The sequence below is a fragment of the Streptomyces sp. NPDC021356 genome, from assembly GCF_040641015.1.
GTDB lineage: Bacteria > Actinomycetota > Actinomycetes > Streptomycetales > Streptomycetaceae > Streptomyces.
Window position 1 is genome coordinate 1 of sequence record NZ_JBFACU010000034.1, and the last position, 57,671, is coordinate 57,671.

Below are 57,671 nucleotides of genomic sequence, written 5' to 3' on the forward strand. Positions count from 1 at the left end.
CCGTGTCATACGACCGACGATCCGAACCCGAACCCGCCATCACACACCACTCCCCGTGAAACAGACAACCAACCCGACAAACAAACCGGACACGAACAACGACTCAGCGGAAACGCGCCGCATCGAAATTCGCCGCACCCATCTGCTGCCGCGCATTCTCACCCTGCTCCTGATCACCCGAGGAAAACGCACCCTCCATCCCCGACTGACCACCCAAAATCGCCGCCAACGACGAATTCAACTCACGCGTGATCCCATCCGCACGCCCCTTGAACTCATCGAACATCCGACGCCCCGCACCGTTGAACTTCCCCTCCAACGGCTCCACCGCCTGCACCAACTGCCGGATCAACGACCCCAGATCATCACTCGACCCACGCGAATCACGCATCAACGTCGACAACGTCTGCGTACCCATGTCGAACTTCACGCCGAACTCGCCTCCCCCATCGCAGGGTTGGTCCGAGACTCCGGTCCGCCAACCCCCAGTGAACGTTTCTGCACCACCATGTTCACAATCGGCGATCACACTCGCAACCGTCTTGCGTCACAGGCCCGGCACAGACAGGTCCCGACGCCGCCACACCCACAGATGACAGGGCGCCCGGCGTGACGAGTAACGATTCGATAACCACCCCTTGTCACAGCTCGTGTAATCGATTCCAATCCCTCGTGTAATCGATTCCACGAGGAGGTGGAGCGGCGATGGCGAGCATCAAGGATGTCGCTGCCGGGGCGGGCGTGTCCGTCGCCACGGTCTCGCGTGTCCTGAACGACCATCCGTCGGTCAGTGCCGAGGCACGCGCACGCGTGCTGGCCGCCGTCGAGGCGCTGGGCTACCGGCCGAACGCCGTCGCCCGTTCGCTGCGCACGGACCAGACCCGCACCCTGGGCCTGGTCATCAGCGACGTGCTCAACCCGTACTTCACCGAGCTGGCCCGATCCGTCGAGGAGGAGGCCCGCGCGCTCGGTTACAGCGTGATCATCGGGAACGCCGACGAGCGGCCCGATCTCCAGGACCACCACGTGCGGACCCTGCTGGACCGGCGGATCGACGGGCTGCTCGTGTCCCCCACCGACGGCGGCTCCCCGCTGATGCTGGAGGCCGCGCGCTCGGGGACGCCGATGGTGTTCGTGGACCGGTGGATCAAGGGTGTGGACGTGCCCGTGGTGCGGGCCGACGGGCAGCGGGCGGTGCGGGATCTCGTAGCGCACCTGTACGGGCTCGGGCACCGGCGGCTCGCGATCATCGCGGGCCCCGCGGCCACCACGACAGGCAGTGAGCGGGTGCGGGCCTTCCGGGAGGCGCTGGCCGCCTACGGGCTCGCCCTGCCCGAGGCCTACACCGGACAGGGCGACTTCCAGGCGGAGAGCGGGCGGCGGGTCACCGAGGGGTTCCTCGACCTGCCCGAGCCGCCCGAGGTGGTCTTCGCGGCCGACAACCTGATGGCGCTGGGCGCGCTGGACGCGATCCGGGCGCGCGGGCTGCGGGTGCCGGACGACATCGCGCTGGCGGCGTTCGACGACATCCCGTGGTTCGTGCACACCGATCCGCCGATCACCGCCGTCGCCCAGCCCACGGGCGAGCTGGGGCGGGCCGCCGTACGGGCGCTCGTGGACCGCATCGAGGGCCGGGGGCCGGAGTCGGTGACCCTGCCCGCCCGGCTCGTCGTCCGCCGCTCGTGCGGCGAGTCCGCCGCCCGGCCCACCGACGAGGCCACCGCCCGGCCCACCGCTGAGGCTGTCGCGAGGCCCACCGACGAGGCCGCCTCCGCGCTCGCCGCCCCGGCCGCCCCCGGGGCCGCCGACCGGACGGTCTCCTCGACCGTCACCGAGTCCTTCGCAACGAACAGGAGCATGCCGTGAGCGACCCGGAGGAGTTGCTGCGCATCGAGGGCATCCGGAAGACCTTCCCGGGCGTGGTGGCGCTGGACAGCGTCGACTTCGACCTGCGCCGGGGCGAGGTGCACGTGCTGCTCGGTGAGAACGGCGCCGGAAAGAGCACGCTCATCAAGATGCTCTCCGGTGCCTACACCCCCGACGCCGGGCGGATCCTGGCCGGCGGCGAGGAGGTGCGCATCCATGGTGCGCAGGACTCCGAGCGGCTCGGGATCGCCACGATCTACCAGGAGTTCAACCTCGTACCCGACCTGACGGTCGCGGAGAACATCTTCCTGGGCCGGCAGCCGCGCCGCTTCGGGATGATCGACCGCAAGCGGATGGAGGACGAGGCCGCCGCCCTGCTGGAGCGGGTCGGGGTGAACGTGTCGCCCCGCGCGCGCGTGCGGGACCTCGGCATCGCCCGGCTCCAGATGGTGGAGATCGCCAAGGCGCTGAGCCTGGACGCCCGCGTGCTGATCATGGACGAGCCGACGGCCGTGCTGACGTCCGAGGAGGTCGAGAAGCTGTTCTCGATCGTGCGGGCGCTGCGGGCCGACGGCGTCGGGATCGTGTTCATCACGCACCACCTGGAGGAGATCGCCGCCCTGGGCGACCGGGTCACGGTCATCCGGGACGGGCGGAGCGTGGGCCAGGTGCCCGCCTCCACGCCCGAGGACGAACTCGTCCGGCTCATGGTGGGGCGCTCCATCGAGCAGCAGTACCCGCGCGAGCGGACCGAGCGTGGCGAGCCGCTGCTCGCCGTGGACGGGCTCACCCGGGACGGTGTCTTCCACGACGTCAGCTTCCAGGTGCACGCCGGTGAGGTCGTCGGCATCGCGGGGCTGGTCGGCGCCGGGCGTACGGAGGTCGTGCGGGCCGTGTTCGGTGCCGACCCGTACGACGAGGGTGCCGTCCGGGTCGCGGGCAACCGGCTGCGGCGGCACGACGTGAACGCCGCCATGGCGGCCGGGATCGGGCTCGTGCCCGAGGACCGCAAGGGGCAGGGGCTCGTCCTGGACGCCTCCGTCGAGGAGAACCTCGGTCTGGTCACCCTGCGGTCGACCTCCCGCGCGGGGCTCGTCGACCTCAAGGGACAGCACACCGCCGCCGAGCGGATCGCCGGGCAGCTCGGCGTGCGGATGGCCGGCCTCGGGCAGCACGTGCGGACCCTGTCCGGCGGCAACCAGCAGAAGGTCGTCATCGGCAAGTGGCTGCTCGCGGACACCAAGGTGCTCATCCTCGACGAGCCGACGCGGGGCATCGACGTCGGCGCCAAGGTCGAGATCTACCAGCTCATCAACGAGCTGACGGCCGCCGGCGCCGCCGTCCTGATGATCTCCAGCGACCTGCCCGAGGTGCTCGGCATGAGCGACCGGGTGCTGGTGATGGCCCAGGGCCGGATAGCCGGGGAACTCCCGGCCGACCGGGCCACCCAGGACGCCGTGATGGCACTCGCCGTCAGCACTCCTACGAACACGACGACCGAAGTGGAGGCCTCCCGTGGCCACTGACACGCTCAAGAGCAAGGCGGGCGCGGGTGGCGCCTCCGGCGGCCTGCGCAGGCTGCTGCTCGACAACGGCGCGCTGACCGCGCTGATCGTCCTCGTCATCGCGCTGTCCGCGCTCTCCGGTGACTTCCTGACGACGGACAACCTGCTGAACATCGGCGTCCAGGCGGCGGTCACCGCCATCCTGGCCTTCGGTGTCACCTTCGTCATCGTCGCGGCCGGCATCGACCTGTCGGTCGGCTCGGTGGCGGCCCTGTCGGCGACCGTGCTCGCGTGGAGCGCCACCTCGCACGGAGTGCCGGTGGTCCTCGCGGTGATCCTCGCGATCGCCACGGGCATCGCGGCGGGCCTGGTCAACGGCTTCCTGATCTCCTACGGCAAGCTGCCGCCGTTCATCGCGACGCTGGCCATGCTGTCGGTGGGCCGCGGTCTGTCGCTGGTCATCTCGCAGGGCTCCCCGATCGCCCTGCCGAACTCGGTCTCGCACCTGGGCGACACGCTCGGCGGCTGGCTGCCGGTGCCCGTCCTCGTCATGGTCGTCATGGGTCTGATCACGGCGTTCGTGCTGGGGCGTACATACATCGGGCGTTCGATGTACGCGATCGGCGGCAACGAGGAGGCGGCCCGGCTCTCGGGTCTGCGGGTGAAGCGGCAGAAGCTCGCGATCTACGCGCTGTCGGGTCTGTTCGCCGCCGCCGCGGGCATCGTGCTCGCCGCCCGGCTGTCCTCCGCGCAGCCGCAGGCCGCCAACGGCTACGAGCTGGACGCGATCGCGGCGGTCGTCATCGGCGGCGCCTCGCTGGCGGGCGGCACCGGCAAGGCGTCGGGCACGCTGATCGGCGCGCTGATCCTCGCGGTGCTCAGGAACGGCCTCAACCTGCTGTCCGTGTCCGCGTTCTGGCAGCAGGTCGTCATCGGTGTCGTGATCGCGCTGGCCGTGCTCCTGGACACCGTGCGCCGCAAGGCCGGGGCGACCCCGCAGGCCGCGGGGACCGGCAGCGGCGGCGGCAAGGGCAAGCAGGCGGCGACCTACGGGCTCGCGGCCGTGGTGACCGTGGCCCTGGTGGCCGCGACCTCCTTCCTGCACACCGGGTCGGCCTCCACGTCCCCCAAGATGGGTCTGTCGCTGTCCACGCTCAACAACCCGTTCTTCGTGCAGATCAAGTCCGGTGCGCAGGCCGAGGCGAAGAAGCTGGGCCTGAAACTGACCGTCACCGACGCGCAGAACGACGCCTCGCAGCAGGCCAACCAGTTGCAGAACTTCACCAGTTCCAGCCTCGGCGCGATCATCGTCAACCCGGTGGACTCGGACGCGGCCAGCAACTCCGTGAAGGCCGCCGGCAAGGCGAAGATCCCGGTCATCGCCGTGGACCGCGGGGTCAACAACGCGAAGACGGACGCGCTGGTCGCCTCCGACAACGTGGCGGGCGGCGAGCTGGCCGCCAAGACCATCGCCGAGAAGCTGGGCGGTCACGGCAGGATCGTGATCCTCCAGGGGCAGGCGGGCACCTCCGCCGCCCGTGAGCGCGCCGCCGGTTTCGCCCAGGGCCTCAAGGCCTACCCGGGCATCCAGGTGCTCGCCCAGCAGCCCGCCGACTTCGACCGCACCAAGGGCCTCGACGTGATGTCGAACCTGCTCCAGGCCCACCCCGACGTGCAGGGCGTGATCGCCGCCAACGACGAGATGGCGCTCGGCGCGGTCAAGGCGCTCGGCTCGAAGGCCGGCAAGTCGGTGCAGGTCGTCGGATTCGACGGCACCCCGGACGGCCTGAGTGCCGTCAAGAACGGCACGCTGTACGCATCGGTCGCGCAGCAGCCGAGCCAGCTGGGCCGGATCGCCGTGGACAACGCGCTCAAGGCGGTCCAGGGCAAGAAGGTGGCGCCGATGGTGAAGGTGCCGGTCAAGGTGGTAACGAAGGAGAACGTGGCCGGGTTCAGCGGCTGACCCGCGACCCGTTCCCGTAAGGAGACACTGCGCATGTACGACTACGACCTGCTGGTCGTGGGGTCGGCCAACGCCGACCTGGTGATCGGCGTCGAGCGGCGGCCCGCGGCCGGGGAGACGGTGCTCGGCTCCGACCTGGCCGTCCACCCCGGCGGCAAGGGCGCCAACCAGGCGGTGGCCGCCGCCCGCCTCGGGGCCCGCACCGCCCTGCTGGCCCGGGTCGGCGACGACGCGCACGGGCGGCTGCTGCTCGACGCGCAGCGGGCGGCCGGGGTCGACCCGGCGGGCGTGCTGGTGGGCGGCGCGCCGACCGGTGTCGCGCTGATCACGGTGGACCCCTCCGGGGACAACTCCATCGTGGTGTCGCCGGGTGCCAACGGCCGGCTGACCCCCGAGGACGTCCGCGGCGCGGCCGGTCTCCTCGGGGCCTCCCGGGTGGTCTCCGCGCAGTTGGAGGTCCCGCTGGAGACGGTCGTGGAGGCCGCACGGCACCTGGTGCCCGGCAGCCGCTTCGTCCTCAACCCGTCGCCGCCGCGTCCGCTGCCGCAAGAACTCCTCGACGCCTGCGACCCGCTGATCGTCAACGAGCACGAGGCGAAGGTCATCCTGGGCGGCGCGGGCGCCGGTGACGACCCGGAGGACTGGGCGCGGGCGCTGCTCGCGCGCGGCCCGCGCTCCGTGGTGGTCACCCTGGGCGGCGAGGGCGCGCTGGTGGCGTCCGCCGAGGGGGTGGCCCGGGTGCCGTCCGTGAAGGTGGACGCCGTGGACACGACGGGCGCGGGCGACGCGTTCACCGCGGCGCTGGCCTGGCGGCTCGGCGCGGGCGCGTCGCTGCGGGAGGCGGCGGCGTACGCGGCCCGGGTGGGCGCGGCGGCCGTGACGAAGCGGGGCGCGCAGGAGTCGTACCCGACGGCGGCGGAGGTCGACGCCCTGTGAAGAAGGCGGGCATCCTGAACCGGTATCTGGCCGGTGCCCTGGCGGAGTTGGGGCACACGGACGAGGTGCTGGTGTGCGACGCGGGCATGCCGATACCGGCCGGGCCGCGCGTGGTGGACCTGGCGTTCCGCGCCGGGGTGCCGTCCTTCGCCGAGGTGCTGGAGGGGCTGCTGGCCGAGCTGGTGGTCGAGGGCGCGACGGCGGCGGCCGAGGTGCGTGCGGCCAATCCGGCGGCGGCCGCCCTGCTGGACGGCCACTTCCCCGACGTCGTCCTCGTCCCGCACGAGCGGCTGAAGGAGTTGTCGGCGGGCGCGCGTCTGGTCGTACGGACCGGGGAGGCGCGGCCGTACGCGAACGTGCTGCTGCGGTGCGGGGTGTTCTTCTAGACCCAACAGGCCGACCCACCGGACCCGACCCGCCGGGCCCGGACAGCTTCGAGGGGGCCCGGTCGTCGACCCGGCCCCCTCGGCTCTTCCCCTCCTGCGCCGGAACCCCGTGGCTCCCCCCGGAGCCTTCCCGGGTCTCCCCGGGCCCCCTCCGTGGGTTCCGACGAGAGATACGACACGCTCCGGGCCGGAAGGGTTGCACCGGCTCCGTGATTTTCTTCGGGGATTTTCTTCGCGGGTTTCCTTCGGGGGTTTCCTTCGGGGATTGTTTTCCGGCCCCAGGGTTGGCGCGCGGGCTACTTCTCCGGCTCCAGGGCGCGCGTCACCGCGTCCTGGGCCGCGTGGCGCCCCCGCAGGCTCAGGCCCGCCAGACGTGCGACCACGCGGCCCAGCCACTCCGGGTCGCCGAGCAGGTGGGCCTGTCCGGTGTCGGTGACCCGCTCGGTCAGTTCCTGGAAGAGGACGAGGTCCGCGCCGGGGTAGGGGCGGGGGTGGCGGCTGAAGCGGCCCACCCAGTCCTCGTACGGATGGCGCAGCGTCAGGTGCAGGTAGCCGCTGCCGTGCCGTCGCCAGGGGCCGGGCAGGCCGGCGAGGAGCTGAGCGACGCCGTACTGCCCCCGGGCCGGGTTCTTGCCGCCCAGCGTGAGCCGCACGCCCGGCATGATCCGGGACCAGTCGACCGTCTGCCCCGGGCCGCCGGGCTCGTGCTGGTGCAAGCCCTCCGGCCGGAACTCCAGCCAGTGGCCGGCCGGCCGGCCGGTGTCACCCACCGCCCAGCCGCCGGCCGTCGGTTCGAGCGGACCCAGGGATGCTCGCGTCGGCGTCATACGGTCATGGCATCACATGTTCCGCGAACCGCGCCGCGGTTTCGGCCAGTACCTCGCGTCCGTCGCGCGCCCACAGGGCGTCGTTGAACAGTTCGACCTCGATGGCGCCGGTGTAGCCGGCCGCCTCCGCGTACCCCTTCCACTCGCGCAGGTCGACCGCTCCGTCGCCGAGCTGGCCGCGGCCGTTGAGGACGCCCTCCGGGAGGGGGGTCGTCCAGTCGGCGAGCTGGAAGGAGTGGAGGCGGCCGGACGCGCCCGCGCGGGCGATCCCGGCGGGGGCCCGGTCGTCCCACCAGATGTGGTACGTGTCGACCGTGACGCCGACCTGGCGGGCGGGGAAGCGTTCGGCCAGGTCCAGGGCCTGCTTCAGGGTGGAGACCACGCAGCGGTCCGAGGCGAACATGGGGTGCAGCGGCTCGATGGCCAGGCGTACGCCGTGCCGCTCCGCGTACGGCCCCAGTTCCGCGAGCGCGTCCGCGATGCGTTCCCGGGCTCCGTGCAGGTCCTTCGAGCCGGCCGGGAGGCCCCCCGAGACCAGGACCAGGGTGTCGGTGCCGAGGGTGGCGGCCTCGTCGACGGCGCGGCGGTTGTCGGCCAGGGCCCGTGCGCGCTCGTCCGGGTCGGTCGCCGTGAGGAAGCCGCCCCGGCACAGGGTGGTGACGGTCAGGCCCGCGGCACGGACCAGTTCGGCCGCTGCCTCGACGCCGAACGCCTGGACGGGTTCGCGCCACAGGCCGACGTTGCCGATGCCGATGTCGCGGCAGGCCTCGGTCAGTTCGGGCAGGGACAGCTGCTTGACCGTCATCTGGTTGATGCTGAAACGCGTCAGGTCGAGGTCGTTCACCGGTTCACCCCGTTCAGCGCGAGCAGTGTCCTCATGCGTTCCTCCGCCAGCTCGGGGTCGGGGAACAGGCCGAGGCGGTCGGCGAGTTCGTAGGCGCGGGCCAGGTGGGGCAGGGAGCGGGCCGACTGCAGGCCGCCGACCATCGTGAAGTGCGACTGGTGCCCGGCCAGCCACGCGAGCAGGACCACACCGGTCTTGTAGAAGCGGGTGGGGGCCTGGAAGAGGTGGCGGGAGAGTTCGACGGTGGGGTCGAGCAGGGCGCGGAAGCCGGCCGTGTCCCCGGTGTCCAGGAGGCGTACCGCCTCGGCGGCCAGCGGGCCCAGCGGGTCGAAGATGCCGAGCAGGGCGTGGCTGAAGCCCTGCTCGTCGCCGGCGATCAGCTCGGGGTAGTTGAAGTCGTCGCCGGTGTAGCAGCGCACGCCTCGGGGGAGGCGGCGGCGCAGGTCGACCTCGCGCCGGGCGTCCAGCAGGGAGATCTTGACGCCGTCGACCTTGTCGGGGTGGGCGGCGATGACGTCCAGGAACACCTGTGTCGCCGCGTCCAGGTCGGACGAGCCCCAGTAGCCCTCCAGCGCCGGGTCGAACATGGGGCCGAGCCAGTGCAGGACGACCGGCTCGGCGGCCTGGCGCAGCAGGTGGCCGTAGACCTCCAGGTAGTCCTCCGGGCCCCGCGCGGTGGCGGCGAGGGCGCGGGAGGCCATGAGGACGGCCTGGGCGCCGGACTCCTCGACGACGGCGAGTTGTTCCTCGTAGGCCGCGCGGATGCCCGCGAGGGAGCCGCCGCTGATCTGGTCGGTGCCGACGCCGCAGGCGACCTTGCCGCCCACCGACCGCGCCTCCGCGGCGGACCTGCGGATCAGCTCGGCCGCACCCGCCCAGTCCAGGCCCATGCCGCGCTGCGCGGTGTCCATGGCCTCGGCGACGCCCAGCCCGTGGGACCACAGGTGGCGGCGGAAGGCGAGGGTGGCGTCCCAGTCGACGGCGGCGGGCGAGTCGGGCGACACGTCGGCGAACGGGTCGGCGACGACGTGGGCGGCGGAGAAGACGGTGCGGGAGGTGAAGGGGGTGCCCGCGGCGGCGGCGAAGGGTTCGGTGCGGGGCTCGTAGGCCCGCAGCGTGCCGCCCGCGTCCGGCAGGTGGAGGGTCACAGCCGGATCTCCGGTACGTCGATGCGGCGGCCCTCGGCCGAGGACTTCAGGCCCAGTTCGGCGAGCTGGACGCCGCGGGCGCCGGCGAGCAGGTCCCAGTGGTAGGGGGCGTCGGCGTACACGTGGCGCAGGAACAGCTCCCACTGGGCCTTGAAGCCGTTGTCGAAGTCGGTGTTGTCGGGCACCTCCTGCCACTGGTCGCGGAAGGCCTCGGTGGCGGGGATGTCGGGGTTCCAGACCGGCTTGGGGGTGGCGGAGCGGTGCTGGGCGCGGCAGCGGCGCAGGCCCGCGACGGCCGAGCCCTCCGTGCCGTCGACCTGGAACTCGACGAGTTCGTCGCGGTGGACGCGGACGGCCCAGGACGAGTTGATCTGGGCGATCGCACCGCCGTCGAGTTCGAAGATGCCGTAGGCGGCGTCGTCGGCGGTGGCGTCGTAGGGCTTGCCGTTCTCGTCCCAGCGCTGGGGGATGTGGGTGGCGGTGAGGGCCTGGACGGAGGTGACGCGGCCGAACAGTTCGTGCAGCACGTACTCCCAGTGCGGGAACATGTCGACGACGATGCCGCCGCCGTCCTCGGCGCGGTAGTTCCAGGAGGGGCGCTGGGCGTCCTGCCAGTCGCCCTCGAAGACCCAGTAGCCGAACTCGCCGCGCACGGACAGGATGCGGCCGAAGAAGCCGCCGTCGATCAGCCGCTTCAGCTTCCGCAGGCCCGGCAGGAAGATCTTGTCCTGGACGACGCCGTGCTTGACGCCCTTCGCCTGGGCGAGGCGGGTCAGTTCGAGGGCGCCGTCGAGGCCGGTCGCGGTGGGCTTCTCGGTGTAGACGTGCTTGCCGGCGGCGATCGCCTTCCTGATCGCCTCCTCGCGGGCGGAGGTGACCTGGGCGTCGAAGTAGATGTCCACGGCCGGGTCGGCGAGGACGGCGTCCAGGTCGGTGGAGACGTGCTCCAGGCCGTGCCGTTCGGCAAGCGCCTTCAGTGCGTGCTCGCGCCGGCCGACGAGGACGGGTTCCGGCCACAGCACGGTGCCGTCGCCGAGGTCGAGTCCGCCCTGCTCGCGCAGGGCGAGGATCGAGCGGACCAGGTGCTGGCGGTAGCCCATGCGTCCGGTCACGCCGTTCATGGCGATGCGCACCGTCTTGCGTGTCACGTCGGTCCCAGTCCCTTCGTACGGCCGTCGGCGAACACCGGACACCGACAGCAAGCGCTTTCTATTCCAGGAGAAGCTAGCCTCTGAACAGCGGTCCGGACAAGAGCGGGCGCGGATCGTGTTGTTCGAGCGGGCGGACATCGTGGTGTTCGAGCGGGCGGACATCGTGGTGTTCGAGCGGGCGAACGAAGAGGCGAGTGGCCGTAAGGTCTGCACGGCACCACGGCCCCGCGGCAGGCGCGCGGACGGTGCCTGATCACGTACGACGAGAGACGCGCGACCGGAGGACGACGAGATGACGGTGACCCTGGCGGACGTGGCGGCCCGCGCCCAGGTCTCGCCCGCGACGGTGTCGCGCGTGCTGAACGGGAACTACCCGGTGGCCACCGCCACCCGGGAGCGGGTCCTGAAGGCCGTCGACGAGCTGGACTACGTGCTCAACGGTCCCGCCAGCGCGCTCGCCGCCGCCACCTCCGACCTGGTCGGCATCCTGGTGAACGACATCGCCGACCCCTTCTTCGGAATCATGGCGAGCGCCATCCAGTCGGAGATCGGCGGCCCGGGAGGCCGGGCCGGCGGCGAACGGCTGGCGGTGGTCTGCAACACCGGCGGCTCCCCCGAGCGCGAGCTGACCTACCTGACGCTGCTCCAGCGGCAGCGGGCGGCGGCTGTCGTGCTCACCGGCGGCGCGGCCGAGAACGCGCCGCACGCCGCGGCGGTCGCGGCGAAGCTGCGCCGGCTGGCGGAGGCCGGAACCCGGGTGGTGCTGTGCGGACGGCCGCCCGTGCCGGACACCGAGGCGGTCGCCCTGACCTTCGACAACCGCGGTGGCGCCCGCCGCCTGACCGAGCACCTGACGGCGCTGGGGCACCGGCGGCTCGGCTACATCGCGGGCCCGCAGGAGCGCACCACCACCCGCCACCGCCTCGAAGGCCACCGCGCGGCGCTGACGGCGGCCGGCATCGAGGACGACCCGCGCCGGACCGTGCACGGCCGTTTCGACCGCCGGTCCGGTTACGAGGCCACCCTGGAACTGCTGCGCCGCGACCCCGCGCTCACGGCGGTCGTCGCCGCCAACGACTCCGTGGCCCTGGGCGCCTGCGCGGCGCTGCGCGAGTCCGGGCTGCGCATCCCCGAGGACGTGTCGGTGGCGGGCTTCGACGACCTGCCCTTCGGCGTCGACGCCGTACCGTCCCTGACGACGGTCCGCCTGCCGCTCGCCGAGGCCGGCGCCCGAGCGGGCCGCATCGCCATGGCCCGCGAGGAGCCCCCGCCCGGCGGGATCGCCACGGTGCGCGGGGAACTGATGGTGCGGGGGTCCACGGGGGTGCCTCGGGGGTGAGGGCGGGGGCGCCCTTCCGGCCGGTGGTGGGCGCGGCCGGGGGCTGTCGCGGTACGGGGCTGTCGTACGGGGCGGGTGCGGGTTCGGGTGCTGTCGTACGGTTCGGGCTGAGAGTGCTGTCGTACGGTTCGGGTGCGGGCGCTGTCGTACGGTTCGGGTGCGGGTTCGGGATGGGGTCCGACCGGGCTCGGGTTCGGGTCCGATCTCGGGTTCTGGTCCGGATCGATCTCGGGTTCGGGTTCGGATCGATCTCGGGTTCGAGAGTCGAGGCGGGCACCGATGAGTTCGGGAGCCGCCCACGGTCTTCACTCCCGTACCGATCGGCCAGGAAACGGAAGGCATCCCCATGCGTGTCGTCGTCACCGAGTTCATCAGCCTCGACGGAGTCGTGCAGGCGCCCGGAGGTCCGCAGGAGGACACCGACGGCGGCTTCGCGCACGGCGGCTGGTCGCACCCCTTCTTCGACCCCGAGGTCCTCGGCGGAGCGTTCGCCGCCGGCCTGGAGCAGGCCGAGGCGCTGCTCTACGGCCGCCGCACCTACCTGACGATGGCCGCGGCCTGGCCCGAGCGGGCCGGTGACCCCTTCGCCGACCGGCTCAACTCCCTGCACAAGTACGTCGTTTCGGACACCCTCGACGACTCCGCGCTGACCTGGGAGAACACCGTGCGCGTGCCGGGCGCCGAGGCGCTCGGGAAGGTGCGGGAACTACGGGCGGCCGGGGGCGGCGACCTGGCGATGATGGGCAGCCCCACGCTGGTGCGGGCGCTGCTGGGCGCGGGCCTGGTGGACGAGCTGCAGCTCGCCGTCATGCCGGTGCTCCTCGGCGGCGGAAAGTCGATCTTCCCCACGGACGGGGTGAAGCGGACGTGGCAGCTGGTGTCGTCAAAGACCGCGAAGACCGGGACCCAGCTCAACGTGTTCCGGCCCGCCGAGCAGGAATAGCCCCCGGGAGGTTCCGTGTGCTCCGTGCGGGTGGCGGGTAGGGTCCCTGGCCATGAAGCTCGCGTTCTCCACTCTCGGTGTCCCCGGCCTGCCGATCCCGGAGGTCCTGGCGCTCGCGGCCGCGCACGGCTACCACGGCGTCGAACTGCGCGCCCACCCCGAGGAACCGGTGCATGTCGGCCTCTCCCCCGCCGAACGGGCCGAGACCGCCGCCCTGTTCGAGGCGGCCGGGGTCGAGGTGGTGGGCCTGGCCGGGTACGCGCGTGTCGCCGCGCCCGGCGACGACGGTCCCGTCCTGGACGAGATCCGGGAGCTGCTGCAACTGGCGCACGACGTGGGCGCCGGGTCCGTCCGGGTCTTCCCCGGCGCCGATCCCGGCCGCCCCCGCGAGGAGTCCGACGCCACCGCCGCCCGGCGCCTGGGCGTCGCCGCCGAGGATGCCGCCGCGCTCGGCGTCCGCATCCTGCTGGAGACCCACGACTCGCACCGCACCGGCGCCGACGCGATCCGCGTCCTCGGCCCGGTCGGGCACGGGCAGGTGGGCGCACTGTGGGACGTGATGCACACCTGGCTGGGCGGGGAGCAGCCGTCGCAGACGTACGCGGCCCTCGCCCCGCACCTCGGATACGTGCAGGTCAAGGACATCGCCTCGGCCGAGGACAGCACGCCCCTGGCGCTGGGCGCCGGTGTCCTGCCGCTCGCCGAGTGCGTCGAGGTCCTCGCCCGTGTGGGCTGGGACGGGTGGCTGTGCTGGGAGTACGAGAAGCGGTGGTACGAGGCGGCCGAGCCGCTGCCCCGGCTCCTCGGCCCCGGACGGGATTACCTGGCCCGGCTGCTCAACGAGTCGGCTTGACATCCTCGCCGCCCTGAAGGACGGCGATTCCCGCCTACCGTGCCGTTGAAGGCTGCGGTGTCGAGTGGGTTCCTGCTTCGCCGCGCGGTGCCGGGACGAGCCCCGGTCTCACCTGCGCTCCACAGGCTGATACGGCCAATCCGGCCGCCTCGGCGACGTTGACCGCCGCGTTGATGTCCCGGTCCAGGACGGGCCCGCAGGCCCCGCAGGTCCACACACGGACGTGCAGGGGCTTGGGGCCGTCCTGGACGCCGCACTGCGAGCACACCTGCGAGGTCGGTTCGAAACGGCCGATCCTCACGAAGGTGCGCCCGTACCGGGCGGCCTTGTACTCCAGCATGCTCACGAACGCCGACCATCCGGCGTCGTGGACGGACTTGGCCAGGCGCGTCCGGGCGAGTCCCTTCACCGCCAGGTCCTCCACCGCGATCGCTTGGTTCTCGCGGATCAGCTTCGTGGAGAGCTGGTGATGGAACTCGCGGCGCGCGTCCGCGACCCGGTCGTGTGCCCGTGCGACACGGATCCTGGCCTTGTCGCGGTTCTTGCTGCCCTTCTCCTTGCGGGACAGGGCCCGCTGCGCCTTCTTCAGGTGCTTCTCGGCCCGGCGCAGGAAGCGCGGGCTGTCGACCTTCGTGCCGTCCGAGAGGACCGCGAAGTGCCCGAGACCGAGATCGATGCCCACCTCGGGCGTGACCTCGGGCAGCACCTCTTCCGGACCGGTCTCCATCACGAAAGAAGCGAAGTATCGGCCCGCCGCATCCTTGACCACGGTCACCGTGGACGGGGCGGAGGGCAGGCTGCGGGACCACTCGACCTTCAGGTCGCCGATCTTCGACAGGCGCAGCTTTCCGCCGGTCGTGATCGACCAGCGGGCGTTCGCGGTGAAGCGGACTGCCTGCCGGGTGTCCTTGCGTGACTTGTACCGGGGCGCACCCATGCGCGGGCGCTTCCCCTTCAGCCCGTCGAAGAAGTTCTTGTACGCGAACGTCACGCGGGGAGTCTGGCGCACGGGCCCGGCGGCGTCGACCCCGTTTCGGCCGGGCCGCCGGTGGGCCTGTCCGCCGGGGTCAGTCCGGCTGCCGGGCGGGGACCGGGACGCGGTCGTGCACGGGGGTGGGGGCCGGCCCAGGAGCGGGGGGCTCGGCGCGGGTCCTCGCGGGGGCCAGGGACGTCAGGGCCACGCCGCCCACCAGCAGTGCCGCCGCGCACCAGCGCAGGATGCTCACCGACTCGTGCAGGAAGAGGGCCGCCGCGGACATGCCGAACACCGGGACCAGGAGGGAGAAGGGGGCGACGGTGGAGGCGGGGTGGTGGCGCAGCAGCAGGCCCCAGGCGCCGAAGCCGAAGACCGTGGTGACCCAGGCGACGTAGAGGACCGTGCCCGCGCCCTGCCAGTCCAGGCCGCGCAGGGCGGCCAGGTCGCGGGAGGGGCCCTCGGTGAGCAGGGAGAGGCCGAGGAGCGGCAGGACCGGGACGGTGCTCACCCAGACCATGAAGTTGAGGGCGTCCGGCGGGGCCGCCTTGCGGGTCAGGACGTTGGAGGCGCCCCAGCAGGCCGCCGCGACGATGACCAGGGCGAAGGCGCCCAGCGGGCCGGTGGTGCCTTCGTCCACGGCGGCGACCACGATCCCGGCGAGCGCCACCGCCATGCCCGTCAGCCGCAGCCGGGTGGGGCGCTCGCCGAGGGCCGCGAAGGCGAACAGGGCCGTGAACACCGCCTGGATCTGCAGCACCAGCGAGGAGAGCCCGGCCGGCATCCCGTGGTCCATGCCCACGAACAGCAGGCCGAACTTGGCGACCCCGAGGACCAGTCCCACCGCCGCGATCCACTTCCAGGCCACCTTGGGCCGGCCGACGAGGAAGACGGCGGGCAGGGCGGCGGCGAGGAAGCGCAGGGCCGAGAACAGCAGGGGCGGGAAGTGGCCGAGGCCGACCTCGATGACGGTGAAGTTGACGCCCCAGACGGCGGCGACGAGGACGGCGAGGAGGACGTGGGGTGGTCGCATGCGTCGAGGATCACTCGCAGCGACCGCGCAGCACCAGCGATGATTGATGCACTGTTGGATGCAGCAACGCTAATCATTCGCCGGGCGGCCACCCCGGCCCTTGGAGGAACCGTGCTCGATCTCCAGCGGCTGCGCGCCCTGCACGCCGTGTCCGTGCACGGGACCGTCGGCGCGGCGGCCACCGCGCTCGGCTACACCTCCTCCGCGGTGTCGCAGCAGATCGCCAAGCTGGAACGGGAGACCAGGACCGTACTCCTGGAGCGCGAGGGCCGCGGCGTGCGACTCACCGACGAGGCGCACCAACTGGTGGGCGCCGCACGGGAGTTGCTGGCGATCGTGGAGCGGGCCGAGACCGAGCTGGAGGAGCGGCGCGGGGTGCCGGCCGGGCGGTTGACCGTCGCGGCGTTCGCCTCGGCGGCGCGCGGGCTGCTGCCGGGCGTGCTGGCCGACCTGGCCCGGCGGCACCCCGCGCTGGACGCCCGGCTCAGTGAGGTCGACCCGCACCTGTCGGTGGACCTGGTCGCCAAGGGCGCCGTCGATCTCGCGGTCGCGCACGACTGGGACATCGCGCCGCTGCCCGCGCCGGCCGGCGTGGAGCAGGCGACCATCGGCGACGACCTGTGCGACCTGCTGGTGCCGGCCGGGCACCCGTTCGCGGGGCGGGCCGCGGTGCGGCGCTCGGAGCTGGGCGGCGAGCGGTGGATCTGCCAGCCGCCCGGCCGGGTGTGCCACGACTGGCTGCTGCGTACGCTGCGCGCCGCCGGGCACGAGCCGGACGTCGTCCACCAGGCCGACGAGAACCCGACGCTGGTCGCGCTGGTCGCCGCAGGTCTCGGCGTGGCGCTGATCCCCCGCCTGGGGCGCGGCCCGCTGCCCGAGGGGGTCGTCGAAGTCCCGCTGGACCCCGTGCCCGTACGGCATCTGTACGCACTGTGGCGCGCGGGGGCGGCCCGCCGGCCGGCGATCGCGGAGACGGTGCGCACGCTGCGGGAGCACTGGCCCGCGGTGTCGGCGCACGCCCCGCGCACGACCGCCTGAGCCCGGCCGGCGTCCTCGCGGCCCGACGTCCGGGCGCGTGCGGTCCCTTGACTGGCAGAAACTTCCCGGATATTGGTGACTCCTCGGAAGTTTCCTTCAGCGGAACCCCTCCGGAAGGAGCGCACGTGCACGAGCCCACACGCCCCTCCAGACGCAGCGTCCTCGCCGCCACCGCCACCCTCACCGCCGCCCTCGCCGTCGCAGGCACCGGCAGCGCGCAGGCCGCCGCCCGCCCCGACGAGCGGCGGCTGCGCGCGCTCGTCTCCCGGATGACCCTCGAGGAGAAGGTCGGGCAGCTGTTCGTGATGCGGGTCTACGGCCATTCGGCCACCGACCCCGACCAGGCCGACATCGACGCCAACCTCAAGGAGATCGGCGTCCGCACCGCCGCCGAGCTGATCGCCACCTACCGTGTCGGCGGCATCATCTACTTCACCTGGGCCCACAACACCCGCGACCCGCAGCAGATCGCGACCCTGTCCAACGGCATCCAGCGGGCCTCCCTCCAGCAGCCGCGCGGCCTGCCCGTGCTGGTCGCCACCGACCAGGAGCACGGCATCGTCTGCCGGGTCGGCAAGCCCGCCACGCTCTTCCCGGGCGCGATGGCCGTCGGTGCCTCGGGCTCCGTCTCCGACGCCCGCACCCTCGGCCGGATCTCCGGCGCCGAGCTGCGGGCGATGGGTATCAACCAGGACTACTCGCCCGACGCCGACGTCAACGTCAACCCGGCCAACCCGGTCATCGGCGTGCGCTCCTTCGGCGCCGACCCGGACGCGGTGGCCCGCCTGGTGGCGGCCGAGGTGAGGGGATATCAGGGCTCCGGGGTCGCGGCGACGGCCAAGCACTTCCCCGGGCACGGCGACACGGCCGTGGACAGCCACTACGGCTTCCCGGTCATCACGCACAGCCGGGAGGTGTGGGAGGAGCTGGACGCCGTGCCGTTCCGGGCGGCGATCAGGGCCGGGATCGACTCGATCATGACGGCGCACATCCAGTTCCCCGCGCTCGACGACTCCGGCGACCCGGCCACGCTCTCCCACCCCATCCTCACCGGCATCCTGCGCGGCGAGCTGGGCTACGACGGGGTGGTGATCACCGACTCGCTCGGCATGCAGGGGGTGCGCACCAAGTACGGTGACGACCGGGTGCCCGTGCTCGCGCTGAAGGCCGGCGTGGACCAGCTGCTCAACCCGCCCGATCTGAGCGTCGCCTGGCACGCGGTCCTGGACGCCGTGCGCGGCGGCGAGCTGACCGAGGCCCGGCTCGACGAATCGATCCTGCGCATTCTGCGGATGAAGGCGCGCAGGGGCCTGCTCGACGACCCGTACGTCTTTGAGCACCAGGTGGCGCACCGGGTCGGCACCCGCGAGCACCTGGCGGCGGCCGACCGTGTCGCCGAGCGGACGACGACCCTGCTGGTCAACGAGGGCCGGCTGCTGCCGCTGTCGCGCCGCAGCCACCGCAGGGTCCTCGTGGTGGGCGCCGACCCGGCCTCACCCTCGGGCACCACCGGCCCGCCCACCGGGGTCCTGGCCGCCGCCCTCACCGAGCTGGGCTTCACCGCCACCGCCCTGTCCACCGGCACCGCGCCCTCCCCGGCCGTGACCGACAAGGCGGTCGCGGCGGCGCGGGAGGCGGACGCGGTGGTGGTCGCGACGTACAACGTCACGGCGGACAGCGCGCAGCGCACGCTGGTGGAGCGGCTCACGGCGACCGGGCGGCCGGTGGTCGCGCTCGCCGTCCGCAACCCCTACGACGTCGCCCAGCTCCCGTCCGTACCGGCGTGCCTGGCGGCGTACTCCTGGACGGACGTGGAACTGCGCGCCGCCGCCCGGGTGATCGCCGGCCGGGTGCGGCCGCGCGGCAGGCTGCCGGTGCCGGTGCAGCGGGCGGACGATCCGGCGAAGGTGCTGTACCCGATCGGGTACGGCCTGACGTACTAGTGCTGCGGCCGGGGGCCGCGCCCGGGGATCCGTGTCCCCGGGCGCGGCCCACCGGTGTGCCGTGGTGAGGGCCTGAGCGTGCCTACGGCCTGAGCACGGGCTCGCGTTCCACGTCCCGCGCGTCCAGCTTCGCGTCCGGGCGGGCCAGCGGCCGGGCCGCCGACGGGTTCTCCCGCACCGCGGCGGGGGCGACGCCCGCCCAGTCGAGGATCCTGGCGGTGGCGAGCGCGTTCTGGTCCGGCACGAGGCCGGCGACGTTCGCGCCGTGGTTCATGCCCGGTGCCGTGAAGACGTACGAGTCCCGGGCGCCGTGGCCGAGGCGGAAGCGCTCCGAGCCCCACGGGTCGTTCTGCCCGTAGACGAACAGCATGTGCCGCGCGTGGTGGCGCACCCAGGTGTCGACGTCGCGCATCGCCCACGGCTGGAACCGCATCGGGATGGAGCGGGGCACGAAGTTGCGCGGCGGCTGGTAGCCGTAGCGGATCAGCTTCTTCTCGATGTGCGGGAAGTGGATCGTGGGCGCGCCCATCTGGGTGCCCGCCTGGTAGTAGTACGGCGTGTAGGTCTCCAGGCCCTGGTCGGTGTAGGCGGAGAAGCCGGAGATGGTGTCGACGGAGTCCCAGATCTGCTGGTCGGTGGCGGTGCGGGCGTCCGCGGGGATGGTGTCGCAGTCCTTCAGCAGGCTGTACTGCCAAAAGCCCCACACGTAGTCGAGGACGACCGCCTCGTAGGCGCGGTCCAGGCCGCCGATGGTGGTGAAGGTGGCGTGGGTGTCGGCGGCGTACTGCGCGTACTTCTTCTCCAGCGGCTCACGGCGCACCAGTGCCTCGCGCTGTACGGCGCCGAGCCGGTCGCGGCACTCCTTGGTGCCGACCGTCTCGAAGAAGCGGTCGTAGGCGGAGTCCTCGTCGTTGACGACGTCGTCGGGGGCGACGTAGGCGACGACGCCGTCCATGTCTCGCGGGTAGAACCGCTCGTAGTAGGTGGCTGTCATGCCGCCCTTGGAGCCGCCGGTGGCGATCCAGTTCTGCGAGTAGACCTGCTTGAGGGCCGTGAAGAGGCGGTGCTGGTCACTGGCCGCCTGCCAGATGTCGAGCTTGGACCAGTCGGCCGGGGCGGGCCGGGACGGGGTGAAGAAGCGGTACTCCAGGGAGACCTGGTTGCCGTCGACGAGGCGGGTCGGCTCGCTGCGGCTGGGGTTGGTGGAGACGTTGTAGCCGCTGGTGTAGAAGACCGTCGGACGGTCGACTCCCTTGTGCAGCAGGGTGAACCGCTGCTGGAAGGTTCCCTTGGACGGGTGCCGGTGGTCGATGGGCTGGGTGTAGTTCAGGACGAAGTAGCGGTAGCCGGTGTAGGGCTTCTCCTCGATCAGGCTCATGCCCGGTATGGACAGCAGCCGGTCCTTGATGTCGGTGCCGGTGGCCCCTGCCTGGGCGGCGGTGGCCGCCCCGGCCGTACTGACGGTGCCGACGAGCACCACCAGCGCCAGCAGCCATCTGAGCGCCTTGCGCATGCACACTCCCCTGTGAGACAGATGTGCGCCGGAAGCTATCGGAGCAACTCGGGTGCACACCAGGGGAGTCGGCGAATCGCCTCCCGCCCCGGCCGTCGCCGGGCCGGCGGCTCAGCCCGTCGGCACGACCACCGGGGCCGCCGCCCGGCCCGCCGCCCGGCCCGTCAGCACAGGATCCAGCCGCTGCTGACCGAGCGGGACCCGACCGAGCCGCCGACCCGCACGCAGCGGTGGCCGGCGTGCACGGTGACCGGGCCGGCCCGGTAGGAGTAGCGGCCCTTGTCGGTGACCGGGCGGTTGCCGCGGGCCTGCACGGTGACCGACATCGTCTGCTTGCGGCCGGGCCGGTCGGAGACCGTGACCGCGCAGACGTAGCCGTCGCGCTTGTAGACGTGCACGGAACCGGTGGCGAACGGCAGCGCCTTGACCTCGCGGCCCGCGCAGCCGGCGGAAGCCGCCTGCGCGGCGCCTGGCACGGCGAGCGCCAGCAGCCCGGCTCCGGTCAGCACGGCCAGGCCGAGCGCCAGCCGGCGGCGCAGCACAGCCCTGTCCACGGTCACCCCTCCCCTTGCGGCAGGCTCATCGACGTACGCATGTACGGACGCCGTACGTACCGCGGATGGTTGCCCCGCCGGGTCACCGGGACGCGCTGACCGGCTGCTCGGGCTCGCTCGTGCCGGTGAAGGTGCGCCACAGCTCGGCGTACCGGCCGCCGCGGGCCAGCAGTTCGTCGTGCGTGCCGTCCTCGGCGACGCGGCCGTGGTCCATCACCACCACCCGGTCGGCGCGGGCGGCCGTGGTCAGCCGGTGGGCGACCACGAGCGTGGTGCGGCGGCCCGCGAGCCGGTCGGTGGCCTGGTTGACCTGGGCCTCGGTGGCCAGGTCGAGGGCGGCCGTGGCCTCGTCGAGCAGGAGGACGTCCGGGTCGACGAGTTCGGCGCGGGCCAGGGCGATGAGCTGGCGCTGCCCGGCCGACAGGTTGCGGCCGCGTTCGGCGACCTCGTGCAGGTAGCCGCCGTCCAGCGTGGCGATCATCTCGTGCGCGCCGACCGCGCGGGCCGCGGCCTCCACCTCGGCGTCGGTGGCGTCCGGGCGGCCGTAGGCGATGGCGTCGCGGACGGTGCCCGGGAAGAGGTACGCCTCCTGCGGTACGACGCCGAGCCGGTGGCGGTACGCCGTGATGTCCAGGTCGCGCAGGTCCGTGCCGTCCACGGTGACCCGGCCGCCGGTCGGGTCGTAGAACCGGGCGACCAGCTTGACCAGGGTCGACTTGCCCGCGCCGGTCTCGCCGACGAAGGCGACGGTCTGCCCGGCGGGGATGCGCAGGTCGATCCCGGTCAGGGCCTCCTCCTCGTCGCCGTAGGCGAAGCGGACGTCCTCGAAGGCGATCTCGCCGCGCAGCGCGGGCACCTCGCGGGGCGCGGCGGCTGGCTCGGTGGACGTCGGCTCCTGGAGCAGTTCCTGGATGCGGCCGAGGGAGACGGTGGCCTGCTGGTAGCCGTCGAAGACCTGGGAGAGCTGCTGGACGGGGGCGAAGAACAGGTCGATGTAGAGCAGGTACGCCACCAGGGCGCCCGTGGTCAGCGTGGCCGCCTCCACCCGGCCGGCGCCCGCGATCAGCACGCAGGCCGCCGCGACCGAGGACAGGAGCTGCACGAACGGGAAGTAGACGGAGATCAGCCACTGTCCGCGTATCCGGGCCCTGCGGTAGCTGTCGCTGCGCTCGGCGAACCGCCGCCCGCCGTCGCGCTCGCGCCGGAACGCCTGCACGATGCGCAGCCCGGCCACCGACTCCTGGAGGTCGGCGTTGACCACCGACACCCGCTCGCGGGCGAGCTGGTAGGCCTTGACGCTGGCCCGGCGGAAGAAGAACGTGGCGACGATCAGCGGGGGCAGGGTCGCGAAGACGACCAGTGCCAGTCGGACGTCGATCACCAGCAGGGCGACCATGATGCCGAAGAAGGTGACCACGGAGACGAAGGCCGTGACCAGGCCGGTCTGCAGGAACGTCGACAGGGCGTCGACGTCCGTCGTCATCCTCGTCATGATCCGGCCGGTCAGCTCGCGCTCGTAGTAGGCCAGGCCGAGCCGCTGGAGCTGGGCGAAGATCTTCAGGCGCAGCGTGTACAGGACGCGCTCGCCGGTGCGGCCGGTCATCCGGGTCTCGCCGGTCTGCGCCGCCCACTGCACGAGCACGGTGAGCAGAGCCAGCAGGGAGGCCGTCCAGACGGCGCCCAGGGCCATCCTGGTGACGCCCTGGTCGATGCCGTGCCGGATCAGGACGGGCAGCAGCAGCCCCATGCCGGCGTCCAGGGCGACGAGGCCGAGGCTGGCCAGCAGGGGCGGTCCGAAGCCGTGCAGGAGGCGGCGCAGGCCGTAGGAGGTCTCGGGGCGTACGGCGCGGGCCTCGTCGACGTCGGGGGTGTCGGTGGCCGGCGGCAGGGCCTCCACCTGGGCCAGCAGTTCCGGGGTGGCGGGCATGCCGGCGGTCGCCGCGTCGCGCGGTTCGCGCTCGCCCGCCCACAGGGTGGGTGTGATGCCCCGCTCGGCGTCGAACTCCGCGTCCAGTTCCTCGCGGACCGAGGTGTCCTCCGCGGGAGCGGCGGGCAGGGCGTGGCCCGGGGAGACGCCGCCGAGTTCGTCGGGGTCGGTGAGCAGGCGCCGGTAGAGCGCTGAGCGCTCCTGGAGTTCGTCGTGGGTGCCGATGTCGGCGAGCCGGCCGCCGTCGAGGACGGCGATGCGGTCGGCGAGGCCGAGGGTGGAGCGGCGGTGCGCGATCAGCAGGGTGGTGCGGCCCTCCATGACCTGGGCGAGCGCCTCGTGGATCTCGTGCTCGACGCGGGCGTCGACGGCGGAGGTGGCGTCGTCCAGGACGAGCAGGCGCGGGTCGGTGAGGATGGCGCGGGCCAGGGCGACGCGCTGGCGCTGGCCCCCGGAGAGGGTCAGGCCCTGCTCGCCGACCTTGGTGTCGTAGCCGTCGGGCAGCTCGGCGATGAAACGGTCCGCCTGGGCGGCGCGCGCGGCGGCCGTGATCTCTTCGTCGGTGGCGTCGGGGCGGCCGTAGGCGATGTTGGCGCGGACGGTGTCGGAGAAGAGGAAGGAGTCCTCGGGGACCAGGCCGATCGCGGCCCTGAGCGAGTCCAGGGTCAGCTCGCGCACGTCGTGGCCGCCGATCAGGACGGCGCCGTGGGTGACGTCGTAGAAGCGCGGCAGGAGCAGGGAGACGGTGGACTTGCCGGAGCCGGAGGAGCCGACGACGGCGAGGGTCTCGCCGGGGCGGATCTCGAAGGACAGGCCCTTGAGGACGGGGCGGCCGTCGGTGTAGCCGAAGGACACGTCGTCGAACTCGACGGTGGCGGGCGCGTGTGCCGGCAGTTCCCTGGTGCCCTCGGTGAGCGTGGGCTCGGTGTCGATCAGCTCCAGCACGCGTTCGGTGCCTGCGCGGGCCTGCTGCCCGACCGTGAGGACCACGGCGAGCATGCGGACCGGGCCGACGAGCTGGGCGAGGTAGGTGGAGAAGGCGACGAACGTGCCGAGCGTGATGTGCCCCTTCACGGCCAGCCAGCCGCCGAGCGCCAGCATCGCGACCTGGCCGAGCGCGGGGACCGACTGGAGGGCCGGGGTGAACCTGGCGTTCAGCCGGATGGTGCGCAGCCGCCCGGCGAACAGCCTGCGGCCGACCGCGCGCAGCTTGGCGGTCTCCTGTTCCTCCTGCCCGAAGCCCTTCACCACGCGGACGCCGCTGACCGCGCCGTCCACCACGCCGGCGACGGCCGCCGCCTGCGCCTGCGCGTACCAGGTGGCCGGGTGCAGCCGGCTGCGGCTGCGCTTGGCGATCCAGCCGAGCGCGGGGGCGACGGCGAGGGCGACCAGGGTCAGCGGCAGCGACAGCCAGGCCATGATCACCAGGGAGATCACGAAGAGCAGGACGTTGCCGATGGTCATCGGCAGCATGAAGAGCAGGCCCTGGATGAGCTGGAGGTCGCTGGTGGCGCGGCCGATGACCTGCCCCGTGGACAGGTCGTCCTGGCGGCGGCCGTCCAGCTTCGTGATCGACCCGTACATCTCGGTGCGCAGGTCGTGCTGGACGTCGAGGGCGAGCCGGCCGCCGTAGTAGCGGCGGACGTAGGTGGCGGCGTACACGAGGAGCGCGGCGCCTATCAGGGCGCCGGCCCAGGGGGCCATGGCGCGGCTGTGGTCACCGATGACGTCGTCGATGATCACCTTGGTGATCAGCGGGACGACGGCCATGACCGCCATCCCGGCGAGTGAGGAGCCGAGGGCGAGGACGACGTCCTTCGGACAGCGCCACGCGTACGAGGCGAGCCTGCGCACCCACCCTCGTGTCTCCCCCGGTTGCGCTGCCACGTCGGTGCCTCCCTGACGGCCTGATCTTCCGGAAGGCACCAACAAGGGCGGCGGCGGATTTCATCCCCCCGCAACATTCGGTGGCGCGGCGGGGGCGGTCCGGGGACGCTCAGGGGGTGGCTCGGCGGCGGTCCGGGGGCGGTCCGGGGACGGTCCGGGGGTGGGGCGGGGGCGCTCCGGGGACGGTGAGGGGGCGGCCACACCCGGACCCGAAGGTGGTGGTCACACCCGGACCCGCAGGTGGTGGTCACACCCGGACCCGCAGGTAGTAGAACCTGGTCGTCTGCGCCGCGTTCGCGTTGTCGTCGCTGACCAGGAGGACGCGGAGGCGGCCCCGGGCGTCGCGGCCGGTGACGGTCATGCCCTCGATGTTGTCCAGGAGCGGGTTGGGCTGGGGCTGCCTGGCGGTGGCGCCGAGGGAAGGGCAGGCGGCGATGTCGGTGAGGAGGGTCTTCCCGACGGGGCGGACGCCGCTCTGTCCGGTCAGCTTCGCGACGCCGCTGGTGTCGGTCGCGCCGCGCGGGTCGGCGAGGTAGAGGCGGACGGTGTTGCCCGTCCCGGCGGTGAAGCCGCGCTCCAGGACGAGCAGCCGGCCGTCGGGGGTGGCCTGGACCTCGGGGACGCCGAGGCTCGCGTCGTCGGTGCGGTAGGCGTACTGCGCGGCGAGCCGGAAGTGGCCGTCCCCGGTCCGCTGCCAGGTCTGGAAGCGGACGGTGCGGGCGTCGTCGCCGCTGAGCGCGTACTCCATGGAGGCGAGGAGCGTGCGGCCGCCGGGCAGCAGGGTCAGGCCCTCGAAGGTCTGGTTGGCGGTGGCGCGGCCGGCGGGGGCCACGCGCAGCGCGTCGGGCACGGGCAGCCGGTCCAGGATGCGGCCGTCACGGGAGTAGCGGCGTACGGACGGCTCGGTCTCGGAGGTGACCAGGCGGGTGCCGTCCCGGTCGGCGACCAGGCCCTCGGAGTCGAGCGGCGCGCCCTTCTCGTCGGCGAGGGCGACGACACCGGTCGGTTTCAGTGTGCGCCGGTCCAGGGTGAACAGCTCGGAGCGGTCGGAGAGCGCTGCCAGGTCGCCGTGCCGGTCGCGGGCGAGCGCGGAGAAGTTGCCGGCGTACGAGCCGTGGTACGTCGTCTTGTCGAGCGCGTCGGAGAAGCGGTCGAGGGTGACGGACGGGGAGCAGGAGTGGTCCCCGGCCCCTGTGCGGTCCCGGGCCGTGGCGGCGGGGGCGGTGGAGGCGGCGGCCGGCCCGGCGGTGAGGCAGGTGGCCGCCGCCAGGCCGGCGGTGACGGTCGCGAGTACGGTTCTCAGGCGCATGACCGTCACCGTAGGGCTCCCCGGTGACCGGCGGGAGACCGCCTCGTGAAGGGTCAGCCGGTCGGCGGCACCGGGACGATCGCCTCCCTGGGCGTGGACGTCGGCTCCGCGCGCTTGACCCACCGCGCGGTGGGGGCGATGTCCTTGTGGACGGCCCGGGCGATGTTCTGGATGGTGGTGACGCCGTAGTCCATGGTGCTGTTGTCCTGGGTGAGCACCGTGATCGTGTAGTCGTGGCCGCCGCCGTTGAAGGTGCCGACGCTGTGCACCCGCCAGCCGTGGGTGGCACGCTCCAGCCAGCCGTTCTTCACGTGCCAGGCGACGGTGGAGGGCGCCCCGGCGGGGGTGCCCCAGCGCTGGGAGGAGACGACCTGGCCCATCAGCTTGAGGATGTAGGCGCGGGAGTTGTCGCTCAGGACCGAGTTCTTCGCCGTGACGAGGGCGAGCAGCTTCTGCTCGTCGCGCACGGTGATCTGGGTGAGGCCCCAGTAGCCGTCGGTGCCCGGCTTGGTCTGGGTCATACCGGCGGCGCTCAGGAAGCCCTTGACCTTGGTCAGGCCGAGCTGCTTCCACAGGGCGGACGTCGAGTCGTTGTCCGACTGGGTGATCATCGCCTTGGCGAGGTCGGCCTCGCGGTCGGTGAGCAGACGGTTCGTCTTCTTGGCGTCCCACAGCAGGGTGGCGAGGACGGTCACCTTGACCACGCTCGCCGAGTCGTAGGCGCTCGACTCCCGGAAGGTGCAGGTGGTGTCGGTGCTGCGGTCGCGCACGCCGACGGCGATGGAGCCCTTGCGGCCCGCCATGGCGGCGGTGATGTCCTTCTGCAGCTGGGCGGCCAGTCCCGCCTTGCCGGACGTGCAGCTGACCTTCGGTGCGGGGGCAGCGGCTGCGGGCGTCGCGGCGGCCACGCAGGGAACGAGCATCCCGGCGCCCGCACCGATCGCCGCGAGCGTCCTGACGCGTCGTGATATCCAGTGAGTCATACCCAGTGGACGCTCGGATTCGCGGTAATGGTTGTACGGACGCGGCAACTTGCGCACAGGTGGCCGGAACACGCCTGTCGACGGCTCCGGATGAGCGGCACCGCCGTGGGTAGGAAGAGCGCGTGGCAGAACAGAAGCCGAGCGACCACCACTTGTCCGGCCGGCTCCTCGCGGCACTGTGGACGATACGTCTGCTGGCCGGGAAGGGGGGAGCGGCGCCGCGGCGGGACGACCTCGCCGTGAAGGAGATGCCGATGCGTTTCCTCGGCAAGGAGCTGTCGTCCCTGATGGATCACGTCATGGCGGCCAGGTGCCGCGGGGGCGACCACTGGAAGTCGGCTGCCGAGGTCGTCCGGGAGGTACCGGACCTGCTGCCGCCCAAGGGCGTTCCGGGCGACACCATGAACCCGCGCGAGATGCACGCCTTCGCGGACGGGTACGCCGAACAGCGCGCGGCCCACGCGGAGAAGTACGGGCGGCTCGTGGAGGGGTGAAGGGCCCCTGTTTCCGGCCCCGCCCGTCGGCCCGGTCGGCGGACCTTGCGATCATGGTCCGGTCGTCGACGGGCAACGGGGAGGAAACAGTGAGCCATCACCTGGAGATGAGCACCGGGGACATGCGTCAGGTCGTCCGGCTGCTCACCGCCGTGGAGCCGACGCCCGAGCAGCAGCGGATACTCGCGATCGTGCGCGAGCGGTGCGAGGAGACGGACGCGCGGTTGCGCGAGGACGGCATCGACAGTGACGTGTCGGTCCGTCAGGCCCTGGACGAGCTGATGGACAGCGGCTTCAGCAAGGACATGGACCCCGCCTACCGCCGCGCGTTCCACGCCGCGGTGGCGTGTCACTTCTCGGACCCCACGGACCTGGGGTGGTGGCGGCGCACGTCCTGGTTCGGGCACGTGGACGACGAACTGGCCCGCCACGGAGTGCCCTCCGAGCTGCGCCTGATGTCGTTCCTGTTCAGCGGGGCGCCGATCCCGCTGCCGCACCCCGGGGACGTCGCACCGTCGATCGGCACCCTGCCGGCCCCGCGGGCCGCCGCGGTCGCGGACGCCTACGAGGCCGTTCTCCCCCGCCTCGACGAGGAGAGCGCGGACACCGTCGGCCGGTTCGCCGAGGTGCTGCGGTTCGAGGCGGAGGAATGGGAGAGCGCACGGGAACTCGGGCAGAACCTGGACACGATCTTCTTCTGGCTCAGCTGACGGCGGCCGACGGCCGACGATCAGTGGTCGGCAGTCGGCAGTCGGCAGTCAGGAGTCAGGAATCAGCAGCCGGCGGCCGGCATTCGGCGACGACCGTCAGTCCAGGTGCGTAGGCGCGAACATGCGCAGGACGGCGGGGAGGACGACCACCGACGGGCCGGGCGTCGCCAGCGCCCGCGCCAGGTCGGCCTCCAGCGTGTCGGGGGACGTACGCACGCCCGGTACGCCGAAGGACTCGGCGAGGGCGACGTAGTCGGGGCGGGTGAGTTCCGTGGCCGTGGCCTGCCCGAAGGCGTCGGTCATGTACTCGCGCAGGATGCCGTAGCCGCCGTCGTCGACGATCAGCCAGGTGACGTCCAGGTCGTACTGGCGGGCCGTGGCCAGTTCGGCGATCGAGTACAGGGCGCCGCCGTCGCCGGACACCGCGAGCACCGGGCGGGTGGGGTCGGCCACCGCCGCGCCGAGCGCCGCCGGGAAGCCGTAGCCGAGGCCGCCGGCGCCCTGGGCGGAGTGCATGGTGTTGGGTGCCTTGGCGTCGAAGGCCGACCAGGCCCAGTACGCCAGGATCGTCATGTCCCAGAAGGACGGTGAGCCGGCGGGCAGGGCGCGGCGCACCGACGCCAGCACCTCCTGCTCCAGGGTGAGGTCCTGGGCGGCGATGCGGTCGCGGACCTTGGCGAGGAGGTCGCGTACGCGGTCGGCGGCCGTGTCGTCGGCGCGCTCGTCCACCGTCTCCAGGAGTGCCTGGAGGGCGAGTCGGGCGTCGGCGTGGATGCCGAGGGCGGGGTGGTTGGACTCCAGTTTGCCGGGGTCGGCCTCGATCTGGATCACCCGGCCGCGCGGCGCGAACGTGTGGTAGTTCGAGGAGAGTTCGCCGAGTCCTGAGCCGACGACCAGCAGGACGTCGGCGTCCTCCAGGAAGTCGGTGGTGTGCCGGTCCTCCAGCCAGGACTGGAGCGAGAGCGGGTGGTTCCAGGGGAAGGCGCCCTTGCCGCCGAAGGTGGTGACGACGGGGGCGTTCAGCCTCTCGGCCAGCGCCCGCAGCTTCCCGGCGGCGTCCGCCCGGACCACGCCCCCGCCCGCGACGATCACCGGGCGGGTGGCCGTGGACAGCAACCGTGCCGCTACGGCCGTCAGTTCGGGGCGCGGTACGACGTCTTCCGGGGCCGCGTCCATCGCGGTCACCACCGGCAGGGAGGTCTGTGCCAGCAGCACGTCCTGCGGGATCTCCACCCAGACCGGGCCGTGCGGGGCGGTGAGCGCCGACTGCCAGGCCGCCGCGATCGCGGACGGGATCTGGGACTGGGTGCGGACCGTGTGGACGGACTTCACCACGCCCCGGAACGAGGCCGCCTGGTCGGGCAGTTCGTGCAGGTAGCCGTGGCGTCCGCCGCCGAGTCCCGCGGTCGGGACCTGGCTGCCGATCGCGAGGACGGGCGCGGAGGCCGCCGCCGCCTCCTGGAGGGCGGCCAGGGAGGTGAGGGCTCCCGGGCCGGTCGACAGGAGCAGCGGGGCGGCCTCGCCGGTGAGGCGGCCGTAGGCGTCGGCGGCGAAGCCCGCGTTGTTCTCCACCCTCAGGCCGATGTAGCGCAGGTCGGAGCGGCGCAGCGCGTCGAACATGCCGAGGGCGTGCTGGCCGGGCAGGCCGAAGACGGTGGTCGCGCCGAGCCCGGCCAGGGTCTCCACGACGAGGTCTCCGCCGGTGCGGCCGGGGGGAGGGTTCAGGGCGGCCTCCGTCTGCGCGGGCGTCGGGCGGAGCACCAGGTCGTGGTCGTGGGTCACTTGGGCTCGGTCTCCTCAGTGCGTCATGCGGTGCGGGCCGCCGCGATCTGGCGGCTCATGATGGTGGTCAGTTCGTACGCCGTGTGGGAGGCGGCGACGGAGGTGATCTCGGCGTGGTCGTAGGCCGGGGCGACCTCGACGACGTCCGCCGACACGAGGTTGCAGGAGGCCAGGCCGCGCAGGATCTCCAGGAGTTCGCGGGAGGTCATGCCGCCCGCCTCGGGGGTCCCGGTGCCGGGGGCGTGGGCCGGGTCGAGGCAGTCGATGTCGATGGAGATGTACAGCGGTCGGTCGCCGATGCGCTGGCGCAGCTGGTCGGCCACCTCGTCGGCGCCGCGGCGGTAGACGTCCGCGGAGGTGACGATGCCGAAGCCCATCTTCTCGTCGTCGGTGAGGTCCTGCTTGCCGTACAGCGGGCCGCGGGTGCCGACGTGGGAGAGGGCGGAGGTGTCGAGGATGCCCTCCTCGACGGCGCGGCGGAACGGGGTGCCGTGGGTGTACTCGGCGCCGAAGTAGGTGTCCCAGGTGTCGAGGTGGGCGTCGAAGTGGAGCAGCGCGACCGGGCCGTGCTTCTTGGCGACGGACCTGAGCAGCGGCAGGGCGATGGTGTGGTCGCCGCCGAGGGTCATCAGGCGGGCGCCGGTGCCGAGCAGCTCGTCGGCGGCGGCCTCGACGGTCTCCACGGCCTCGTTGATGTTGAACGGGTTCACCGCGATGTCACCGCCGTCCGCGACCTGGGCGAGGGCGAACGGGGAAGCGTCCTGGGCGGGGTTGTAGGGGCGCAGCAGCCGGGACGCCTCGCGGATGGCGTTGCCGCCGAAGCGGGCGCCCGGCCGGTAGGAGACGCCCGAGTCGAACGGCACGCCCACGACGGCGACGTCGGTGGTACCGACCTCGTCGAGGCGGGGCAGCCGGGCGAAGGTGGCGGGGCCGGCGTAGCGCGGGACGCGGGAGGAGTCGACGGGGCCGCGGGGCGTCTCGTTGCTGCTCATGGTGAAATGCCTTCTTTCCTGCGCTTCGTCGCGCATGTACTGCTTTCCTGGCGACTCTACGGGTGCGCCGGGACGGGTTCGGACGCGGGTTCGGGTGTGCGTCCGGCGAGGCGTTCGCGCCAGACGGCGAGGACGGACTCGTCGGTGGGCCTGGTGGCCAGCGACACGGCGACGTAGGCGACCAGCGAGGACAGCAGGCCGTAGTAGACGGGCTCGTTGGCGAGGATGCCGAAGCCCGCCATCAGGCCGATGACCGCGAGGCCGCCGACGGTCACGGAGGCGAGGGCGCCGGGCGCGGTGCCGCGCTTCCACAGCAGCCCGCCGAGGATCGGCACGAGCAGGCCGCCGACGAGCAGGTTGTACGCCACGGTCAGCGCCTCGACGACGTTGTTCAGCGCGATCGCGGTGCCGATGACGCCGACGCCCATGATCAGGATGAAGGCGCGGTTGCCCTTGACCTCGTCGTGCGCCTCGTCGTGCTCGCCGTCGTGCGCCTCGCCGGTGCGGCGCACCGCGCCCCGCAGCCGGGACCAGATGTCGTTGTTGGCGACGGTGGCGCAGGCGATCAGCGCGCCGGAGGAGGTCGACATCACGGCGGCCAGGGCGGCGGCGAGGACCAGGCCGCGCACGCCCACGGGCAGTTCGTCCTTGACGATGGTGGCGAACGCGTCGTCGGCGCTGCCCAGGTGCGGGTAGAGCACCTTGGCGGCGGTGCCGATGACGGCGCCGGCCAGGGCGTAGACGAGGCAGTAGGTGCCGGCGACGGTGCCGCCGTGGCGGGCGACCCTGTCGCTGCGGGCGGTGAACACGCGCTGCCAGATGTCCTGGCCGATGAGCATGCCGAAGGTGTAGATCAGCACGTAGGTGAAGATCGTCTCGCCGCCGATGCCCAGCGGGTCGAAGTACGAGGTCGGCAGCTTGGCCCGCATCGCGCCGAAGCCACCCGCCTTGACGACGGCGATGGGCAGCAGCAGGAGCAGGACGCCGATCGTCTTGACGACGAACTGCACCATGTCGGTCAGCGTGATGGACCACATGCCGCCGAGGGTGGAGTACGCGACGACGATCGCGCCGCCGATGACGATGGCGACGGTGCGGTTCAGGTCGAAGAGCACGTCGAAGATGGTGGCGTAGGCGATCGTGGAGGTGACCGCGAGCATGAGGGTGTACGCCCACATGACCACGCCGGAGATGATGCCCGCCTTCCCGCCGTAGCGCAGGTCGAGCATCTCGGAGACGGTGTAGACCCGCAGCCGGGCGATGCGGGCGGAGAAGAAGACCGACAGGGCGAGGATGCCGAGGCCGATGGTGAAGACCATCCAGGCCCCGGAGAGCCCGTACTTGTAGCCGAGCCCCACACCGCCGATGGTGGACGCGCCGCCGAGGACGATCGCCGCCATGGTGCCGGAGTACATCGCGGGCCCCAGGCGGCGGCCCGCCACCAGGAACTCGCTCTTGGACTTGGCGCGGCGCATGCCCCACCAGCCCATGGCCAGCATCCCGGCCAGATAGAGAACGATCACCGTGTAGTCGACGGCCATGGGGGCCCTCCTTCGCGCACTGTCCGGTGGCGGGTCGTGCAGAGACGTGTGGATTTCCTGGGGTCCCCCGGGAAGGGGGCGTCGGCAGTGGCACGCGGGGACATCCGCCCGTACCCGCGGCCGCCGGGTCTGGAACGACATTAGGTGGCCGGAAAGCGACTGCGAAGTGTACGTTTCATCCATTCGAGGGGGCGGGGATGGAGGGAACGCACACCATGCCGGACTCACCAGCCCCGGTAGCCCCGGTGGTCCCACCCACCCCGCCTGTCCCGCTGTCCGCGCTGCTGGCCCGCGAGGACCTCGCCCTGCGCCAGATCGCCGGGCCGTGCGGACCGGACGTCGTGATCCACTGGGCGCACACCTCGGAGATGGCCGACCCCTACCCGTACCTGCTGGGCGGCGAGCTGCTGCTGACGGCCGGTGTGCACATGGCGCAGGACGCGCCGGACGCCTGCTTCGACGACTACGTCGCCCGGATCGTCGCGGCGGGCGGCGCGGCCCTCGGGTTCGGTGTGGCACCCCTGCACGACACGGTCCCGGCCGCGCTGACGGCCGCCTGCGAGGCACGTGGCCTGCCGCTCCTGGAGGTGCCGCCCCGGACGACGTTCTCCGGGGTCGCCCGTGCCGTGTGGCAGCTGGTCGCCCAGTTGCGCATGGCCGAGCTGCGCCGGGTCACCGAGGCCCAGCAGAGCCTGGCCGCCGCGGCGTCCCGCCCCGATCCCGTCCCTTCCGTGCTGCGCCAGCTCGCCCAGCGGCTGGGCGGCCGGGCCGTGCTCTACGGTCCCGACGGGACCCGGATCGCGGGCGCGGGCCGGGAGCCGGCACAGGAGGTGCGGGCGGCGCTGGCCGGTCTGGCGGCGGTGGTGCGACCGGCTTCCGGTACCCGGCCGAATCCGGCAGCGCCGCCCGCGTCCGGCGCGCAGCCGGGGGCGCCGGCCGGCCCGTACGCGCCCAGCTCCGCGGCCGACACCGTGGCGGGCAGCCACCTCGCCGCCTACGCGCTCGGCGCCGGCCAGGGCTTCGTCCTCGGGGTGGCGGCCCCGCGCCGCGAGCCCGGGGACCACACCATCGCCTCCGTCGCCGCCGTCCTGCTGTCCCTGCTGACCGGCGAGCACCTGAGCGGCACGTCTGCGGCCCAATCGGCGGCGCTGGTCCGGATGCTGCTCGGGGCTCCCGCGCAGGACGTGGCACCGCTGCTCGGGCAGGGGCGGTGGACCGTCGTCCACGCACGCCCCGAGCACCGGCCGGCGGACGCCGTCGCCGCCTCCGCCCTCGGCGCTGCCCTGGGTTCGGCGCTGGTGGACCTCTGCGCCGAGTCCGGCGTCGTACGGGTCCTGTTGCCCGCCGAGCGGGAGGCGGTACGCCAGCCCGGCTGGACGCTCGGGGTCAGTACGGCCGTCCCCCCGCGGGAGTGGCCGGCCGCCGACACGCAGGCGGCGCGCGCCCTGGCCCGCGCCCGCGCCACCCGCAGCCCCCTGGTCCGCCACGGCGCCCGCCCCGGCCTCGGCGCCCTGCTCCCGCCCGAGGAGGCCGCGGCCCACGCCCGCACCGTCCTGGCCCCCCTCGCCGCGCACCCCGCCCTCACCGAGACCCTGCGCGCCTGGCTCTCCCTGCACGGCAGCTGGGACCGCACCGCGACCGCCCTGGCCGTCCACCGCAACACCGTCCGCCAACGCATCACCCGCTGCGCGGCCCTCCTCCACACCGACCTCGACGACCCCGACGTCCGCATGGAACTGTGGTTCGCGCTCAGGCACGGGGAGTGAGGGGCACGGCCGGGCACGGCGAGTGACCCGCGTCCCAGCCCGTGGCATGCGGCGGACTCGTGCAGCGGGCTGCCCCACAATGGGTGCCATGCCGATACCCGGGACACCCAGCCGCGCCGAACTCGTCGACCATCTCGTGAGGACCCGTATCGCGGGGGACGTCGCCACGCCCCGTGAGAACAACCTCTCGCACTACCGCAAGCTGGCCAACGGCGACCGGAACTTCTGGCTCGGCCTGGAACTCGGCGACCGCTGGAGCGACGAGCAGGACGTGCTCGCGGTGATGGCCGAACGGGTCGGCGTCAACGACGACCCCGAGTACCGGCAGGGCCAGGACACCATCGACCCCGAGCTGACCGTCGACGGCCTGGAGCGGCTGGCCGGCCGGCTGCGCAAGGCGGCCGACGGCGGCCAGCGCGTGCTGTTCGCCACCGGTCACCCCGGCGGCCTGCTGGACGTGCACCGCGCCACGGGCGCCGCGCTGCGCGCCGCCGGCTGCGAGATCGTCGTCATCCCGGAGGGGCTGCGGACGGACGAGGGGTACGTCATGCAGTTCGCGGACGTGGCGGTGCTCGAACACGGCGCCACGCTGTGGCACACCCACTCGGGCGAGCCGATGCGGGCCGTCCTCACCGGCCTGGAGCGCGCGGGCCGCCCGCTGCCCGACCTGGTCGTCGCCGACCACGGCTGGGCGGGCTGCGCCGGGCAGCTCGGCGTGGACTCCGTCGGCTACGCCGACTGCAACGACCCGGCCCTCTTCCTCGCCGAGGCCGAGGGGACCGTCCAGGTGACGGTCCCCCTCGACGACCACGTGGTCAGCCCCCGCTTCTACGACCCGATGACCGCCTACCTGCTGGACCGGGCGGGCCTGGCCTTCTGACCGCGCCCGTCACGGCCAGGGACTGAGCCCCTCCGAGCGGCGCTGCGCGTATCCCGGTGTCGGGTCCAGGTAGACCCGGCTGACGACGGGGAACGCCTCGCGCAGCCGTTGCTCGGCCCGCTCGCACGCCCACTCGATCTGCGCCGCGGTCGACACGTCCCGGAAGTCGACCTTCGCCGCCACCAGGGCCTCCCTGGGGCCCTGCACGAGCGTGGTCAGCTCCAGTACGGCCTCGATGTGCTCCACCGCCAGCAGCTCCACCCGGATCCGCTCCCGGGTGGCGCGGGGCAGCGGGCGTCCGATGAGCAGTTCCACGTTGGAGCGGCCCAGCACCCAGGCCACGTACAGGAGCAGTGCGCCGATGCACAGGGAGGCGATGCCGTCCCAGACGCCGGAGCCGGTGAGCTGCCCGCCGAGCAGGCCGCCGGCCGCGAGCAGCAGGCCGGCCAGGGCGGCGGAGTCCTCCATGACGACGGCCTTGACGGCGGTGTCGGCGGTGCGCCGGAAGTAGCGGGGGAAGGGCACCTTGAGGCGCGCGGCCTCACCGCGGGCCTGGCGCAGGCCGGTGCGCAGGGAGAAGCCCTCCAGCAGGAAGGCGACGGCGAGGACGATGTACGACACCAGCGGGTCGCCGAGTTCCTCCCCGGCGAGGAGGGTGTGGACGCCGTCGTAGAGGGAGAAGACCGCGCCGCCGACGAACGTGGCGACGGCGGCGAGCAGCGCCCAGATGTAGCGCTCGGGGCCGTAGCCGAGCGGGTGGTCCTCGTCGGCGGGGCGTTCGCTGCGCTTGAGCGCGGTGAGCAGCAGGACCTCGGTGACCGTGTCGGCCACGGAGTGCGCGGCCTCGGACAGCATGGCGCTGGATCCGCTGAGCACCCCGGCCACCGCCTTGGCCAGCGCGATGCCGAGGTTGGCCAGGGCGGCGACGATCACCGTGAAGGTGCTCTCGCCGCCGCCTGCCCGCTGTGCTGTCGTGTCCCGTGCGGTGTCCGCCATGCCCCTCAGTGTTCCCGGGGAACGCGGACCACGCCTTCCTGGATCACCGAGACGGCCAGCCGGCCGTCCCGCGTGTGGATGCGGGCCTGCCCGAGGCCGCGCCCGCCGGACGCCGAGGGCGACTCCTGGTCGTACAGCAGCCACTCGTCGGCGCGGAACGGCCGGTGGAACCACATGGCGTGGTCCAGGGAGGCCCCGACGACGTCCCCCACCGCCCAGCCGCCGCGCCCGTGCGCGAGCAGCACCGAGTCGAGCAGCGTCATGTCGGAGACGTAGGTGGCGAGGACGACGTGCAGGAGGGGCTGGTCGATGTCGCCGTCGAGTTTGCCGTTGGTGCGGAACCACACCTGGGAGTGCGGCTCGCGGGGTGCGCCGAACTCCCCGTACGGGGGCTCGTCGACGTACCGCAGGTCGACGGCCTCGCGGGTTTCGAGGAACCGTTCGATCACCTCGGGCGGCAGGTGGTCGTAGCCGCGCAGCCGTTCGGCGGAGGTGGGCAGGGTCTCCGGGTCGGGGGCGGACGGCATGGGGACCTGGTGGTCCAGGCCCTCCTCGTACGTCTGGAAGGACGCCGAGAGGTGGAAGATCGGCTGTCCGTGCTGGACGGCGACGACCCGCCGGGTGGTGAAGGAGCGGCCGTCGCGGATGCGGTCCACCGTGTAGACGATGGGCGCGCCGGGGTCGCCGGGGCGCAGGAAGTAGGCGTGCAGCGAGTGCGCGTGCCGGTCGGCGGGCACCGTGCGCCCGGCGGCGACCAGTGCCTGCGCCGCGACCTGCCCGCCGAAGACGCGGGGTACGACGGCGGAGCGGGACCGGCCGCGGAAGATGTCCCGCTCGATCCGCTCCAGGTCGAGCAGATCGAGCAGGGACTGCAGTGCCGTGCTCACGGGTCCTACAGGCCCATGTTCTTGGCGATGATCGACTTCATGATCTCGCTGGTGCCGCCGTAGATGCGGTTCACGCGGTTGTCCGCGTACAGACGGGCGATCGGGTACTCGTTCATGTAGCCGTAGCCGCCGTGGAGCTGGAGGCAGCGGTCGATGACGCGGTGGGCGACCTCGGTGCAGAACAGCTTGGCGGAGGCGGCCTCGGCGGAGGTCAGCTCGCCGGCGTCCAGGGCCTCGGTGGCGCGGTCGGCGACGGCCTCGGCGGCGTCGACCTCGGCCTGGCAGGCGGCCAGCTCGAACTTGGTGTTCTGGAAGTGGGCGACGGGCTTGCCGAAGACGGTGCGCTCCTGCACGTAACTCTTGGCGAAGCGGACGGCGGCCTTGGCCTGCGCGTAGGCGCCGAAGGCGATGCCCCAGCGCTCGGAGGCGAGGTTGTGGCCGAGGTAGGAGAAGCCCTTGTTCTCCTCGCCGAGCAGGTCCTCGACCGGGACCTTGACGTCGACGAAGGCCAGCTCGGCGGTGTCGGAGGTGCGCAGGCCCAGCTTGTCGAGCTTGCGGCCGACGGAGTAGCCCTCGGACTTGGTGTCCACGGCGAACAGGGAGATGCCGTGGCGGCGGTCCTCGGCGGTCGGCGCGGCGGTGCGGGCGCAGACGATGACGCGGTCGGCGTGGACGCCGCCGGTGATGAAGGTCTTGGCGCCGTTGAGGACGTAGTGCGTGCCGTCCTCGGAGAGCTTGGCGGTGGACTTCATGCCCGCGAGGTCGGAACCGGTGCCCGGCTCCGTCATCGCGATGGCCCACATCTCCTCGCCGGTGACGAACTTGGGCAGGTAGCGCTTCTTCTGCTCGTCGGTGGCCAGCATCTTGATGTACGGCAGGGCGAGCAGCACGTGCACGCCGGAGCCGCCGAAGCTGACGCCCGCGCGGGCGGTCTCCTCGTACAGGACGGCCTCGAACTTGTGGCTGTCCAGGCCGGCGCCGCCGAACTCCTCGGGCACGTTGATACCGAAGATGCCCAGCTCACCGAGCTTGTAGTAGAAGTCGCGCGGGGCCTGGCCGGCCGCGAACCACTCGTCGTACACGGGTACGACCTCGGCCTCGATGAAGGCGCGGAGGGTCTCCCGGAACGCCTCGTGATCCTCGTTGAACACCGTACGGCGCACGCCGCCCACCTCCGCGACCTCGACTGTCTAAGCGCTTGCTCATACAAACGTACCGGCGAGTACGGGGGGCAGTAAAGAGTGAGGCTGGTAACGCGCGTCACGTAAAGCGCCCCCAAGGGGGCGCGCGGAACTGCGCGATCAACCCCCACCGCCGCGCACCCGCCGACGAAGCGCATCGCCCACCCCCATGGGCGCCCCTGCTCAGCCCGCCGCAGACGCGAACGCCCCCCGGGCCATCCGGTGCAGCAGCTCCGCCGTGGCCCCCCGCCCCGGCAGAACCCCCCGCCGCCCCAGGTGCGGCGTGGAGTTCAGCAATCCGAACACCGAGTGCACCGCCGAGCGCGCGGCCGGTTCGGCGAGGTCCGGGTGCACCTGGCGGACCACCTCCACCCACAGTTCGACGTACTGCCGCTGGAGCTGGCGCACCAGCTTGCGGTCGCTGTCCCGGAGGCGGTCCAGCTCGCGGTCGTGCAAGGTGATGAGGGAGCGGTCGTCGAGCGCGAAGTCGATGTGCCCCTCGATGAACGAGTCGAGGACCGCGCCCGGACCCGCCGCCCCGTCCGCCTCCGCCAGGCGCCGCTTCGCCCCGGTCAGCAGCCGGCCGCTGATGCCGACCAGCAGTTCCGCGAGCATGGCGTCCTTGCCGGGGAAGTGCCGGTACAGGCCCGGTCCGCTGATGCCCACCGCGGCGCCTATCTCGTCGACGCCGACGCCGTGGAAGCCGCGTTCGGCGAAGAGCCGCGCGGCTTCCTTGAGGATCTGCTCGCGGCGGGTGGGGGCGTCGGTTCGCGTGGCCATGAGAACAATTCTAGACAGCGGCGTTAGCGCTCGTTAACCTGAAGGAAATGGGTTAACGCTCATTAACAGTGGATCACTGGGTGAGGGGACCGCGAGGATGCAGGAGGCACCGGAGCTGACGAGCGCGGCCGACCCCGCGTCGGAGGCCTGGCGGGCCAACGAACAGGCGCACCGGGCGCTCGTCGAGGAGCTGCGCGGCAAGCTGGCCGCCGCCCGGCTCGGCGGCGGCGAGCGGGCGCGGGCCCGCCACACCGCGCGCGGGAAGCTGCTGCCACGCGAGCGCGTGGACACCCTTCTCGACGCGGGCTCGCCGTTCCTGGAGCTGGCCCCGCTGGCCGCCGACGGGATGTACGACGGGCAGGCCCCGGCCGCCGGGGTCATCGCGGGGATCGGCAGGGTGAGCGGGCGCGAGTGCGTGATCGTCGCCAACGACGCCACCGTCAAGGGCGGCACGTACTACCCGATGACGGTGAAGAAGCACCTGAGGGCCCAGGAGGTGGCCCTGGAGAACCGCCTGCCGTGCCTGTACCTGGTCGACTCGGGCGGCGCGTTCCTGCCGATGCAGGACGAGGTCTTCCCCGACCGGGAGCACTTCGGCCGGATCTTCTACAACCAGGCGCGCATGTCGGGCGCGGGCATCCCGCAGATCGCGGCCGTGCTCGGCTCGTGCACGGCGGGCGGGGCGTACGTCCCGGCGATGAGCGACGAGGCGGTGATCGTCCGGGGCCAGGGCACCATCTTCCTGGGCGGCCCGCCGCTGGTGAAGGCGGCCACCGGGGAGGTCGTGACCGCCGAGGAGCTGGGCGGCGGCGAGGTGCACTCACGGACCTCCGGTGTCACCGACCACCTCGCCGAGGACGACGCGCACGCACTGCGGATCGTGCGTACCATCGTCTCCACCCTTCCCGCGCGCGGGACGCTGCCCTGGCAGGTCACCGAGAGCGTGGAGCCGAAGGTCGACCCCTACGGGCTGTACGGCGCGGTGCCCGTGGACTCCCGTACCCCCTACGACGTGCGCGAGATCATCGCACGCGTGGTGGACGGCTCGCGCTTCGCCGAGTTCAAGGCGGAGTTCGGGCAGACCCTGGTCACCGGCTTCGCCCGGATCCACGGCCACCCGGTGGGCATCGTCGGCAACAACGGCATCCTGTTCTCCGAGTCCGCCCAGAAGGGCGCCCACTTCATCGAGCTGTGCGACCAGCGCGGCATCCCGCTGCTGTTCCTGCAGAACATCTCGGGCTTCATGGTGGGCCGCGACTACGAGGCGGGCGGCATCGCCAAGCACGGCGCGAAGATGGTCACCGCGGTGGCCTGCGCGCGCGTGCCCAAGCTGACGGTCGTCGTCGGCGGCTCCTACGGCGCGGGCAACTACTCGATGTGCGGCCGTGCCTACTCCCCCCGCTTCCTGTGGATGTGGCCGAACGCGAAGATCTCCGTCATGGGCGGCGAGCAGGCCGCCTCCGTGCTCGCCACGGTCAAGCGCGACCAGCTCGAAGCGCGCGGCGAGGAATGGTCCGTGGACGACGAGGAGACCTTCAAGGCGCCCGTCCGCGCCCAGTACGAGCACCAGGGCAGCGCCTACTACGCCACCGCCCGCCTGTGGGACGACGGCGTGATCGACCCGCTGGAGACCCGGCAGGTGCTGGGCCTGGCCCTGACCGCGTGCGCCAACGCTCCGCTGGGCGACCCCCAGTTCGGCGTTTTCCGGATGTGAGGGGGACTTCATCAACATGTTCGACACAGTTCTGGTGGCCAACCGCGGCGAGATCGCCGTCCGGGTCATCCGCACCCTGCGCGCGCTCGGCGTGCGCTCGGTGGCGGTCTTCTCCGACGCCGACGCGGACGCCCGCCACGTCCGGGAGGCCGATGCGGCGGTACGGATCGGCCCGGCGCCCGCGGCCGAGAGCTACCTGTCCGTCGACCGGCTGCTCGATGCCGCCGCCCGTACCGGCGCGCAGGCCGTCCACCCCGGCTACGGCTTCCTCGCGGAGAACGCGGACTTCGCGCGCGCCTGCGAGGCGGCCGGCCTGGTCTTCATCGGCCCACCGGCGGACGCGATCGCCCTCATGGGAGACAAGATCCGCGCCAAGGAGACGGTCTCTGCGGCCGGGGTGCCGGTGGTCCCCGGCTCCAGCGGCTCGGGGCTGAGCGACGGGCAGCTCGCCGAGGCCGCCCGCGCCATCGGCATGCCGGTGCTGCTGAAGCCGTCGGCCGGCGGCGGCGGCAAGGGCATGCGGCTGGTGCGCGAGGAGCACCTGCTGGCGGACGAGATCGCCGCCGCCCGCCGCGAGGCCCGCGCCTCCTTCGGCGACGACACCCTGCTCGTGGAGCGCTGGGTGGACACGCCCCGGCACATCGAGATCCAGGTCCTGGCCGACGGCCACGGCCACGTGATCCACCTCGGCGAGCGCGAGTGCTCCCTCCAGCGCCGCCACCAGAAGATCATCGAGGAGGCGCCCAGTGTGCTCCTCGACGAGGAGATCCGGGCCGCGATGGGCGAGGCCGCGGTGCAGGCGGCCCGCTCGTGCGGCTACCGGGGCGCGGGCACGGTGGAGTTCATCGTCCCCGGCGGCGACCCGTCGTCGTACTACTTCATGGAGATGAACACCCGTCTCCAGGTGGAGCACCCGGTCACGGAGCTGGTCACCGGCCTGGACCTGGTGGAGTGGCAGCTGCGGGTCGCGGCGGGCGAGCACCTGCCGTACGCGCAGGAGGACGTCACCCTCACCGGTCACGCGGTCGAGGCCCGCCTGTGCGCGGAGGACCCCGCGCGCGGGTTCCTGCCCTCCGGCGGCACGGTGCTCAGGCTGCGCGAGCCGCAGGGCGAGGGGGTGCGCACCGACTCCGGGCTGAGCGAGGGCACGGAGGTCGGCAGCCTCTACGACCCGATGCTCTCCAAGGTGATCGCCTACGGCCCCGACCGCGCGACCGCGCTGCGCAAGCTGCGCGCGGCCCTGGCCGGGACGGTCACGCTGGGCGTGCAGACCAACGCCGGGTTCCTGCGCCGGCTGCTGGCCCACCCGGCGGTCGTGGCCGGGGAGCTGGACACCGGCCTGGTGGAGCGGGTGGTGGACGAGCTGGCCCCCGCCGACGTACCGGAGGAGGTCTACGAGGCCGCGGCGGCGGTCCGCCTGGACGCCCTGCGCCCGAAGTCCCCGCGGGAAGGCGGCTGGACCGACCCGTTCTCCGTGCCCAGCGGCTGGCGCCTGGGCGGCGAGCCGAAGCCGGTGGCCTTCTGGCTGCGGGCGGCCGAACCGGTGGAGTACGCCCCGCGCGGCACGCACACGGTCACCGGGGACACGGTCGCCGTCACCCTGGACGGCGTCCGCCACACCTTCCACCGCGCCGCCGACTGGCTGGGCCGCGACGGCGACGCCTGGCACGTGCGCGACCACGACCCGGTGGCCGCCTCCCTCACCCGCGCCGCCCACTCCGGCGCCGACTCGCTCACCGCCCCCATGCCCGGCACGGTCACGGTGGTGAAGGTCGCCGTCGGCGACGAGGTGACCGCGGGCCAGAGCCTGCTGGTGGTCGAGGCGATGAAGATGGAGCACGTCATCTCCGCCCCGCACGCCGGCACGGTCACCGAGCTGGACGTCACCCCGGGCACGACGGTCGCCATGGACCAGGTGCTCGCGGTCATCGCACCGCACGACGAGGCCATCGCACGGCCCGACGAGGAAGGGACGGCGCAGGAATGACGGGAATGACCACCGAAGCCCTGCCCATGGTCGTGCCGGCCCCGGACCTGCCCGCCCGGGTCAGGATCCACGAGGTCGGCCCGCGCGACGGCCTGCAGAACGAGAAGGCGACGGTTCCGACCGAGATCAAGGCGAAGTTCATCCGCCGCCTGGCCGAGGCGGGCCTGACGACGATCGAGGCCACCAGCTTCGTCCACCCGAAGTGGGTGCCCCAACTCGCCGACGCGGAAGCCCTGTTCCCACTCGTCAGCGACCTCCCGGTGGACCTCCCGGTCCTCGTGCCGAACGAACGCGGCCTGGACCGCGCCCTGTCCCTGCACGCGAACAGGGTCGCCGTCTTCGCCAGCGCCACCGAGTCCTTCGCCAAGGCCAACCTCAACCGGACGGTCGACGAGGCACTGGCCATGTTCGAGCCGGTGGTGCGGCGTGCGAAGGACGCGGGCGCGCACGTGCGCGGCTACCTGTCGATGTGCTTCGGCGACCCGTGGGAGGGCGCGGTCCCCGTCCACCAGGTGGTCAAGGTCTGCCGGGCCCTGCTCGACATGGGCTGCGACGAGCTGAGCCTCGGCGACACCATCGGCGTCGCCACCCCCGGGCACGTCCTGGAGCTGCTGTCCGCGCTCAGTGAGCAGCGGGTGCCGGTCTCGGCGCTCGGCGTGCACTTCCACGACACCTACGGCCAGGCCCTCGCCAACACCCTGGCCGCCCTCCAGCACGGCGTCACCACCGTCGACGCCTCCGCGGGCGGCCTGGGCGGCTGCCCCTACGCCAAGTCCGCCACCGGCAACCTCGCCACCGAGGACCTGGTGTGGATGCTGCGGGGCCTCGGCATCGACACCGGAGTGGACCTCGGCCGCCTCGTCGCCACGAGCGAGTGGATGGCCGCGCACCTGGGCCGCCCCAGCCCTTCCCGTACCCTCCGCGCCCTCTCCCACAAGGAGCAGTGATCGACGATGAACCACCACCTCACCCCCGAGCTGGAGGAACTGCGCCGCACCGTCGAGCAGTTCGCGCACGACGTCGTGGCGCCGAAGATCGGCGACTTCTACGAGCGGCACGAGTTCCCGTACGAGATCGTGCGCGAGATGGGCCGCATGGGCCTGTTCGGGCTGCCGTTCCCCGAGGAGTACGGCGGCATGGGCGGCGACTACCTCGCCCTCGGCATCGCCCTGGAGGAGCTGGCCCGGGTGGACTCCTCGGTCGCCATCACCCTGGAGGCCGGGGTCTCCCTGGGCGCCATGCCCCTGCACCTGTTCGGCACCGAGGAGCAGAAGCGCGAGTGGCTGCCGCGTCTGTGCGCGGGCGAGATCCTGGGCGCGTTCGGCCTGACGGAACCGGACGGCGGCTCGGACGCGGGCGCGACCCGGACGACGGCCCGCCTGGACCCGGCCACCGACGAGTGGGTGATCAACGGCACCAAGTGCTTCATCACCAACTCGGGCACGGACATCACCGGCCTGGTGACGGTCACGGCCGTGACCGGCCGCAAGCCCGACGGCAAGCCGGTCATCTCCGCGATCATCGTCCCGTCCGGCACGCCGGGCTTCACCGTGGCCCCCGCCTACTCCAAGGTCGGCTGGAACGCCTCGGACACCCGTGAACTGTCCTTCCAGGACGTCCGGGTCCCGGCCGCCAACCTGCTCGGCGAACAGGGCCGCGGCTACGCGCAGTTCCTGCGGATCCTCGACGAGGGCCGCATCGCCATCGCGGCACTGGCGACCGGGCTGGCCCAGGGCTGCGTGGACGAGTCGGTGAAGTACGCCAAGGAACGCCACTCCTTCGGCCGTCCGATCGGCGCCAACCAGGCGATCCAGTTCAAGATCGCCGACATGGAGATGAAGGCCCACACCTCGCGCCTGGCCTGGCGGGACGCGGCCTACCGCCTGGTCGCGGGCGAGCCCTTCAAGAAGGAGGCCGCCCTCGCCAAGCTGTACTCCTCGACGATCGCCGTCGACAACGCCCGCGACGCCACCCAGATCCACGGCGGCTACGGCTTCATGAACGAGTACCCGGTCGCCCGCATGTGGCGCGACTCCAAGATCCTGGAGATCGGCGAGGGCACGAGCGAGGTGCAGCGCATGCTGATCGCGCGGGAGCTGGGGCTGACTGGCTGAGGTGGTGTCGCTCCTGTGAGGCCGCGCGTGTGCCCGAGTGCTGGTCCGCCATCACTCCGGCACACGTGTCCCACGGAGTTGACGAACCGTGACGGCAACGAGCCTGCTGCCGCCGATCCACACCGAGCGCTGGAGGTCCATGCCACCATCAGCGAACGACCAGAGGCAGGCACTGCCACCCGCCCCCCTGCCGGGCGTGGCGGGCTACCGTGGCAGCGTGGCCAACGATGACCTGGGACGGACCCTGCGCCGCTTGCGCCGTCTGGCCTCCCTGACTCAAGAAGAGCTGGCCGAGCGCTCCGGTGTGTCCGTCGACGTGATCCGCCATCTCGAACAGGGGCGGAAGCACTCCGCACGTCTCCCCACCCTGCACGCGCTGGCGAACGGTCTCGGCGTGGAGCTGACCACGCTTCTGGGTGATCCGCCCGCCGTTTCCTCCAGCGGGGAGAACGACGGACCGCGCTTCGTGGCGGTGCGACGGGCCATCATGCCGGCGCTCTGGGGACCGGAGCCCGGGCCGCCAGGGCCCGACTTCTCGCTGGGCCGCCTGCGAGAGCAGATCGCGGACGGCTGGACGCAGTACCACTCCGCCGAGTTCGACACGGTGATGAAGGCACTGCCGGAGCTGATCTCGGATGCGCGCGCCGTCACGGCCTCGAACAGCGAGGACGACCGCAGGGCCGGCTTCGCGGCCCTCGGCAAAGCACTTCAGCTCGCCGGACACGTCGCCGTGCGGATGGGGAAGACGGACCTCGCTCTCATCAGCCTGGAACGCGCCATGGACGCTGCCGGGCAGTCCTCCGATCCGCTGCTCGTGCCGCTGATCGTCAACTCCACGGCGTGGACCTACCAGCGCCAGGGGCGTCTGGAAGACGCGTTGGGCATCGCGCTCCGTACCGCCGACGACATGGCGGGCGCGGGCCGTACCGCCACGGCCGACGGCCTGAAGGTCTGGGGCGCGCTGACCATGAACGCCGCCACGTCGGCGGCACGAAGCGGCGACTACGAACGGGCGGCCGCGATGATGGAGACGGCCGAGAAGGAGGCCGCCCGCGTCGCGAAGCTGCCCGACGCCGGAGACAACCGTATGGTCAGCGTCTTCAGCCCGTCGTCGGTCCGCATCGAACGCGTGCGTCTCGCGGTCCAGTACGGCCACCCGCAGGACGCCCTGGCACTGGCCAAGGGGATGCGGCTGAGCAAGGACACGCCGCCTTCCTGGCGGACCTGGCTGCTGTTGGACGTGGCACGAGCCCACACGGACACCGGGGACGCGGTCGGTGCGGTGAAAACCCTGGAGTCCTTGCGGCGCGTGGCGCCGACGTGGATGCAGCACCACACGCTGGCCGTGGCCATCGTGCGCGACCTCTGGGCACTCCCCAACCATCCACCGGGGCTCGGGTCGTTGGCAGAGTTCCTGGGGGTCGGCAAATAGCGTGCTGAAAGTGGGACGTTGCGTCCCTGTCGGTGCCCCTGACGTAACGCTTCCATGAGCGGACAGCGCCCCGGCGGCCGTGCGACCGGCCCCGGGGCCCGGCCGATCTGAGAGAGCAGACCGACATGCCGCGGAGCACGGGCCGGACCGGTGGACCTCGCAACGGCCGGACCGGCTGCGGGTGGTCAAGACTCGTGAGGAGAGACTGCGGGAGCGTGACGCCTGACGGCGTAAGCAGCAGCCGGTGACCAGCACCGGTGGGGCTTTGACGGGTCCCGGACGGTACGCGGCCAAAAGGTAGCCGGACCTTGGACCACGTACCGCTGTAAGAGTGGGTTGCTCGACGCGGCCCGACCACGCCGCCAGGACGCTGCGCGTGGTGCAGTTGATCCTGCGCACCCCGCCGCTGCTGGCGCGTTTCCTGGAGCGCCAGGAGCAGTGGCGACGGGATCTCACGGAGGAGCTGGCGCGGCGTCAGCAAGTGGACCCCGCGAGGGACCTGTATCCCGAACTGGCCGCGGGCCTCGCACTCACGGCCTTCAACGCCGCGCTGCGGCGGTGGAGCGACAGCGACGGCACCGAGGACGCCGCGGGCCTGCTCGACAGGGCGTTCGCCGTGGTCGCCCCCGCGCTGGACGCCGGGTAGGCGCCCCTCCCCCTGGACAGGAACTGAGGTTAGGCTAACCTACCTTCGAACCTGTCCGGCGGTGCGCCGCCCCGTTCGAAAGCAGCCATACCCATGTCCAACGCCCGTGCCACCACCCTCTCCCGCCGCGGCATCCTGGCCGCGGGCGGCGCCCTCGGACTCGGGGCCGTGCTCGCGGCCTGCGGCACCGACGACGGGAAAAGCGGGGGGTCGGGCAGCGGCGCGGCGGGGGCGAAGTCCGGCCCCTGGACGTTCAAGGACGACCGCGGGCAGACGGTCAAGGCCGACAGGACCCCCTCGGCGATCGTCGCGTTCGTCGGCGTCGCCGCCGCCCTCCACGACTACGGCGTCCCGGTCAAGGGCGTCTTCGGCCCGACGACCACCAAGGACGGCAAGCCCGACGTGCAGGCCGGCGACCTGGACGTCACCAAGGTGACGAGCCTCGGCAACGAGTGGGGCCAGTTCAACATCGAGAAGTACGCGGCCCTCGCCCCCGACCTCCTCGTCTCCACGATGTTCGACGGCGCCGGCACCCTCTGGTACGTCCCGGAGGAGCAGAAGAAGAAGATCCTCGCCGTGGGCGCCCCTACCGTCGGCATCTCCGTCTACGACCGGCAGCTGACCGAGCCGCTGGAGCGCATGCTCGCGCTCGCCAAGTCCCTCGGCGGTGACGTCACCGGTGACAAGGTCAAGCAGGCCAGGAAGCGCTTCGAGGAGGCCGCCGCCCGGCTGCGCGCCGCCGCCAAGGCCAAGCCGGAGATCAAGGTGATGGTCGGCTCCGCCAGCCAGGACCTGTTCTACGTCTCCGGCACCAACCTCTCCATCGACCTGGAGTACTTCAAGGCCCTCGGCGTGAACTTCGTCGAGCCCCCGGAGAGCGCCAAGAAGCAGGGCGGCGGCTGGTACGAGTCGCTGAGCTGGGAGAACATCGACAAGTACCCGGCCGACATCATCATGATGGACAACCGCACCTCGGCCATCCAGCCCGCCGCGATCACCCAGGCCACCTGGAAGAAGCTGCCCGCCGTCAAGGCCGGCCAGGTCATCGCGCGCAACCCCGAGCCGATCCTGTCCTACGACAAGTGCGTGCCGCTCCTCGACGACCTGGCGAAGGCCATCGAGACCGCGAAGAAGGTCTCCTGACCCCCAGCGCCCTTTGCCGCCCCCTGACGACGAACTGACGACGACTCAGGAGCACCCATGACGACGGCCGTGGCCGCCCCGTTCCGATTCTTCTCCTTGCAGGTCACCGGGACGAGGCGGCTCGGCCCGTCGCTCGTCCGGATCGGCTTCGCCGGACCCGACCTGCACGCCTTCGCCTCCCACGGGCGCGACCAGTCCCTCTCCCTGTTCCTGCCGCACCCCGGACAGCGCGAGCCCGCCGTCCCGCTGGAGCTGGGCGACGGCTGGTGGCAGGGCTGGCGCGAACTGCCGGACGACGTGCGGGCGGTGATGCGCTCCTACACCCTGCGCGCACTGCACCGGGACGCCACAGGCCGGACCACCGGCATCGACATCGACTTCGCCCTGCACGGGACGGAGTCCGGCGCCGCCGTCCCCGCGGGCCCCGCCTCCCGCTGGGCCGCCCGCGCCACGCCCGGCGACCGCGTGCTGCTGCTCGGTCCGGCGGTCGCGGACAACCGGGCCATCCGCTTCCGTCCGCCCGAGGACACCGACCTCGTGGTGATGTGGGGCGACGAGACGGCCGTACCGGCCGCGACCGCGATCCTGGAGTCCCTGCCGGCCGGCACCCGGGTGCGCGCCTGGCTGGAGGTGCGCCACCCCGGGGACGTCCAGGACGTGGCGTGCGACGCCGACGCCGAGATCACCTGGCTGGTGCGCGACGGCAGCCGCTCCGAGGGCTCCCCCATGGCCCTCGGCGCGTTGCTCGGCGCCCGGCTGCCCGCGGCCGAGCGGCCGTACGTCTGGCTCGCCGGCGAGTCCGGCTGCGTGCGGGCGCTGCGCCGTCACTGCGTCGCCGAGCGCGGCATCGACAAGCGGCGCGTCACCTTCGTCGGCTACTGGCGGCACGGGGTGACCGAGGAGCAGTTGCGCGCCCAGGAGTGAGGCCCCACAGCGCGCGCCCTCGCCCGCGCCCAGCAGTGAGGCCCCACAGCGCGCGCCCTCGCCCGCGCCCAGCAGTGAGGCGCCACCACGCGCGCCCCCACCGCGCCCGCACCCGCACCCGCACCCGCACCCGCACCCAGCAGTGACGCGCCCCCGCGCGCACCGCCCCCCGACCCACCCGCCACACCAGTGACACCACTCACCGAGGGGCGGAGCATGAGCAAAGTTAGGTTAGCCTTACCTAAGTCGATCGAGGCTCCGCCCCTCGCCACGTCCTGCCCCGGACCGTCCCCACCCCCGGAGGACCCCCCATGCGCTCGCACCTGCTCAATGACCTCACCGCGGAGCACTACCGCCGCTCCGTGACCGAAGGAGTCGAGCGGGTGGCCGCCAAACTCGCCGCCACCGACCGTCCGTTCACCGGTGTCACGCCCGACGCCCTGGCCCCCCGCATCGACGGGATCGACCTCGACCGGCCGCTGGGCGACACCACCGCCGTCCTCGACGAACTCGACGAGGTCTACCTGCGGGACGCGGTCTACTTCCACCACCCCCGCTACGTCGCCCACCTCAACTGCCCGGTCGTCGTCCCGGCGGTGCTCGGCGAGGCGATCCTGTCCGCCGTCAACTCCTCCCTGGACACCTGGGACCAGTCGGCCGGCGCCACCCTCATCGAGCGCAAGCTCGTCGACTGGACGGCCGCCCGGATCGGCCTGGGCCCCGCCGCCGACGGCGTGTTCACCTCCGGCGGCTCCCAGTCGAACCTCCAGGCGCTGCTGCTGGCCCGCGAGGAGGCCAAGACCGACGACCCGGCACGGCTGCGCGTCCTCACCTCCGAGGCCGGTCACTTCAGCGTCCAGAAGTCGGCGAAACTGCTCGGCCTCGGCCCCGACGCCGTGATCCCGGTCCCCGTCGACCGGGACAAGCGGATGCGGACGGTGGCGCTCGCCCGCGAGCTGGAGCGCTGCCGCCGGGAGGGCCTGGTGCCCATGGCCGTGGTCGCCACCGCCGGCACCACCGACTACGGCTCCATCGACCCGCTGCCCGAGATCGCCGGGCTGTGCGCGCAGTACGGCACCTGGCTGCACGTCGACGCCGCCTACGGCTGCGGCCTGCTGGTCTCCCCCACCCGGCGGCACCTGCTCACCGGCATCGAGCGCGCCGACTCGGTCACGGTCGACTTCCACAAGTCCTTCTTCCAGCCGGTGAGTTCGTCGGCCGTGCTGGTCCGCGACGCGGTGGCCCTGCGGCACGCCACCTTCCACGCCGAGTACCTCAACCCCCGCCGCACGGTCGCCGAACGCATCCCCAACCAGGTCGACAAGTCCCTGCAGACCACCCGCCGCTTCGACGCGCTCAAGCTGTGGACGACGCTGCGCGTGATGGGCGCCGACGGCGTCGGGCGGCTCTTCGACGAGGTGTGCGACCTGGCCGCCGAGGGCTGGCGGATGCTCGCCGCCGACCCCCGCTACGAGGTCGTCGTCGAACCGTCGCTGTCCACCCTGGTCTTCCGCTACGTCCCCGCGGCCGTCACCGACCCGGCCGCCGTCGACCGCGCCAACCTCTACGCCCGCAAGGCGCTGTTCGCCTCCGGCGACGCCGTGGTCGCGGGCACCAAGGCGGGCGGCCGCCACTACCTGAAGTTCACCCTGCTCAACCCCGAGACGACCACGGACGACCTCGCCGCCGTCCTCGACCTGATCGCCGGCCACGCCGAGCAGTACCTGGGAGAGTCCCTTGAGCGCGCGTCCTGAAGCCGAACCCGCCGCCACGACCGGCACCACCGCCACCACCGCCACGACCCACGACTTCGTGGGCATCGGGCTCGGCCCCTTCAACCTCGGCCTCGCCTGCCTCACCGAGCCGATCGACGCACTCGACGGCGTCTTCCTGGAGTCGAAACCCGACTTCACGTGGCACGCCGGGATGTTCCTCGACGGCGCCCACCTGCAGACCCCGTTCATGTCGGACCTGGTCACCCTGGCCGACCCGACGTCCCCGTACTCCTTCCTCAACTACCTGAAGGAGAAGGGGCGGCTCTACTCCTTCTACATCCGGGAGTCGTTCTACCCGCTGCGCGTCGAGTACGACGACTACTGCCGCTGGGCGGCGGGCCGGCTCGGCAGCGTCCGCTTCGGCACGACGGTGACCGAGGTGACGTACGACGAGGGCGACGGGCTGTACACGGTGCGGACGGACACGGGGACCGCCTACCGGGCGCCCCGGCTGGTCCTCGGCACCGGCACCCCGCCGCACCTGCCCGACGCCTGCCAGGGCCTCGGCGGCGACTTCCTGCACAACTCCCGCTACCTGGAGCACAAGGCGATGCTCCAGCGCAAAAAGTCGATCACGCTGGTCGGCAGCGGCCAGTCGGCCGCCGAGATCTACCTCGACCTGCTCGGCGAGATCGACGTCCACGGCTACCGGCTGAACTGGGTCACCCGCTCCCCGCGCTTCTTCCCGCTCGAATACACCAAGCTCACGCTGGAGATGACCTCACCGGAGTACGTCGACTACTACCACGCGCTGCCCGAAGCCACCCGCTACCGCCTCACCGAGCAGCACAAGGGCCTGTTCAAGGGCATCGACGGCGACCTGATCGACGAGATCTTCGACCTGCTCTACCGGAAGAACCTCAGCGGCCCCGTCCCCACCCGCCTGCTCACCAACTCCGCTCTGAACAGCGCCGCCTACGACCGCGCCGACGGCACCTACACCCTCGGCTTCCGCCAGGAGGAGCAGGGCAAGGACTTCGAGCTGCGCAGCGAGGGCCTGGTCCTGGCCACCGGATACAAGTACACCGAACCGGAGTTCCTCGCACCCGTCCGCCACCGGCTGCGCTACGACGCGCACGGCAACCACGCCATCGGGCGCAACTACGCCGTCGACGTGACCGGCCGGGGCGTCTTCCTCCAGAACGCGGGCGTGCACGCTCACAGCATCACCAGCCCCGACCTGGGCATGGGTGCCTACCGCAACAGCTGCATCATCCGCGAGCTGCTCGGCACCGAGTACTACCCCGTCGAGAAGTCGATCGCATTCCAGGAGTTCGCCGTATGACCTTCACGATCCGCCCGCTCGACCCGACGCAGGACGCCGAGCTGCTGCACGGCTGGGTCACGCACCCCAAGGCGGTGTTCTGGATGATGCAGGACGCGAGGCCGGAGGACGTCGAGCGCGCCTACCTGGAGATCGCGGGCGACGCGCACCACGACGCCTTCCTCGGCCTGGACGACGGCGAGCCCGTCTTCCTGATGGAACGCTACGACCCCGCCCACCGCGAACTGACCGGCCTGTACGAGGCCGAGCCCGGCGACGTCGGCATGCACTTCCTGGTCGCGCCCACCGACACCCCCGTGCACGGCTTCACCCGGGCCGTGATCACCGCCGTGCTGCGGTACCTGTTCGAGGACCCGGCGACCCGGCGCGTCGTGGTCGAGCCCGACGTGCGCAACACCGCCGTGCACGCCCTGAACGAGGCCGTCGGCTTCGTGGCCGAGCGGGAGATCCGCAAGCCGGAGAAGAAGGCCCTGCTGAGCTTCTGCACCCGGGAGCAGTTCGAGAAGGCGGTGGCCGCGTGAGCCTCGCCGACGCCGTCTCCCACCTCTCCCCCGAACGCTGGGCACAGGCGAACCGCCTGCTGATCCGCAAGGCGCTCGCCGAGTTCGCCCACGAACGGCTGATCACGCCCGAGCCGGACGGCGACGGCGACGGCGACGGTTACGTCGTGTGCAGCGACGACGGGCTGACCAGCTACCGCTTCACCGCCACCCGCCGCGCCCTGGACCACTGGCAGGTCGACCCCGACTCGCTCACCCGCCACCGCGACGGCGCCGAAGCACCCCTGGCGGCCCTGGACTTCTTCGTCGAGCTGCGCAAGACCCTCGGCCTGAGCGACGACGTCCTGCCGGTCTACCTGGAGGAGATCTCCTCCACCCTCTCCAGCACCTGCTACAAGCTCTCCAAGCCCCAGGTCACCTCCGCCGAACTGGCCAAGGGCTCCTTCCAGGACGTCGAGACCGGCATGACCGAGGGCCATCCCTGCTTCGTCGCCAACAACGGACGGCTCGGCTTCGGCGTGCACGAGTACCGGTCGTACGCGCCCGAGACGGCGAGCCCGCTGCGGCTGGTGTGGCTGGCCGCGCACCGCTCCCGGGCGGCGTTCACCGCCGGCACCGGCATCGAGTACGAGGCGTTCCTGCGCGCCGAGCTGGGCGAGGAAACGGTCCGCCGCTTCCACGGGGTGCTCACCGCCCAGGGCCTGGACCCCGCCGACTACCTCTTCATACCCGTCCACCCCTGGCAGTGGTGGAACAAGCTCTCCGTCACCTTCGCCGCCGAGGTCGCCCGCCGGTACCTGGTCTGCCTGGGCGAGGGCGACGACGAGTACCTGGCCCAGCAGTCCGTGCGGACCTTCTTCAACATCTCCCACCCCGAGAAGCACTACGTGAAGACGGCCCTGTCCGTCCTCAACATGGGCTTCATGCGCGGCCTGTCCGCCGCCTACATGGAGGCCACCCCGGCCATCAACGACTGGCTGGCCCGGCTGATCGCCGGCGACCCGGTCCTGAAGGACACCGGGCTCACCGTCATCCGGGAGCGGGCGGCGGTCGGCTACCGGCACCTGGAGTACGAGGCCGCGACGGACCGCCACTCGCCGTACCGCAAGATGCTGGCCGCGCTGTGGCGCCAGAGCCCGGTGTCCTCGCTGCGCGACGGCGAGTCCCCGGCGACCATGGCCTCGCTGCTCCACGTCGACCACGAGGGCGCCTCCTTCGCGGGCGCGCTGATCGCCCGCTCCGGGCTGCCGCCCCGGCAGTGGCTGCGCCGCTACCTGCGCGCCTACCTGGTGCCGCTGCTGCACAGCTTCTACGCCTACGACCTGGTGTTCATGCCGCACGGCGAGAACGTGATCCTGGTCCTGGAGGACGGGGTGGTGCGCCGGGCGGTGTTCAAGGACATCGCCGAGGAGATCGCGGTGATGGACCCGGAGGCGGTGCTGCCGCCGGAGGTGAGCCGGATCCGGGTGGAGGTCCCGGAGGACCACAAGCTGCTGTCCCTCTTCACCGACGTCTTCGACTGCTTCTTCCGCTTCCTGGCCGCGATCCTGGCCGAGGAGGGCGTACTGGGGGAGGACGGCTTCTGGGCGACGGTCGCCGAGGTCGTGCGCGCGTACCAGGAGTCGGTGCCCGAACTCGCCGAGCGGTTCCGGCAGTACGACCTGTTCGCCCCCGAGTTCGCGCTGTCCTGCCTCAACCGGCTCCAACTGCGCGACAACCGGCAGATGGTGGACCTGTCCGACCCGTCGGGCGCGCTGCAGCTGGTGGGCACGCTGGCCAACCCGCTGGCGGGACGGTAGGTCCCGCCCACACAGCCGGGCGGGCGCCCCGGAGTACGGCCCTCCGGGGCGCCCGCCGGTGCGTCGGTGCCGGTCAGGTGCTCGGCCAGGGCACCTGCGGCGAGCGGTAGTAGCCGATGCCCAGGGCGTCCCAGCGCGGCGCCTGCGCGGCGAGCCGGACCTTGTAGGTGTCCCAGTCGTGCGTGGCCGCGGGCGACCAGCCGAGTTCCGCGGCCCCGGGCAGCCGCGGGAAGGCCATGGTGTCGAGCTGCGCCGACGTGGACAGCGTCTCCGACCACAGCGGTGCCTCGACGCCCCGGACGGCGGACGCGGGCGCCCCCGGCAGATAGGCGGCGGGGTCCCAGTCGTAGGAGCGCCGCACCTCCACGTACCCGGCCCAGGACAGGCCGAGCGGGGTGTCCTTGGTGTACTTCATGTCCAGGTAGACCCGGTCCGCCGGGGACAGGATCAGCCCGGTGCCGTGCTGCGCGGCCTGGGCGACCTGGGCCTTGTCGGCGGCGCTGGTGGTGTCCATGCCCCAGTACTGGGCGAGGGCGCCCTTGGCGGGGGTGGCGCCGGTCAGCTGGTGCCAGCCGATGACCGTCTTGCCGTACTTGGCGACGATCGGCTGCACCCGGTTCATGATCGTGGCGTAGTCCTCGTGGCTGGTGGAGTGCGCCTCGTCGCCGCCGATGTGCAGGTAGCGGCCGGGAGTGAGGGCGGCCAGCTCGCGGATCACGTCCTCCGCGAAGGCGTACGTCGTCTCCTTGGCCGCGCACAGCGAGCTGAAGCCGACCTTGGTGCCGGTGTACAGCGGGGGCGCCACGCCGTCGCAGTTCAGCTGGGCGTAGGAGGCGAGGGCCGCGTTGGTGTGGCCGGGCATGTCGATCTCCGGCACGACCTCCAGGTAGCGGGAGGCGGCGTAGCGGACGATCTCGCGGTAGTCGGCCTTGGTGTAGAACCCGCCGGGTCCGCCGCCGACCTGGGTGGAACCGCCGTAGGGGGCCAGGCGCGGCCAGGAGTCTATGGCGATGCGCCAGCCCTGGTCGTCGCTGAGGTGCAGGTGCAGCTCGTTGATCTTGTAGAGGGCGAGTTCGTCGATGTAGCGCTTGACCTGGTCGACGGTGAAGAAGTGCCGGGAGACGTCCAGCATGGCGCCCCGGTAGGCGTAGCGCGGGCGGTCCCGCACGGTGCCGCCCGCGACCGTCCAGGGGCCGCGCTGCACGGACTTCTTCTCGACGGCGGCGGGCAGCAGCTGGCGCAGGGTCTGCACGCCGTGGAAGAGGCCGGCCGGTTTCCCGGCGGTGATCGTGACCCCCTCGGCGCCGCTGTCGATGCGGTAGCCCTCGGCGCCGAACGGCCCCTTGGCCAGGTGGAGTCGGATGCCCGCGTGGCCGTGGGTGGTCAGCGGCAGGCGGTAGCCGGTGGCGGGCCGCAGGATGTCCGCGAGGTAGGCGCCGACCCGGCGGACCTCGCCAGAACCGTCGACGCGGATGCGGGTGCCGGGCGTGATCCGGTACGGGGACCCGCCCGCCGTGACGGAGGCCGGTGCGGGGATCACCTGGTCCAGCGCGGTGGCCGTGCGGGTCTGTTCCGCGGCCCGCCCGGCGGGGGCTGCGCCGACCGTGAAGGCCCCGGCCGCCGCCACCAGCAGCAGCAGCAGGGCGCCCAGGGCCCGCGGGGCGCGGGCGGTGCGGGTGGCGGGGCCGGTGCGGGCGGACAGGGCGGGCCGGTCTGATCGGCCGGACCGGTCGGGTCGGGCGGACCGGTCGGGCCCGTCGGGTCGGGCGGTGAGGGACTTGCGGGGAGTCGTGCTGCGGTGCCGTCTCACATGCGCTCCCTTCACACTGGGGCGGGGGCCCGGGAGGCCCGGGGTACCCCGAGGGTATAGACCACTCTCCCGCAGAACCGGTGAAACAATCACCCCATGGCGGAAATCCTCCAGAAGGACGGCAACTGGACCTTCGACGGCGACGCCCTGCGGCTGACCCCCGGGCGGGACCGCAACGTCAGTGTGCTGCGGCGCACCCTCGGTGAACTCCTCGTGCCGTTGCGGGCGTTGGCCGGTGTCTCGTTCGAGCAGGGCAAGCGGGCGGGGCGGCTCAGGCTGCGGCTGCGCGACGGCGCCGACCCGCTGCTGCACGCCACCGGCGGCCGGCTGACCGAGCCCCACGACCCCTACCAGCTCCTGGTGGAGCCGGAGCGCTACGGCGTCGCCGAGTACTTCGTCGAGGAGGTCCGCGGTGCCCTGCTCCTGGAGGAGGTCCCGTCCGGTCCGGTGACGGAGTACCTGCTGCCCGGCCCCTCCGTACCGCTGTCGGTGTCCGCCGGGGACGGCACGGCGAACTTCGACGGCGAGCGGGTCCGGCTGGAGTGGAACTGGAAGACGGAGGACACCAAGGCCGAAGCGGGCACGCGCACCCTCGCGCTGGCGGACATCACCGGCGTGGAGTGGCTGCCCGCCGCCGGTCTGGAGAACGGCCATCTGCGGCTGGCGGTGCGGGGCGTCTCCTCCTCGACGCCGCCGAAGTACGACCCGAACGCCGTCGAGCTGTGGGGTTTCAAGAAGGACCCGCTGATGGCGCTGGTCGCGGCGGCGGTGCAGGCGCGGCTGCCGCACCCGTCCGCCCCGGCCCTGACCGACGGGCCCGAGGAGCCGGCGGGGCCTGCCGGGCCCGCGGGGTGGGCCGCCGCTCCCCCGGCCGAGGACGAGCACGACGCGCTGCTGCGGCGGCTGCGGGAGCTGGGCGAACTGCACCGCGAGGGGGTGCTGACCGACGAGGAGTTCACGCGGGCCAAGCAGGCGGTCCTCAAGCGGATGTGAGGACCGCCCGCAGGTGGTCGCCGCGCCCTGCCGCTCGGCCCGGCGCCCTCCGGCTCCCGGCGCTACTTGGCGCGGCGGGCCACCGTGAAGCGGTCGACCTGCGCACCCGTCTCGGCGATGCCGCGCACCGTCAGCGTGGCCTGGCGGCCCCGGGCGGCCGGGGTGACGTCCACGCGCAGGAAGGAGTAGTCGAGGTAGCGCACGCGCGACCAGTCGACGGTCTCCTTCTGCCGGGCGCCGTCCCCCAGGCAGACGAAGGACGAGACGGCGTCGACGTCCTTCTCGTGGCCCTCGTAGGTCTGGTCGGCGCTGAAGGCGTACAGGCTCTTGCCGGCCGCGCCCGCCGTGACGTAGACGACGCCGTCGGTCTCGGGGTAGGCGGTGCCGCCGATCGGGAGCTTCTTGGTGACCTGGCCGCCCTTGAGCACGTCGGTGCGCTCGTAGACGTGGTTGTGGCCGTTGATCACCAGGTCCACGGTGTACTTCTCGAACAGCGGCACCCACTCCTGGCGCACGCCCCCCTCCGAGGCGTGCGCGGTGGAGGTGCAGTAGGCGCAGTGGTGGAAGAAGACGACGACGAAGTCGACGTCCCGGTGGGCCCGGTACTTCTTCAGCTGGG

At 72.4% G+C, this 57,671-nt stretch carries 47 protein-coding genes and 1 pseudogene (1 of these 48 running past the window's edge); 27 read left to right on the forward strand and 21 right to left on the reverse strand.

Annotation, left to right across the window (positions count from 1 at the left end):
- Positions 1-103: 103 nt before the first annotated feature.
- Positions 104-430, reverse strand: a complete 327-nt coding sequence (locus AB0G56_RS33250) for a hypothetical protein (protein ID WP_360976971.1) — start codon at positions 428-430, stop codon at positions 104-106.
- Positions 431-705: 275 nt separating this feature from the next.
- Here AB0G56_RS33250 and AB0G56_RS33255 point away from each other — a divergent pair, with 275 nt between their 5' ends.
- From AB0G56_RS33255 to rbsD, 5 genes are read left to right on the forward strand one after another with little or no spacing between them, the layout of a single operon-like run.
- Positions 706-1,866, forward strand: coding sequence for a LacI family DNA-binding transcriptional regulator (locus AB0G56_RS33255; RefSeq protein ID WP_360976974.1), 1,161 nt, complete (start codon positions 706-708; stop codon positions 1,864-1,866).
- Positions 1,863-3,392 (forward strand): sugar ABC transporter ATP-binding protein, encoded by a 1,530-nt coding sequence (locus AB0G56_RS33260; RefSeq protein WP_360976976.1) that lies wholly within the window; start codon positions 1,863-1,865, stop codon positions 3,390-3,392. Before AB0G56_RS33255 ends, AB0G56_RS33260 begins: the two co-directional genes overlap by 4 nt.
- Positions 3,382-5,334, forward strand: a complete 1,953-nt coding sequence (locus AB0G56_RS33265; RefSeq protein WP_360976979.1) for a substrate-binding domain-containing protein — start codon at positions 3,382-3,384, stop codon at positions 5,332-5,334. Before AB0G56_RS33260 ends, AB0G56_RS33265 begins: the two co-directional genes overlap by 11 nt.
- 33 nt (positions 5,335-5,367) lie before the next feature.
- Complete coding sequence (locus AB0G56_RS33270) at positions 5,368-6,270, forward strand: ribokinase (protein WP_360976982.1); 903 nt, start codon at positions 5,368-5,370, stop codon at positions 6,268-6,270.
- On the forward strand, positions 6,267-6,656 hold the full coding sequence (rbsD, locus tag AB0G56_RS33275) for a D-ribose pyranase (protein WP_360976985.1): 390 nt from the start codon (positions 6,267-6,269) through the stop codon (positions 6,654-6,656). The genes AB0G56_RS33270 and rbsD overlap by 4 nt, the downstream gene beginning before the upstream one ends.
- A 296-nt stretch (positions 6,657-6,952) precedes the next feature.
- On the opposite strand, the gene AB0G56_RS33280 is transcribed toward rbsD, so the two are convergent.
- The 4 genes from AB0G56_RS33280 to AB0G56_RS33295 are packed head-to-tail and all read right to left on the reverse strand — an operon-like array spanning position 6,953 to position 10,623.
- Positions 6,953-7,483 carry a hypothetical protein gene (locus AB0G56_RS33280; protein ID WP_360976988.1) on the reverse strand — a complete coding sequence of 177 codons (531 nt, stop codon included), beginning with the start codon at positions 7,481-7,483 and terminating at the stop codon, positions 6,953-6,955.
- Between the two features lie 4 nt (positions 7,484-7,487).
- Entirely contained in the window at positions 7,488-8,288 is an 801-nt protein-coding gene (locus tag AB0G56_RS33285) for a sugar phosphate isomerase/epimerase family protein (protein ID WP_360977183.1), read from the reverse strand.
- A gap of 35 nt (positions 8,289-8,323) precedes the next feature.
- Entirely contained in the window at positions 8,324-9,475 is a 1,152-nt protein-coding gene (locus tag AB0G56_RS33290) for a dihydrodipicolinate synthase family protein (RefSeq protein WP_360976992.1), read from the reverse strand.
- On the reverse strand, positions 9,472-10,623 hold the full coding sequence (locus tag AB0G56_RS33295; RefSeq protein ID WP_360976995.1) for a Gfo/Idh/MocA family oxidoreductase: 1,152 nt from the start codon (positions 10,621-10,623) through the stop codon (positions 9,472-9,474). Before AB0G56_RS33295 ends, AB0G56_RS33290 begins: the two co-directional genes overlap by 4 nt.
- Before the next feature lie 295 nt (positions 10,624-10,918).
- On the opposite strand from AB0G56_RS33295, the gene AB0G56_RS33300 reads away from it, so the two are divergent.
- The 3 genes from AB0G56_RS33300 to AB0G56_RS33310 all read left to right on the forward strand — a co-directional run bounded on the left by AB0G56_RS33300 (position 10,919) and on the right by AB0G56_RS33310 (position 13,761).
- A complete protein-coding gene (locus AB0G56_RS33300) occupies positions 10,919-11,965 on the forward strand; it encodes a LacI family DNA-binding transcriptional regulator (RefSeq protein WP_360976997.1) in 1,047 nt (348 codons plus the stop codon).
- Between the two features lie 346 nt (positions 11,966-12,311).
- Entirely contained in the window at positions 12,312-12,908 is a 597-nt protein-coding gene (locus AB0G56_RS33305; protein ID WP_360977000.1) for a dihydrofolate reductase family protein, read from the forward strand.
- Between the two features lie 52 nt (positions 12,909-12,960).
- Positions 12,961-13,761, forward strand: a complete 801-nt coding sequence (locus tag AB0G56_RS33310; RefSeq protein WP_360977003.1) for a sugar phosphate isomerase/epimerase family protein — start codon at positions 12,961-12,963, stop codon at positions 13,759-13,761.
- Between the two features lie 34 nt (positions 13,762-13,795).
- On the opposite strand, the gene AB0G56_RS33315 is transcribed toward AB0G56_RS33310, so the two are convergent.
- Positions 13,796-14,752, reverse strand: coding sequence for an RNA-guided endonuclease TnpB family protein (locus tag AB0G56_RS33315; RefSeq protein ID WP_360977006.1), 957 nt, complete (start codon positions 14,750-14,752; stop codon positions 13,796-13,798).
- Between the two features lie 76 nt (positions 14,753-14,828).
- The gene (locus tag AB0G56_RS33320; RefSeq protein ID WP_360977009.1) at positions 14,829-15,767 is read right to left on the reverse strand and encodes an EamA family transporter; all 939 of its coding nucleotides are present in this window, start codon (positions 15,765-15,767) and stop codon (positions 14,829-14,831) included.
- 111 nt (positions 15,768-15,878) lie between these two features.
- Here AB0G56_RS33320 and AB0G56_RS33325 point away from each other — a divergent pair, with 111 nt between their 5' ends.
- Together AB0G56_RS33325 and AB0G56_RS33330 are read left to right on the forward strand one after the other, a co-directional pair.
- Positions 15,879-16,805, forward strand: coding sequence for a LysR family transcriptional regulator (locus tag AB0G56_RS33325; protein ID WP_360977012.1), 927 nt, complete (start codon positions 15,879-15,881; stop codon positions 16,803-16,805).
- A 125-nt stretch (positions 16,806-16,930) separates the two neighbouring features.
- Positions 16,931-18,748, forward strand: coding sequence for a glycoside hydrolase family 3 protein (locus AB0G56_RS33330; protein ID WP_360977015.1), 1,818 nt, complete (start codon positions 16,931-16,933; stop codon positions 18,746-18,748).
- Positions 18,749-18,830: 82 nt separating this feature from the next.
- Here the strand turns inward: AB0G56_RS33330 and AB0G56_RS33335 are convergent, their stop codons facing one another.
- The 5 genes from AB0G56_RS33335 to AB0G56_RS33355 all read right to left on the reverse strand — a co-directional run bounded on the left by AB0G56_RS33335 (position 18,831) and on the right by AB0G56_RS33355 (position 26,921).
- Complete coding sequence (locus AB0G56_RS33335; RefSeq protein WP_360977018.1) at positions 18,831-20,261, reverse strand: S28 family serine protease; 1,431 nt, start codon at positions 20,259-20,261, stop codon at positions 18,831-18,833.
- Positions 20,262-20,425: 164 nt separating this feature from the next.
- The gene (locus AB0G56_RS33340; protein ID WP_360977021.1) at positions 20,426-20,815 is read right to left on the reverse strand and encodes a hypothetical protein; all 390 of its coding nucleotides are present in this window, start codon (positions 20,813-20,815) and stop codon (positions 20,426-20,428) included.
- Positions 20,816-20,897: 82 nt separating this feature from the next.
- The gene (locus AB0G56_RS33345) at positions 20,898-24,629 is read right to left on the reverse strand and encodes an ABC transporter ATP-binding protein (RefSeq protein WP_360977023.1); all 3,732 of its coding nucleotides are present in this window, start codon (positions 24,627-24,629) and stop codon (positions 20,898-20,900) included.
- Between the two features lie 247 nt (positions 24,630-24,876).
- Positions 24,877-25,938 carry an esterase-like activity of phytase family protein gene (locus AB0G56_RS33350; protein ID WP_360977026.1) on the reverse strand — a complete coding sequence of 354 codons (1,062 nt, stop codon included), beginning with the start codon at positions 25,936-25,938 and terminating at the stop codon, positions 24,877-24,879.
- A gap of 53 nt (positions 25,939-25,991) precedes the next feature.
- Entirely contained in the window at positions 25,992-26,921 is a 930-nt protein-coding gene (locus AB0G56_RS33355) for a serine hydrolase (protein ID WP_360977029.1), read from the reverse strand.
- Between the two features lie 122 nt (positions 26,922-27,043).
- On the opposite strand from AB0G56_RS33355, the gene AB0G56_RS33360 reads away from it, so the two are divergent.
- Positions 27,044-27,415, forward strand: coding sequence for a hypothetical protein (locus tag AB0G56_RS33360; RefSeq protein WP_360977032.1), 372 nt, complete (start codon positions 27,044-27,046; stop codon positions 27,413-27,415).
- Between the two features lie 89 nt (positions 27,416-27,504).
- Positions 27,505-28,125: a hypothetical protein gene (locus tag AB0G56_RS33365; RefSeq protein ID WP_360977035.1), complete on the forward strand. Its 621-nt coding sequence runs from the start codon at positions 27,505-27,507 to the stop codon at positions 28,123-28,125.
- A 96-nt stretch (positions 28,126-28,221) separates the two neighbouring features.
- Here AB0G56_RS33365 and AB0G56_RS33370 read toward each other — a convergent pair whose 3' ends face one another.
- The 3 genes from AB0G56_RS33370 to AB0G56_RS33380 are packed head-to-tail and all read right to left on the reverse strand — an operon-like array spanning position 28,222 to position 32,440.
- On the reverse strand, positions 28,222-29,907 hold the full coding sequence (locus AB0G56_RS33370) for a thiamine pyrophosphate-binding protein (protein ID WP_360977038.1): 1,686 nt from the start codon (positions 29,905-29,907) through the stop codon (positions 28,222-28,224).
- A gap of 23 nt (positions 29,908-29,930) precedes the next feature.
- Entirely contained in the window at positions 29,931-30,899 is a 969-nt protein-coding gene (gene speB / locus AB0G56_RS33375) for an agmatinase (RefSeq protein WP_360977040.1), read from the reverse strand.
- Positions 30,900-30,955: 56 nt separating this feature from the next.
- The gene (locus tag AB0G56_RS33380; protein ID WP_360977043.1) at positions 30,956-32,440 is read right to left on the reverse strand and encodes a sodium:solute symporter; all 1,485 of its coding nucleotides are present in this window, start codon (positions 32,438-32,440) and stop codon (positions 30,956-30,958) included.
- 197 nt (positions 32,441-32,637) lie between these two features.
- Between AB0G56_RS33380 and AB0G56_RS33385 the strand changes: the two genes are divergently transcribed.
- A complete protein-coding gene (locus AB0G56_RS33385) occupies positions 32,638-34,206 on the forward strand; it encodes a PucR family transcriptional regulator ligand-binding domain-containing protein (protein ID WP_360977046.1) in 1,569 nt (522 codons plus the stop codon).
- Between the two features lie 88 nt (positions 34,207-34,294).
- Positions 34,295-35,086, forward strand: a complete 792-nt coding sequence (locus AB0G56_RS33390; RefSeq protein ID WP_360977049.1) for a phosphatase — start codon at positions 34,295-34,297, stop codon at positions 35,084-35,086.
- A gap of 9 nt (positions 35,087-35,095) precedes the next feature.
- Here the strand turns inward: AB0G56_RS33390 and AB0G56_RS33395 are convergent, their stop codons facing one another.
- The 4 genes from AB0G56_RS33395 to AB0G56_RS33410 all read right to left on the reverse strand — a co-directional run bounded on the left by AB0G56_RS33395 (position 35,096) and on the right by AB0G56_RS33410 (position 38,930).
- Entirely contained in the window at positions 35,096-36,082 is a 987-nt protein-coding gene (locus tag AB0G56_RS33395; protein ID WP_360977052.1) for a cation diffusion facilitator family transporter, read from the reverse strand.
- Positions 36,083-36,087: 5 nt separating this feature from the next.
- Positions 36,088-36,969, reverse strand: a complete 882-nt coding sequence (locus tag AB0G56_RS33400; protein WP_360977054.1) for an acyl-CoA thioesterase II — start codon at positions 36,967-36,969, stop codon at positions 36,088-36,090.
- 5 nt (positions 36,970-36,974) lie between these two features.
- Complete coding sequence (locus AB0G56_RS33405) at positions 36,975-38,132, reverse strand: acyl-CoA dehydrogenase family protein (RefSeq protein WP_360977057.1); 1,158 nt, start codon at positions 38,130-38,132, stop codon at positions 36,975-36,977.
- Between the two features lie 201 nt (positions 38,133-38,333).
- Positions 38,334-38,930, reverse strand: coding sequence for a TetR/AcrR family transcriptional regulator (locus AB0G56_RS33410; RefSeq protein WP_360977060.1), 597 nt, complete (start codon positions 38,928-38,930; stop codon positions 38,334-38,336).
- Positions 38,931-39,027: 97 nt separating this feature from the next.
- Between AB0G56_RS33410 and AB0G56_RS33415 the strand changes: the two genes are divergently transcribed.
- From AB0G56_RS33415 to AB0G56_RS33470, 12 genes and pseudogenes are all read left to right on the forward strand, one after another.
- Positions 39,028-40,644, forward strand: a complete 1,617-nt coding sequence (locus tag AB0G56_RS33415; RefSeq protein ID WP_360977062.1) for a carboxyl transferase domain-containing protein — start codon at positions 39,028-39,030, stop codon at positions 40,642-40,644.
- Between the two features lie 16 nt (positions 40,645-40,660).
- A complete protein-coding gene (locus AB0G56_RS33420; protein WP_360977065.1) occupies positions 40,661-42,631 on the forward strand; it encodes a biotin carboxylase N-terminal domain-containing protein in 1,971 nt (656 codons plus the stop codon).
- 5 nt (positions 42,632-42,636) lie between these two features.
- Complete coding sequence (locus AB0G56_RS33425; RefSeq protein WP_360977068.1) at positions 42,637-43,578, forward strand: hydroxymethylglutaryl-CoA lyase; 942 nt, start codon at positions 42,637-42,639, stop codon at positions 43,576-43,578.
- Positions 43,579-43,584: 6 nt separating this feature from the next.
- Complete coding sequence (locus AB0G56_RS33430) at positions 43,585-44,745, forward strand: acyl-CoA dehydrogenase family protein (RefSeq protein ID WP_360977070.1); 1,161 nt, start codon at positions 43,585-43,587, stop codon at positions 44,743-44,745.
- Between the two features lie 217 nt (positions 44,746-44,962).
- Positions 44,963-46,177 carry a helix-turn-helix transcriptional regulator gene (locus AB0G56_RS33435; RefSeq protein ID WP_360977073.1) on the forward strand — a complete coding sequence of 405 codons (1,215 nt, stop codon included), beginning with the start codon at positions 44,963-44,965 and terminating at the stop codon, positions 46,175-46,177.
- Positions 46,178-46,529: 352 nt separating this feature from the next.
- A pseudogene (locus AB0G56_RS33440) lies at positions 46,530-46,823 on the forward strand (TetR family transcriptional regulator); the annotation flags it as partial.
- Between the two features lie 93 nt (positions 46,824-46,916).
- Entirely contained in the window at positions 46,917-47,966 is a 1,050-nt protein-coding gene (locus AB0G56_RS33445) for an ABC transporter substrate-binding protein (protein WP_360977076.1), read from the forward strand.
- A gap of 57 nt (positions 47,967-48,023) precedes the next feature.
- Positions 48,024-48,890: a siderophore-interacting protein gene (locus AB0G56_RS33450; protein WP_360977079.1), complete on the forward strand. Its 867-nt coding sequence runs from the start codon at positions 48,024-48,026 to the stop codon at positions 48,888-48,890.
- Positions 48,891-49,201: 311 nt separating this feature from the next.
- Positions 49,202-50,644, forward strand: a complete 1,443-nt coding sequence (locus AB0G56_RS33455) for an aspartate aminotransferase family protein (protein ID WP_360977082.1) — start codon at positions 49,202-49,204, stop codon at positions 50,642-50,644.
- A gap of 58 nt (positions 50,645-50,702) precedes the next feature.
- Positions 50,703-51,950, forward strand: coding sequence for a SidA/IucD/PvdA family monooxygenase (locus AB0G56_RS33460; protein ID WP_360977186.1), 1,248 nt, complete (start codon positions 50,703-50,705; stop codon positions 51,948-51,950).
- A complete protein-coding gene (locus tag AB0G56_RS33465) occupies positions 51,947-52,471 on the forward strand; it encodes a GNAT family N-acetyltransferase (protein ID WP_360977085.1) in 525 nt (174 codons plus the stop codon). The genes AB0G56_RS33460 and AB0G56_RS33465 overlap by 4 nt, the downstream gene beginning before the upstream one ends.
- Positions 52,468-54,249: an IucA/IucC family siderophore biosynthesis protein gene (locus AB0G56_RS33470; RefSeq protein WP_360977088.1), complete on the forward strand. Its 1,782-nt coding sequence runs from the start codon at positions 52,468-52,470 to the stop codon at positions 54,247-54,249. Before AB0G56_RS33465 ends, AB0G56_RS33470 begins: the two co-directional genes overlap by 4 nt.
- A 73-nt stretch (positions 54,250-54,322) precedes the next feature.
- Here the strand turns inward: AB0G56_RS33470 and AB0G56_RS33475 are convergent, their stop codons facing one another.
- The gene (locus AB0G56_RS33475; protein ID WP_360977189.1) at positions 54,323-55,900 is read right to left on the reverse strand and encodes a beta-N-acetylhexosaminidase; all 1,578 of its coding nucleotides are present in this window, start codon (positions 55,898-55,900) and stop codon (positions 54,323-54,325) included.
- Positions 55,901-56,155: 255 nt separating this feature from the next.
- Here AB0G56_RS33475 and AB0G56_RS33480 point away from each other — a divergent pair, with 255 nt between their 5' ends.
- Complete coding sequence (locus tag AB0G56_RS33480) at positions 56,156-57,052, forward strand: DUF4429 domain-containing protein (protein ID WP_360977091.1); 897 nt, start codon at positions 56,156-56,158, stop codon at positions 57,050-57,052.
- A 62-nt stretch (positions 57,053-57,114) separates the two neighbouring features.
- Here AB0G56_RS33480 and AB0G56_RS33485 read toward each other — a convergent pair whose 3' ends face one another.
- Positions 57,115-57,671, reverse strand: partial view of a metallophosphoesterase family protein gene (locus tag AB0G56_RS33485; protein WP_360977094.1) — the final stretch only. It continues 1,030 nt past the right edge of the window; the window shows 557 of its 1,587 coding nt (coding positions 1,031-1,587); the start codon falls outside the window, past its right edge; the stop codon is at positions 57,115-57,117.

Bases quoted from the DNA above. Each gene is read 5' to 3' on its own strand.
- AB0G56_RS33255 (WP_360976974.1), top strand. From the start codon at position 706: ATGGCGAGCATCAAGGATGTCGCTGCCGGGGCGGGCGTGTCCGTCGCC.
- AB0G56_RS33270 (WP_360976982.1), top strand. From the start codon at position 5,368: ATGTACGACTACGACCTGCTGGTCGTGGGGTCGGCCAACGCCGACCTG.
- AB0G56_RS33280 (WP_360976988.1), bottom strand. From the start codon at position 7,483: ATGACGCCGACGCGAGCATCCCTGGGTCCGCTCGAACCGACGGCCGGC.
- AB0G56_RS33285 (WP_360977183.1), bottom strand. From the start codon at position 8,288: ATGACGGTCAAGCAGCTGTCCCTGCCCGAACTGACCGAGGCCTGCCGC.
- AB0G56_RS33300 (WP_360976997.1), top strand. From the start codon at position 10,919: ATGACGGTGACCCTGGCGGACGTGGCGGCCCGCGCCCAGGTCTCGCCC.
- AB0G56_RS33305 (WP_360977000.1), top strand. From the start codon at position 12,312: ATGCGTGTCGTCGTCACCGAGTTCATCAGCCTCGACGGAGTCGTGCAG.
- AB0G56_RS33310 (WP_360977003.1), top strand. From the start codon at position 12,961: ATGAAGCTCGCGTTCTCCACTCTCGGTGTCCCCGGCCTGCCGATCCCG.
- AB0G56_RS33320 (WP_360977009.1), bottom strand. From the start codon at position 15,767: ATGCGACCACCCCACGTCCTCCTCGCCGTCCTCGTCGCCGCCGTCTGG.
- AB0G56_RS33335 (WP_360977018.1), bottom strand. From the start codon at position 20,261: ATGCGCAAGGCGCTCAGATGGCTGCTGGCGCTGGTGGTGCTCGTCGGC.
- AB0G56_RS33350 (WP_360977026.1), bottom strand. From the start codon at position 25,938: ATGCGCCTGAGAACCGTACTCGCGACCGTCACCGCCGGCCTGGCGGCG.
- AB0G56_RS33355 (WP_360977029.1), bottom strand. From the start codon at position 26,921: ATGACTCACTGGATATCACGACGCGTCAGGACGCTCGCGGCGATCGGT.
- speB (WP_360977040.1), bottom strand. From the start codon at position 30,899: ATGAGCAGCAACGAGACGCCCCGCGGCCCCGTCGACTCCTCCCGCGTC.
- AB0G56_RS33380 (WP_360977043.1), bottom strand. From the start codon at position 32,440: ATGGCCGTCGACTACACGGTGATCGTTCTCTATCTGGCCGGGATGCTG.
- AB0G56_RS33385 (WP_360977046.1), top strand. From the start codon at position 32,638: ATGGAGGGAACGCACACCATGCCGGACTCACCAGCCCCGGTAGCCCCG.
- AB0G56_RS33390 (WP_360977049.1), top strand. From the start codon at position 34,295: ATGCCGATACCCGGGACACCCAGCCGCGCCGAACTCGTCGACCATCTC.
- AB0G56_RS33395 (WP_360977052.1), bottom strand. From the start codon at position 36,082: ATGGCGGACACCGCACGGGACACGACAGCACAGCGGGCAGGCGGCGGC.
- AB0G56_RS33410 (WP_360977060.1), bottom strand. From the start codon at position 38,930: ATGGCCACGCGAACCGACGCCCCCACCCGCCGCGAGCAGATCCTCAAG.
- AB0G56_RS33415 (WP_360977062.1), top strand. From the start codon at position 39,028: ATGCAGGAGGCACCGGAGCTGACGAGCGCGGCCGACCCCGCGTCGGAG.
- AB0G56_RS33420 (WP_360977065.1), top strand. From the start codon at position 40,661: ATGTTCGACACAGTTCTGGTGGCCAACCGCGGCGAGATCGCCGTCCGG.
- AB0G56_RS33425 (WP_360977068.1), top strand. From the start codon at position 42,637: ATGACCACCGAAGCCCTGCCCATGGTCGTGCCGGCCCCGGACCTGCCC.
- AB0G56_RS33430 (WP_360977070.1), top strand. From the start codon at position 43,585: ATGAACCACCACCTCACCCCCGAGCTGGAGGAACTGCGCCGCACCGTC.
- AB0G56_RS33445 (WP_360977076.1), top strand. From the start codon at position 46,917: ATGTCCAACGCCCGTGCCACCACCCTCTCCCGCCGCGGCATCCTGGCC.
- AB0G56_RS33450 (WP_360977079.1), top strand. From the start codon at position 48,024: ATGACGACGGCCGTGGCCGCCCCGTTCCGATTCTTCTCCTTGCAGGTC.
- AB0G56_RS33455 (WP_360977082.1), top strand. From the start codon at position 49,202: ATGCGCTCGCACCTGCTCAATGACCTCACCGCGGAGCACTACCGCCGC.
- AB0G56_RS33465 (WP_360977085.1), top strand. From the start codon at position 51,947: ATGACCTTCACGATCCGCCCGCTCGACCCGACGCAGGACGCCGAGCTG.
- AB0G56_RS33480 (WP_360977091.1), top strand. From the start codon at position 56,156: ATGGCGGAAATCCTCCAGAAGGACGGCAACTGGACCTTCGACGGCGAC.